Here is a 54,074-nt window from a genome sequence, read left to right as displayed (position 1 = left end):
CCCAGCGCATGTAGCGCTGGTCGACCGAGATCATGCGCGTCATCACCGGGTCGAACACCCAGTTGGAGCTGACCGATTCCCAGTTGCCGTCGAACGCGAGGCCGACCAGCTTGCCCTCGCCGTCGAGCACCGGCGAGCCGGAGTTGCCACCGGTGATGTCGAGGTTGGCGAGGAAGTTCACCGGCACGCTGCCCAGGCGCGCATCCTCCAGTCCGCCATGACGCTTGGCACTGATCGCATCGAGCAGGTTCTGCGGCGCATCGAACGGCTCCTCGCCGGTGGCCTTGGCCGCGACTTCCTCGAGCCGGGTGAACGGTGCCTGTTCCACGCCATCGAGCTTGGTATAGCCGGTGACCTGACCGAAGGTGATGCGCAGCGAGGAATTGGCATCCGGGTACACCGCCTCGCGACGCGAGGCGCGGTAATCCATCACCGCCTGCATGTAGGTCGGCTGCACCACCAGCAGCTCGCCGGAGCGGGCCTTGCCCTTCTCCTCCAGATCCAGCAGCACCGGCATCACCGCGCGCGCATAGACGATGGCCGGATCGTCGCTGGCTTCGAAAGCGGCGCGGTCGGCGTTGAACCACTTCATGCGCTCTTCGGCGCTCTTGAGTCCGCTCTTGCCGAGGCGATCGAGCGCGGCATCGACTGCGGCGGCATCGTTGCCGCCCAGCCATTCGTCGATCGCGGCCACGCGCTGTGCGGCCGGCAGCTTGAGATATTCCAGCAGCCAGTAGCGTTGCAGCTGGCGATCCATGCCCGGGTCGTAGCGGCGCTCCATCTGCCTGAGGCCGCCTTCGATGCCGGCGAGATCGCGCTGCTGGTAACCGCTGGGGCGCTCGGCGTCGGGTTTCTGCTTTTCCATCGCCAGCCGGTACAACTGCACCGCCACCCCGCCGAGCGCACCGCCGGACTGGCGCATCACCAGGTCACGCTCGCGCGTGGCACGCGACTCGGCATGCAGTTCTACCAGGCGCTGGTGTGCGGCCAGTGCCGGCGCGCCCTTGCGCCCGCGCTTGCGCAGCCAGGCCAGCACCGCGGCTTCCTCGTCCTGCTTGGTTTTGGCCGCATCGATGCGCTTGAAGCCCTCGAGCTGGCCGTCGTAGTTCTTCAGCACGTTCTCCCAGCCACGCATGGTGCTGGCGTACTTCACTTCGATCTCGGGGTTTTTCTTGCCTGCGGCATCGACCATCGCCACCAGATTCTTGTAGTGCGCGGAAATGGTCGGGTAGGCCCATTGCTCGGTGTTTTCGAACTCGTCGGCCAACGCATAGCGGCTGGTGCGGCCCGGATAACCGGCGACCATCACGAAATCGCCCACGCCCAGCGGCTTGTCGGCCATGCGCAGCCAGTGCCTGGGCTGGTACGGAACGTTGTCTTCGCTGTACGCGGCCGGCTTGCCGTCCTTGCCGACATAGGCGCGATAGAACGCGAAGTCACCGGTGTGGCGCGGCCACATCCAGTTGTCGATCTCGCCACCGTAGCTGCCGATCGAATTGGGCGGCGCGTAGGCCAGGCGCACGTCCTTGATCTCAAGGTTCTTGAACAGGCGGTAGGTGACGCCGCCGAAGAAGCTGTACAGCCGGCAGCGGTAACCGCCATCACCCTCGCACTGCGCGATCAGGCGCTTTTCAAGGTCTTCCACCGCGCGCGTGCGGTCGGCTGGCGTCTGCGCCGCGTTGATCGCCTGCCGGACCTGCGCGGTCACGTCGGTGATTTCATCAAGCACGAAAATGCGCGCATTGGGCCCGGCCGACAGCTCGTCAGCGGGCGTGGCGGCATTGAAGCCGAGCTGGATCAGGTTGCGCTCGGGCGTCGAGTTGAGCTGGATCGCGCCATACGCACAGTGATGGTTGGTGGCGACCAGACCCTGCGGCGAGACGAAGCTGGCGGTGCAGCCGCCCAGCGAAACCACCGCACCCAGCGGGTCGCCGGTCAGGTTGGCCAATTGCTTCGGATCGAGCTTGAGGCCGGCCTTCTTCAGGCGCGCGGAAATCTCCGGCAGCTGCTGCGGTACCCACATGCCTTCATCGGCGTGGGCGCGCGGCGTGGCAAGTCCGAGGGATGCCACGGCGATCGCCGCGGCCAGTGCTGTCATGCGCATGATGCGTTTCCTGATGGGATCATGCGCCGATTCTAGCCCCCGGCAGCGGCAGACGGCCGTGGCAGAGGTCATGCCCGGGCCGCCCGGGCGGCGACGTGCCTGATGGCACGCCGCGCCGCCCGCCGACGCGGCCCCGGCATCGCGCTCAGGAGCGCGGCAGGCCCATTTCCTGCAGCAGCCAATGCGCCGGATAGACCTTGTCCATCAGCCAGCGCATGTAGCGCGCGTCCACGTGCACCGCGCGCTTGTAGCGCGAATCGAACATCCAGCTGGCGCTGACCGATTCCCAGTTGCTGTCGAAGTTGATGCCGATCAGCCGGCCCTGCGCATCCAGCACCGGCGAGCCGGAATTGCCGCCGGTGGTGTCGAGGTTGGTCAGCAGGTTGACGGTCTGGGTCTTCAGCAGCGGATCGGCGGTATTGCCGAAGTCGCCGCGCGCGATGGCCTCGCGCAGGGCCTGCGGCGCGTTGAACGGATCGGTGCCGGTGTGTTTTTCGAGGATGCCCTGCACCGTGGTCAGCGGCACATATTCCACCGCATCGCGCGGATTGAGCGACTGCACCCGCCCGTAGCTCACACGCAGGGTGGAATTGGCATCCGGATACACCGCGCGTCCCTGGCTGTGGCGATAGCCGATCAGCGCGCGCATGTAAGCCGGGCGCAGGCGCAGCAGATCGCCTTCGCGCGCCTTGGCCTCGTCCTCCAGACGCAGGATCGCCGGCAGCAGCGTGCCCGCCGCGGCCAGCAGCGGATCGCGGCTGGCGGACAACGCAGCGGCATCGGCCTGCATCCAGCGCAGCCGCTCGGCCTCATCGCCCAGCCGGGTATCGGCGTACAAGGCATCCAGCCGGGCCTGCGCGGCCTTGGCATCGGCGCCGAACACCGCATCGACTTCGGCAATGCGCTGCGCCGACGGCAGTGCGTAATAACCCTTCAGCAGGTTCATCACGATGGCCTTTTCCACCGCCGCGTCGTAGCGGCGCTGGACCTGGCGCAGGCGGCCTTCGATCAGGGCCTCGTCGCGTTGCTGGTAGCCGCTCTGGCGCTCGGCGTCGGGCTTGCCGCGCTCCAGCGCGAGCCGCTGCAAGGTGACGGCCGAGTTCAACAGCTGGCTGCGCGCGATCACCATGTTGAGCAACTGGTCGCGCTCGCGCATGGCCGAGGCACCGGCCAGCACCGCCTGCAGCTGCTCGATGTCGGCGCGGGTCGCGTCCGCATCGGGCTGGCGTGCCAACCAGGCGAGCATCGCCGCCTCGTCCTCGCGGCGCACGCGCACCGCATCGCTGCGGCGCAGACCTTCCAGCTCGCCCTGCGCGCGCTTGAGCGTGTTCTTGAACGACTGCACCTGCGAGGCGTACTTCACCGCCGCCTCGCTGCCCTCCGGCGCGGCGCCGGCGATGTCCTCGAGCAGCCCCTCGAACAGCGCGATGCGCGAGGGCAGCTGCCATTCGATCTGGCTGGCGAACTCGGCGGCGCTGCGATGGCGAAAGGTGATGCCCGGATAGCCGGCCAGCATCGCGTAATCGCCGTCCTTCACTGCCGCGGTGCTGACCTGCAGGTGCGCCGGCGGCCGGTACGGCACGTTGCCCGGGCTGTAGGCGGCCGGGGTGCCGTCGGGCGCCACGTAGGCGCGCAGGAAGGTGAAATCGCCGCTGTGCCGCGGCCACATGAAGTTGTCGATCTCGTCGCCGTAATTGCCGATGTCGCGCGGCGGCGCATACACCAGACGGATGTCGCGCAGCTCCAGTTGCCGCACCAGGTAGAAATCGGTGCCGTAGTACATGTTGGCCACGCTGCAGCGATGACCGGCATCGGCCTCGCATTCGCGCACCGCGGCCTTGGAGGCGGCATCCACCGCATCGAAGTATTCGCGTCCCTGCTTGCCCGCGGCCGCGGCCAGGATGCGTTCGGTGATCGGCTCGAAGCCGGTGGTCACCAGCACGCGGAAGTCGGGGTTGGCAGGCAGCTCGGCGGCCATGTCCGACGCGACGAAACCTTCGCCGATCAGGTCGCGCTGCGGCGAGCTGTTGTACTGGATCACGCCGAAGGCGACATGGTGATTGGTCAGGATCAGGCCATTGGGCGAGACGAAGCTGCCGGTGGCGCCACCGGCCTTGACCACCGCCGCCAGCGGCGGTTTGGTGACATCGGCCATGCGCGCCGGATCACCCTTGAAGCCGGCGGCCTTCATCTGCTGCTGGATTTCCGGCAACTGCATCGGCAGCCACATGCCTTCGTCGGCGGCCACCGGCGTGGCCGTGCCCGCGGCCAGCGCCACGCCGCCCGCCAGGCCCAGGATCGTCTTGCGCATTGCGTGCTCCCTCTTGTCCGGCAAACCCCTATTAGAACCCGGAAGCGGCCCGCGGCCCAGTCGCCTGCGCACGGAACGGCCACATCGCGCGGGCTAAAATGGCCGCCCGCACGGCACGATGGACCGGACATGACGCAAATGATGAGGGCGCTGGTCAAGCGCGAAGCTGGCAAGGGCATCTGGATGGAACAGGTCCCGGTGCCCGTCCCCGGCCCCAACGAGGTGCTGATCAAGGTGGGCAAGACCGCGATCTGCGGCACCGACCTGCACATCTACCTGTGGGATGAATGGAGCCAGCGCACGATCAAGCCGGGGCTGGTGATCGGCCATGAATTCGTCGGCCGCATCGAAGCACTGGGGCCGGGCGTGTCCGGCTACCGCGTCGGCCAGCGCGTCAGCGCCGAGGGCCATATCGTCTGCGGGCATTGCCGCAACTGCCGCGCCGGCCGCCAGCACCTGTGCCCGAACACGGTCGGCATCGGCGTCAACCGCGACGGCGCCTTCGCCGAATACATCGTGATGCCGGCCAGCAATCTGTGGCCGATCCCCGATCAGGTGCCGGGCGAGCTGGCCGCATTCTTCGACCCCTACGGCAACGCCGCGCACTGCGCGCTGGAGTTCGACGTGGTCGGCGAGGACGTGCTGATCACCGGCGCCGGCCCGATCGGCGTGATCGCCGCCGGCATCTGCAAGCACATCGGCGCGCGCAACGTGGTGGTCACCGACGTCAACGACTACCGCCTCAAACTCGCCGCCGACATGGGCGCGACGCGCGTGGTCAACGTCACCAACACTTCGCTCAAGGCGGTGATGCAGGACCTGCACATGGAAGGCTTCGATGTCGGCCTGGAAATGAGCGGCAACCCGCGCGCCTTCTCCGACATGCTCGAATGCATGTACCACGGCGGCAAGATCGCGATGCTCGGCATCATGCCCAACGGTGCCGGCATCGACTGGGACAAGGTGATCTTCAAGGGCCTCACCCTGCAGGGCATCTACGGCCGGCGCATGTACGAGACCTGGTACAAGATGACCCAGTTGCTGCTGTCGGGCTTCCCGCTTGGCAAGGTGCTGACCCACCAGTTGCCGATCGAGGAGTTCCAGCACGGATTTGATCTGATGCAATCGGGCAAGTCGGGCAAGGTGGTACTGTCCTGGCACTGATCAACTGAGGAACAAGTGAAGAGAAACGAGGAACGAGTCAACGCGCTCCCGGCCTTCACCAAATGCTCCCAGTGCCCTCCTTGATCTTGCTTCATACTCGTTTCTCTTTCCTCCTCACTCGTTCCTGGCCCTTATGTCCCTGACTTCCCGCTACCACCAGACGCTCGATGAAATCCGCGATGCCGGGTTGTTCAAGTCCGAGCGCATCATCACCAGCCCGCAAGCGGCGGAGATCCGGCTCGAGGACGGCCGCCGGGTACTCAACTTCTGCGCCAACAACTACCTCGGCCTGGCCGACCATCCCAAGCTGATCGAGGCGGCGCGCTGCGCGCTGGACACCCACGGTTTCGGCCTCGCCTCGGTGCGCTTCATCTGCGGCACGCAGGACTTGCACAAGGAGCTCGAAGCCACCATCGCCGAGTTCTTCGGCACCGAGGACACCATCCTCTACGCCGCCTGTTTCGATGCCAACGGCGGCCTGTTCGAGCCGCTGCTGGATGCCGAAGACGCGATCGTCTCGGACGCGCTCAACCACGCCTCGATCATCGATGGCGTGCGCCTGTGCAAGGCCAAGCGCTACCGCTACGCCAACTGCGACATGGCCGACCTGGAAAAGCAGCTCCAGCAGGCGCGCGCCGATGGTGCGCGCAGCATCATGATCACCACCGACGGCGTGTTTTCGATGGACGGCTTCATCGCGCCGCTGGACGAGATCACCGCGCTGGCGGAGAAATACCAAGCGATGGTGCATATCGATGAATGCCATGCCACCGGCTTCGTCGGCAAGACCGGCCGTGGCAGCGCCGAACTCAAGGGCGTGCTGGACAAGATCGACATCTTCACCGGCACCCTGGGCAAGGCCATGGGCGGCGCCATCGGTGGCTTCACCACCGGCAAGCGCGAGGTGATCGAGATGCTGCGCCAGCGCTCGCGGCCCTACCTGTTCTCCAATTCGCTGCCGCCGCACGTGGTCGCCGCCGGTACCCGTGCCTTCCAGATGCTGTCCGAAGCCGACGACCTGCGCCGGCAACTGGCCGAGAACACCGCCTACTTCCGTGAGCAGATGCAGGCGCGCGGCTTCGACCTCAAGCCGGGCGAGCACCCGATCGTGCCGGTGATGCTGTACGACGCACCGTTGGCGCAGCGCTTCGCCGAGCGCCTGCTGCAGGAAGGCATCTACGCGATCGGCTTCTTCTTCCCGGTGGTGCCCAAGGGCGAGGCGCGCATCCGCACCCAGATCAGCGCCGCGCATACCCGCCAGCAGCTGGATCGCGCGATCGACGCCTTCACCCGCATCGGCCGCGAACTGGGCGTGCTCAAGGACTGAAGCCGTCCCGAGCCGAGCCTCTGCGGCCACCGGCTCCGCTGCAAACGACAACGGCGCGCCCCGGGGCGCGCCGTTTCACTGTCCGGACACCGGAACGGGCCGGGATCAGGGCTCGTCGGGCTGTTGCTTCTCCGCCTCGCCTTCGGCCGGGGTTTCGGCCGGCGGCGTGGCGCCGGCATCGGCGGTCTGCACCGGCTTGCGCCCGGCGATGCGGATGCCGCGCGCCTGCATCCAGGCATCGAACTCGTCCGCGGTCATGCGCTTGCCACCCTGGGTCAGGCTGAAGCGCCAGGGCGTGTTGTCGTACTCGGTGCGCGGCTTGTAGGCGGCCGGGTCATTGGGGTCGACCGGGCTGGGTGCGGGGATCGCGCGTGCCACGCGGCAGGATTCGATCTGCATGCGCAACAGGACCGATTCGGCCGACACCGCTTGTTCGTAAGCGCGCGAGAGCACGCCGGTCGGCGAGCCCAGGTCGGACATCGGCGCCAGGAACTCGCTGGACAGCGGGCTGGTGGCGCCCGCGGGCAGCGGCATCACCTGCGGCACGTTGGCGCAATTGGGCGCGCCCAGCACGGGGGCGGCGGCGATGAGCAGCGGCAATGCAAGCAGCAGGCGTGGCAACATGGGAACTCCTGGAAACCGGCGCGAGCGCGGCAATGGAAAGGCGTTGCCAATGTAGGCGAAATCGTCGCGGGATGAAAGTCTTGCGCAAGGCTGTTCGCGCTGCATCTGAACTTTCCGCATCGCGGTGACGGTGCATCGGCGCCTCGGGCGAAACCCTGTTCGCAACACGCGGGCAAAAAGAAACCCGGCACGAGGCCGGGTTTCCCTTGTTGCGGAAGAGTGCCGTATTACTGGCTGTTGAGCTCGGTACGACGGTTCTCTTCGTTCTTGCACTCCGGCAGGGTCTGCGCGGTCGGCACCAGCGGACGGCTCTCACCGTAGCCAACCGGACCCACCAGACGACCGGCGTCGATGCCGTTGCTGGTCAGGTAGTTGTACACGGCGCGCGCACGACGCTCCGACAGGGCCTGGTTGTAAGCGTCGGCACCGCACAGGTCGGTGTGACCGGCGACTTCAACACGCATTTCCGGATAGCGCTTCAGGATCTCGATGGCCTGGTTCAGGGTTTCCATCGAGCCCGGCACCAGACCGGCGCTGCCGATCTGACCGTTCCAGTTGCGCTTCGGGAAGTCGAAGTCGAAGTTCACGCCTTCCAGGTTGATGGTCAGCGGGACCGGGCAGCCATCCGGACCGACGGCGGTGCCGGCCGGGGTGTTCGGGCAGCGGTCATCGCAATCGTTCACGCCGTCACCGTCGCTGTCCATGTCGGCACAGGTCTGGGTCGGGGCGGGCGCAGGGGCCACCGGGGCCACCGGCTCCGGGCCGAGGGCGATGGTCAGGCCGACCGAGGCCAGGTAATCGATGAACTGGCTCTGCTGCTTGTAGGCCGGAGCCTGGTCAAGCGGCATGCCGGACGGACCGGCCTGGACCTTGTCGAAGTCGACGCGGGCGCCGATTTCGGTACGCAGGTCGACGCGGCCGAAGTCGGCCTGCAGACCCACGCCAAGGTTGGCAGCGGCGTTGTTGTCGCGGTGCTGGGCCGGGTAGTTGCCATGGATGTCCGGCGCGCCGTTGAAGCCGACGAACTCTTCCTCATGGCGCTGCATGCCGACACCGAACTTCAGGTACGGCCACCACTTGCTGTCCGCATTGCGGAAGTGGTAACGCGCATCGACCGAGGCGCCGTACTGGCTCCACCACAGGTTCGGATTCGCTTCCTTGGCCGGGTTCTGGTAGTTCAGCTCCAGATCCACCGACCAGTTCGGGGTCCAGAACTTGCCGAAGCCGAGGGTGCCGAACACGGCATCATCGGTACCACGGTCCTTGTCCTGGAAGTTCACGCCGGTGGAGGCGGAAACGTACCAGCGATCATCGAACTCCTGGGCGACGGCGGAGTGCGCAACGCCCATACCGCACAACAGCGCGGCGCAGAGGAGTTTCTTCTTCATGTTGAGCTCCTTGGTCAAAACGATTTGACGGGTTGAGTGAAACGAAAAACGTGAAACATCAGTGCCGACGGCCCTGCGCAGCACCGCCACGCACGCAAGGCTACGGCGGCGAATGTGAAAGGCGTGTTAACAATAGCATAACAGTTCCCGATCAATGCCCCCTGTTCAGGCAACAGTCGGATTCAATTTCGGCGCGCTCGCCGTCGGTCTTGGCCGAGTCGGGGGGATCGAACACGCGCCATGCATTATATAGGTGCGATGCGTTGCAGCATATGCATGCGGTGAATCCCGTGCATCCGGCCGCCGCCGGATCCGCGGCCCCCGCCGGGCACCGGAAGTCCCGCCTGCCTGCACCACACTGCCGGAATGAGCGGCTTCGCCGCTGCATCACGCGCATCGCGCCATCTCAGCCCGCTGCCGAAGCCCAGCGGCTCCCGCTCGCGGCAAGCACAGAACGCGGCCGCGAATGTAAATCCCCATTCAGCCAGCATTCCGAATCGGCCTTCTAAGGTGCGCCCAATTTCGGCTGTCGCCCATTCAGATTCGGGCGACCTTGGCGGAATCCTCCGCCCGGGCTTTGCAGGTGCATCGGCGCCGCTGCCCTCCCTGACGCCATATCGCGGACGTACCCTCCTGTCCCCCCGGCCAACCCTGGCCCGTGTCCGCGAGCAACGAACACGGAGTACAACGATGAAACTGGCATGGCTTTTGTGGTTTGCCTCGATTCTTCCGCCCCAGGCCGGCGATTCCCTGTGCCTGTCGGCCACCCTGTACCTGGAAGCCCGCGACCAGCCGGCACTGGGCCAGAAGGCGGTCGCCGAAGTCGCGCTGCGGCGCGAGGACAGCGGCCTGTGGGGTGATTCGATGTGCCAGGTGGTGACCGCGCGCAAGCAGTTCGCGCCCACGCTGGTATCGCCGCAGACCCGGCTGAGCAATGTGGAAGCCTGGACCCGGGCGGTGAACATCGCCATCGAGGCCGAACAGAACTGGTCGCTGCCGGCCGGCCAGCGCCAGGAACTGGTGCCCGGCGCCAGCCATTTCATGGCGCATGCCATCGCCAAGCCGAACTGGCGCCATGCGCCGTCGGTCGCCACCATCGGCGACCACACCTTCCTCAAGGTGCAGCCCTTGCGCGCCCGCCGCGGCTGAGATCCCGGTCCCGGCGGCCCTCATCGGCCGTTCGCGCCGACTGGCGCATCATCGGGTTTTCCCCTGAGGAGAACCCGATGAAGCTCTACACCAAGCCCGGCGCCTGCTCGACCGCGGACCATATCGCCCTGCAATGGAGCGGTCTGCCGTTCGAGTTCGAGGTGATGGATGCGGCCGGCCTGAAATCCGACGAGTTCCGCGCTCTGAACCCGGCCGGCGCGGTGCCGGTGCTGGTCGATGGCGATTTCGTGCTGACCCAGAACGCGGCGATCATGGGCTATATCGCCGACAGCGCGCCGCAGGCAGGCCTGCTCGGTGATGGCAGCGTGCGGCAGCGCGCGGAGGCCGGACGTTGGCTGGCATTCTGCAATTCGGATCTGCACCCCTCCTATACGCCCCTGTTCTCGCCGGGTCTGTTCATGCGCGGTGCCGAGCACTACGACACGGTGAAGGAGCTCGCGCGCACGCGCGTGCGCAAACAGTACGAAACCGCGGATCGGCGCCTGGGCGAGACCGGTGACTGGCTGGCCGGCTTCCGCAGCGTGGCCGACCCCTACCTGTTCGTGACCCTGCTCTGGGCCGACAACACCGGTGTCGACCTGTCCGGATTGCAGCATCTGGCTGCGTTCCGCGAGCGCATGCGCGCCGATCCTGGCGTGCAAACGGCATTCAAGGCAGAGGGTTTGGCCTGAGCCGCAGTGCCTGAGCCAGACGCGGGGCCCAAGCCCCATGAGAAAACCCGCGCCGAAGCGCGGGTTTTTCGTTGCACCATGCAGACGCAGGCCGCTCAGCCCATGCAGTCGGCCGGCACCCGCACCTCGCCCTGCATCAGCACCCGCGCGCTGCGGCTCATCACCGCCTTGCGCACCATCCACGCGCCATCCACCTGCTCGGCCGCCGCGCCCACGCGCAACGTGCCGGAAGGATGGCCGAAGCGCACCGCTTCGCGCGCACCACCGCCGGCGGCGAGGTTGACCAGCGTGCCGGGTACCGCGGCGGCGGCGGCGATCGCCACCGAGGCGGTGCCCATCATCGCGTGGTGCAGCTTGCCCATCGACAGCGCACGCACGCGCAGGTCGATGTCCGCTGCCGCGATCGGCTTGCCACTGGAGGCGACGTAATCGGCCGGTGGCGCGACGAAGGCCACCTTGGGCGTGTGCTGGCGGGTGGCGGCTTCGCTGGCATCGGCGATCAGCCCCATGCGCAGCGCGCCGGCGGTGCGGATCGCCTCGAAGCGCGCCAGCGCCTCGGCATCGCCATTGATGTCGACCTGCAGCTCGCTGCCGGAACAGCCGATGTCGGCAGCGTTGATGAAGATGGTGGGGATGCCGGCGCTGATCATCGTCGCCTCAAGCGTGCCGATGCCCGGCACCTCCAGCGCATCGACCACGTTGCCGGTCGGGAACATGCTGCCGCCGGCCTCGCCCTCGTCGGACGGGTCGAGAAACTCCAGCACGATCTCGGCGGCGGGAAAGGCCACCCCGTCCAGCTCGAAATCACCCAGCTCCTGCACCTGGCCGCCGGCCACCGGCACATGCGCGATGATGGTCTTGCCGATGTTGGCCTGCCAGATGCGTACCGTGCACAGGCCATCCTGCGGCACCCGCGCCGGATCGATCAGCCCTTGGGCGATCGCGAACGGCCCCACCGCGCTGGACAGGTTGCCGCAGTTGCCCGACCAGTCGACGAAATCGCTGTCGATGCTGATCTGCCCGTACAGGTAGTCGACATCGTGATCCGGCCGCTCGGACTTCGAAATGATCACGCACTTGGACGTGCTCGAAGTCGCCCCGCCCATGCCGTCGATGTGCTGCCGGTACGGATCGGGCGAACCGATCACCCGCTGCAGCAGCGCATCCCGCGCCGGCCCCGGCACACGCGCGGCTTCGGGCAGGTCCTGCAGCCGGAAGAACACGCCCTTGGACGTGCCACCGCGCATGTAGGTGGCGGGGATGGACAGTTGCCGTGGCATGGCACGCTCCGTGTCGGTGTTCATGGCGTGACGCTCAGACCTCGCCCGCCAGAAAATCCTGCGCGAAGCGCTGCAGGACGCCGCCAGCTTCGTAGATGGCGACTTCTTCGTCGGAGTCGAGGCGGCAGGTGACCGGGACTTCGACGGTTTCGCCGTCCTTGCGGTGGATGACCAGGGTCAGGGTGGCGCCGGGGGTGCGTTCACCGACGACATCGAAGGTTTCGCTGCCGTCGATGCGCAGGGTCCTGCGGTCGGTGCCGGGCTGGAACTGCACCGGCAGCACGCCCATGCCGATCAGGTTGGTGCGGTGGATGCGCTCGAAGCCTTCGGCGACGATCGCTTCCACGCCGGCCAGGCGCACGCCCTTGGCCGCCCAGTCGCGGCTGGAGCCCTGGCCGTAGTCGGCGCCGGCGATGATGATCAGCGGCTGGCCGCGGTCCATGTAGGTTTCGATCGCTTCCCACATGCGCATGACCTTGCCGTCCGGCTCGACGCGGGCCAGCGAGCCCTGCTGCACTTCGCCATCGACCACCGCCATCTCGTTGATCAGCTTGGGGTTGGCGAAGGTGGCGCGCTGCGCGGTGAGGTGGTCGCCGCGATGGGTGGCGTAGGAATTGAAGTCTTCCTCGGGCAGGCCCATTTTCGCCAGGTACTCGCCGGCGGCGCTGGACGGCAGGATGGCGTTGGACGGCGAGAGGTGGTCGGTGGTGATGTTGTCGCCGAGCACCGCCAGCGGGCGCAGGCCGCGCAGGCTGCGTTCGCCGGCCAGCGCGCCTTCCCAGTACGGCGGGCGGCGGATGTAGGTCGATTGCGGGCGCCAGTCGTACAGCGGGCTGACCTGCTCGCCATGTTCGACCTGCAGCCTGAACATCGGCTCGTACACCTGGCGGAAGAACTCCGGCTTGACGCTGGCCTTGACCACCGCATCGATTTCCTCGTCGCTGGGCCAGATGTCCTTGAGCCGCACCTCGCGGCCTTCGGCATCGATCCCGAGCACGTCCTTTTCGATGTCGAAGCGGATGGTGCCGGCGATGGCATAGGCGATCACCAGCGGCGGCGAAGCCAGGAACGCCTGCTTGGCATAGGGATGGATGCGGCCATCGAAGTTGCGGTTGCCGGAAAGCACCGCCACCGAATACAGGTCGCGGTCGATGATTTCCTGCTGGATCGCCGGATCCAGCGCGCCGGACATGCCGTTGCAGGTGGTGCAGGCGAAGCCGACGATGCCAAAGCCCAGCTGCTCCAGCTCCGGCAGCAGTTCGGCATCGTCCAGGTACAGCTCGACCGCGCGCGAGCCCGGCGCCAGCGAGGTCTTGACCCAGGGCTTGCGGCTCAGGCCGCGGGCATTGGCATTGCGTGCCAGCAGGCCGGCGGCGATCACGTTGCGCGGGTTGGAGGTGTTGGTGCAGCTGGTGATGGCGGCGATGATCACCGCGCCATCGGGCAGCTTGCCGGCGGCTTCCTCGGCGCGGGCGGCATCCAGCCCGGCGCTGCTGGCGATGCCGCGCGAGGCCAGTTCGTCCACCGGCAGGCGCCGGTGCGGATTGGACGGGCCGGCCATGTTGCGGCCGACGCTGGACAGGTCGAAGCGCAGCACGCGCTCGTATTCGGCCTCGCGCATGGCATCGGCCCACAGCCCGGCGGCCTTGGCATAGGTTTCGACCAGTTGCACCTGGGCCTCGTCGCGGCCGGTCAGGCGCAGGTAGTCGAGGGTCTGCTGGTCGATGTAGAACAGCCCGGCGGTGGCGCCGTATTCCGGGGTCATGTTGGAGATGGTGGCGCGGTCGCCGATGGTCAGGTGCGCCGCGCCTTCGCCGAAGAACTCCAGGTAGGCACCGACCACGCGCTCGTTGCGCAGGAACTCGGTCAGCGCCAGCACGATGTCGGTGGCGGTGATGTTCGGCCCCGGCTTGCCGGTCAGCTCCACGCCGACGATGTCCGGCAGGCGCATCCACGAGGCGCGGCCGAGCATCACGTTCTCCGCTTCCAGCCCGCCCACGCCGATCGCGATCACGCCCAGCGCATCCACGTGCGGGGTGTGGCTGTCGGTGCCGACGCAGGTGTCGGGGAAGGCGACACCGTCATCCACGTACACCACCGGCGACATCTTCTCCAGATTGATCTGGTGCATGATCCCGTTGCCCGGCGGGATCACGTCGATGTTGCGGAAGGCCTTTTTGGTCCAGTCGATGAAATGGAAGCGGTCGGCATTGCGCCGGTCTTCGATCTCGCGGTTGCGCTCGAATGCGTCCGGCATGAAGCCGCCGCATTCCACCGCCAGCGAGTGATCAACGATCAGCTGCACCGGCACCACCGGGTTGACCTTGGCCGGGTCGCCACCGGCCTCGGCGATGGCATCGCGCAGGCCGGCCAGGTCCACCAGCGCGGTCTGGCCGAGGATGTCGTGGCAGACCACGCGCACCGGGAACCACGGAAAATCCAGATCGCGCCGGCGTTCGATCAGCTGGCCCAGGTAATCATCCAGCTGCGCCGGGTCGGCGCGTCGCACCAGGTTTTCGGCATGCACCTTGGCGGTGTACGGCAGGCGCGCCCAGGCGCCGGGCTTGATCGCATCGACCGCGGCAGCGGCGTCGTACCAGTCGAGCCGGGTGCCGGCCAGGGGTTTGCGGAATTGGCTGTTCATGCTTGGCTCTCCTGCAGTGGGCGACGGTGCGCTGCGATGGGGACGATGCGAAGGCGGCACGGCGCCGGGGCGATCACGGGCGTGCCCTGCCCTGCGCGCGCGCCCGCTTGCACGGGGCGGGCGCGGGCGTGCGTCAGCGCTGGTCGATATCGACGTAGTCGCGGTCGTCGGGACCGACGTAATTGGCGCTGGGGCGGATGATCTTGCCGTCCTCGCGCTGCTCGATGACGTGCGCGGCCCAGCCGGTGGTACGCGCGATCACGAACAGCGGCGTGAACATCGGCGTGGGCACACCCATCATGTGGTAGCTGGAGGCGCTGTACCAGTCCAGGTTGGGGAACATCTTCTTGGTGTCCATCATCAGGTTCTCGATGCGCTCGGACACGTCGAACAGGGTCTGGTTGCCGCCCTCGGCGCACAGCTTGCGCGAGAGTTCCTTGATGATCGGGTTGCGCGGATCGCCGATGGTGTACACCGGGTGGCCGAAGCCGATGATGATTTCCTTCTTCTCCATGCGCGCGCGGATGTCGGCCTCGGCCTCGTCGGCGCTGCCGTAGCGGCTGATGATGTCCATCGCCACTTCGTTGGCGCCGCCGTGCTTGGGCCCGCGCAGCGCGCCGATGGCGCCGGTGATGCACGAATGCATGTCGCTGCCGGTGCCGGCAATGACGCGTGCGGTGAAGGTGGAGGCGTTGAACTCGTGCTCGGCGTAGAGGATCAGCGACTTGTCCAGCGCCTCGACATGCAGCTCGCTGGCCGGCTCGCCGTGCAGCAGGTGCAGAAAATGGCCGGCGACGGTGTCGTCGTCGGTATCCACGTCGATGCGGCGGCCGTTGCGGGTGAAGTGCCACCAGTACAGCAGCATCGAGCCGAAGCTCGCCACCAGGCGGTCGGCGATGTCGCGCGCCTCGGCCGGCGGATGGCCTTCGCGCTCGGGCAGCACCGTGCCCAGTACCGAACAACCGGTGCGCATCACGTCCATCGGGTGCGCGTTGGCCGGGACCAGCTCCAGCGCATCGCTGACGATGGCCGGCAGCCCGCGCAGGCGCTTGAGCTTGGTGCGGTAGGCACGCAGCTGCGCGGCGGTCGGCAGGCTGCCGTGGATCAGCAAGTGCGCGACTTCCTCGAAGCTGGAACGGGTTGCCAGATCCTTGATGTCGTAGCCGCGGTAGTTGAGGTCATTGCCGCTGCGGCCGACCGTGCACAGCGCGGTATTGCCGGCGGCGGTGCCGGACAGGGCAACCGACTTCTTCGGCTTGGGCTTGGTGGTTTCGCTCATGGGGCTCTCCGGTTCAGTGCATGGGGTCGCCGCGGCGCATGGCTCACGGGTTGTCGGTTTCGGTGGTCTTGGCGAACAGCGCGTCCAGCTTGTCCTCGTAGGCGTGGTAGCCGAGGAAGTCGTACAGCTCGGCGCGGGTCTGCAGCTGGTCGATGGTGTTCTTCTGCGTGCCTTCGCGGCGCACGGTTTCGTAGAAGCCCAGGGCGGCCTTGTTCATCGCGCGGTAGGCGCCGCAGCAGTACAGGGCGATGTCGACGCCGGCATCGCGCAGCTCGTCGGTGGTGAAGAACGGGGTGGAGCCGAACTCGGTCAGGTTGGCGAGGATCGGCACCTTCACCGCGGCCTTGAATTTGCGGTAGTCGTCCAGCGTTTTCATCGCCTCGGGGAAGATCATGTCGGCGCCGGCCTCGACATAGGCCACGGCGCGCTCGATCGCGCTGTCGATGCCTTCGGCCGCGGCCGCGTCGGTGCGCGCCATGATCACGAAGTCCGCATCGCTGCGGGCATCGACCGCGGCCTTGACCCGGTCCACCATCTCCGCCTTGGACACCACTTCCTTGCCCGGACGGTGGCCGCAGCGCTTCTGCCCGACCTGGTCCTCCATGTGCACCGCGGCCACGCCAATGCGCTCGAAGCTGCGAATGGTGCGGGCGATGTTGAACGCGCCGCCCCAGCCGGTATCGATGTCGACCAGCAACGGCATGCCGGTGGCATCGACGATGCGACGGGCGTCGGTCAGCACGTCCTCCATGGTGGAGATGCCAAGGTCGGGCATGCCCAGCGAATTGGCCGCAACGCCGCCGCCGGACAGGTACAGCGCACGGTAGCCGACGCGTTTGGCCATCAACCCGGCGTAGGCGGTGATCGCGCCCATCACCTGCAGCGGGGATTCTTCGGCCAGGGCGGCACGGAAGCGTGCGCCGGCGGATGCGGGAAGGCTCATGCGAACTCCTGCGGGAAAACCACCATTTTAGGTGATGCCGGAAATGCCGGCGGTGCACCGGGTATGCGCCCGCTGCATGCGCGACCCGAACCACCCGATGCAACGGGCGGGCGCAGGCCGATGCTGGCGTGCTGCACGCATGTTCAGCCGGCTTTCGTGACCTCGGCGGCAGCCAGTACCCGACGCACCTCGTCCAGCGCACCGGGATCGTCCAGCGTGGACAGATCGCCCGGATCGCGGTGTTCGGCCAGTGCCTGCAGCGAGCGCCGCAGCAGCTTGCCGGAGCGGGTCTTGGGCAGCGCATTGACCACGTGCACCTGCGCGGGCCTGGCCACCGCGCCGAGCTGATCGGCCACGCGCTGCTGCATCTGCGCGGCCATGCGCGCGGCCTCGGCCGGATCCACCGCCTGCTTGAGGGTGGCGAACACGATCGGCAACTGGCCCTTCAGCTCGTCGTGCACGCCGACCACCGCGGCCTCGGCCACCGCCGGATGGCTGGATACCGATTCCTCGATCTCGCGCGTGCCCAGGCGATGCCCGGCGACATTGATCACGTCGTCGGTGCGGCCAAGGATGAAGGTATAGCCGTCCTCGTCGCGGATCGCCCAGTCCAGCGAGGAATACAGCAGCTCGTTGAAATGGCTGAAATAGCCGGCGCGGAAGCGGGCGTCGTTGCGCCAGATGGTGCTCATGCAGCCCGGCGGCAGCGGCGGCTGGATCACCAGCACGCCCTTCTGCCCGGCGGCGGCGTCCTCGCCGCTGGCCTCGTCGATCACCCGCAGCCGGTAGCCCGGCGCCGGCAGTCCCGGTGAGCCGAACTTGACCGGCTTCAGCTCCAGTCCCGGCATCAGGCACAGCACCGGCCAGCCGGTTTCGGTCTGCCAGTAATTGTCGATCACCGGCTTGCCCAGCGCCTTGTGGATCCAGTCCGCGGTCGGCTCGTCCAGCGGCTCGCCGGCAAGGAACAGCCATTGCAGCTTCGACAGGTCGTACTTGTGCAGCCATTCCGGATCCTGCTTCTTCAGCACCCGGATCGCGGTCGGCGAGGAGAACATCGTGCGCACGCCGTACTGCTCGCACAGCCGCCACCAGATGCCGGCATCCGGCGAAGTCGGCAGGCCTTCGTAGAGAATGCTGGTGGCGCCGGCGATCAGCGGGCCGTAGACATTGTAGGAATGGCCGACCGCCCAGCCCACGTCCGAGGTCGAGAACATGACCTGGCCGGGGCGCACGTCATAGATCGCCCACATCGACATCGCCATCGCCACCGCATAGCCGCCGACATCGCGCTGCACGCCCTTGGGCTTGCCGGTGGTGCCGCTGGTGTACAGCAGGTAGCTGGGCTCGTTGGATTCCAGCCATTCGACCTCGACTTCGGCATCGGCAAACTGCTCGCGCAGCGGCGCGTAATCCAGGTCGCGGCCTTCGACGCGGCTGCGATCCGGGTCCAGCCCGCGATCGACCACCAGCACATGCGCCGGCGGATGCGCGGATTCGGCCAGCGCCGCATCCACCAGCGGCTTGTACGGAATCACCTTGCCGCCGCGCATGCCGGCATCGGCGCAGATCAGCAGCTTGGGCTCGGCATCGTCGATGCGCATGGCGAGGTTGTGCGAGGCGAAGCCACCGAACACCACCGAGTGGATCGCGCCGATGCGCGCGCAGGCGAGCATGGCGAACACCGCCTCGGCCATGTTCGGCATGTAGATCACCACGCGGTCGCCACGCCCCACGCCCAGCGACTTCAAGACCGCGGCGAAGGTGTTGACCTCGCGATGCAGCTCGCGATAGCTGATCTCGCGTACCAGGTTGGTTTCGGTGGATACCGCCACCAGTGCCAGCTGCTCGCCGCGCTCGGCCAGGTGGCGGTCGACCGCGTTGTAGCAGAGGTTGGTCTGGCCACCGACGAACCATTTGCGGAACGGCGGGTTGGAATCGTCGAGAATCTGCCGCGGCGGCACGTGCCAGTGGATCGCTTCGGCCTGTTCGGCCCAGAAGCCTTCCGGGTCGTCGATCGAACGCTGGTAGAACTCCTGATACGAAGACATGGCGACACCGCTTGGCTGGGCAATGATCCGAGCCTAGGCCGAGGCGGCCGGCGGTTCACTTGGACATTGGTCGAACACGGCCCGCCCCACGACGGCTGAATGCGCGGCGCGCGCGGATCAGAACGGCGCCGGCGAGGAAAACGTCATGCGCTCGCCACTGGCCGGATGCACGAACGCCAGCGTGCTCGCATGCAGGCACACCCGCTGCGCCGGAGCCGCACCGTAGAAGACATCGCCGACGATGGCATGACCGATGCTGGCCAGATGCACGCGCAGCTGATGGCTGCGCCCGGTCACCGGCTGCAGCGCCAGCCGGCTGCGTCCGCACCGCGCATCGCGTGCCAGCACCCGCCAGCGGGTCAGCGCCGGCTTGCCGTGCTCGACATCCACCTTCTGCCGTGGCCGGTTCGGCCAGTCGCAGATCAGCGGCAGGTCGATCCCGCCGCCATCATCCACCGGCAGCCCTTCGACCAACGCCTCGTAGCCCTTGTCCACTTCGCGCCGTTCGAACTGCATCGAAAGCGCCCGTTGCATCGCCGCGCCGCGGGCAAACAGCATCAGCCCGCTGGTGACCTGGTCGAGCCGGTGCACGGTCAGCGCATCCGGCCACTGCCGTTGCAGGCGCGAGATCACGCAATCCCGGTTCTGCGGCAGTCTGCCCGGCACCGACAGCAAGCCGGCCGGCTTGTCGATGACCAGCAGCTGCGCATCGACGTGATGGAGCGCCAGCCCGGCGAATGAGGCGTCCGCCGGGCAGATGCCGCTCGCTTCGACCTGCGGGAAGCGCTTTTCCATGCACGAGGCTCCAGCCTGGAGGGCGCTCTATGATGCCTCGACACCCCTGTCGGATCGCCCCGGAGAGATCAGCGACGATGAACCGCCCTGCCCTTGCCACGCTGCTGCTCGCCGCCAGCCTCATGCTCGGCGTCGGCTGCGCCAGCCACCCCCCGCGCACGGGCGCGGACGCGAAGCCCACCACTGCACTGCCACCGCCGCCGGCATGGCTGGCCGAACTCGAGCATGACTACCCGAGCCGGCTGCGTGTCGCGGGGATCGAATCGCGTCGCTTCGCGCCGGAAGCGTGGTGGGACATCGTGACACCGCTGCTGACGGCCGAACGCGGCTTCCAGGTGGCCGAAGCCGGCCGCAGCGCCGAGGGCCGCATGCTGCGCCATGTGCGCTGGGGCGAAGGTGCGACGCCGATCCTGCTGTGGTCGCAGATGCATGGGGACGAAAGCACCGCGACGATGGCGCTGGCCGACCTGTTCCGCTTCCTCGGCGAGCAGCCCGACCATCCGCTGGTGCAGCGGCTGCGCACCCGCACCACCTTGCACCTGCTGCCACTGATGAATCCTGATGGCGCGCTGCGCTTCCAGCGTCGCAATGCGCAGGGCGTGGACATCAATCGCGATGCACGTGCGCTGGCCAGCCCGGAGGCGCAGGCACTCAAGCGCCTGTACGACAAGGTCGGTCCGGCGTTCAGTTTCAATCTGCACGACCAGCAAGCCGGTTACCGTGCCGGCGATTCCGCGCGCGGCACCGCGATTGCCCTGCTCGCACCGCCGCCGGATGGTTCCGGCGAGATCGGGCCCTTGCGGCGACGGGCGATCGAAGTCGCGGTGGCGATCCGCGCCGCGCTGGAGCCGGCGCTGGCCGGCCATCTCGCGCGCTGGGACGAGACTTTCAACCCGCGTGCGTTCGGCGATCTCAGCGCGCAATGGGGCAGCAGCACGATCCTGATCGAAGCCGGTGCCATCGAAGGCGATGTGCAGAAACAGACGCTGCGCCGGCACTATTTCCTTGCCCTGGTGGCGGCGCTGGACAGCATCGCCACGGGCACTCATGCCGGGCTTGATCCGGGCCACTACTTCGACTTGCCGGAGAACGGCAAGGTATGGCCGGATCTCATCATCCGCGGCGGCACCCTCATTGCGCAGGGCACCGCGCCACTGCGCGCCGACGTGCTGATCGACTTCAAGGACGCACTGACGGAAACGGGAGGCACGATCAAGGACGTCGGCGACCTGACCGAAGTGCGCGCACGGCGGGAAATCGACGCCCGCGGCCTGTTCCTGCGGCCGATCGCCTGCCCACCTGATGGCCCTGCGCAGGTGACATCGCGAGCGCTGCTGCCGGCGGCGCCGGCCTGCCTGAGCTTGAGTCGCGATGCCGAAGGCCGCGACGTGGTGTGGACCTTGCTGCGTGACGTCGACCCGCGGCAACCCGCACCGTCGCGCTGAGCGCAAACGAAACGGGGAAGCCGAAGCTTCCCCGTTATCGCCTTGATGCCAAAGCGAAATCGCGTTCCCGACCAGCCCCGGATCTCTGACGTTCCGGACCGGACGACGCGCTGGCAAGGCGTGGCGGCGTGAGCGGGCGCGAAGTGGACATCGGTCCATGAGCGTTCGCGAACGCCGCCGCAACGCAGCCAGAGCGAATCCACGACCTCTGACGTTCTGGACGAAGCCTTGGCAAGGAGCGGCATGGAGGGCAAAGCGCAGTGGACTGAAGTCCATGAGCATTTGCACGCCGTGCCGGCGACACCACCAAGGCACTGCCAGCCCCTGACGTTCCGGGCGACGCGCTGGCAAGGCGTGGTGGCGTGAGCGGGCGCGAAGTGGACACCGGTCCATGAGCGTTCGCGAACGCCGCCGCAATGCCGTCCCGTCCGCACGAATCTCGCGAGTTCTGACGTTCTGGACGAAGCCTTGGCAAGGAGCGGCATGGCGGGCAAAGCGCAGTGGACTGACGTCCATGAGCATTTGCACGCCGTGCCGGCGACACCGCCAAGGCGAGTTCCAGGACGTCAGAGGAGGTGGGCGACGCCGGCGCGCTCCTCTTCGAGTTCAGCGAGCGTCTTGTCCATCGCCGCGCGGCTGAACTCATCCACCGGCAGGTCCTTGACCACGCTGTATTCGCCATTGGCGGTGGTCACCGGCACGCCGTAGATGATGCCTTCGGGGATGCCGTAGCTGCCGTCGCTGGGCACGCCCATGGTGACCCATTCGCCGTCGCTGCCCAGCGCCCAGTCGCGCATGTGGTCGATCGCGGCATTGGCCGCGGAGGCCGCCGAGGACAGGCCGCGCGCCTCGATGATGGCGGCGCCGCGCTTGCCCACGGTGGGGATGAAGTCGTTGGCATTCCAGTCGGCGTCGTTGATGCGGTCCTTCAGCGAGGCACCGTCCACTTCGGCGAAGCGGTAGTCCGGGTACATGGTCGGGCTGTGGTTGCCCCATACCACCAGCTTTTTGATGTCGGCGACCGGCACGCCGGCCTTGGTGGCGAGCTGGCTCAGCGCGCGGTTGTGGTCCAGGCGCAGCATCGCGGTGAAGTTCTTCGCCGGCAGGTCCGGAGCCGACTTCATCGCGATGTAGGCATTGGTATTGGCCGGGTTGCCGACCACCAGCACCTTGACGTCGCGGCTGGCGACCTTGTTCAGCGCCTTGCCCTGCACGGTGAAGATCTCGGCGTTCTTCAGCAGCAGGTCCTTGCGCTCCATGCCCGGGCCGCGCGGCATCGCACCGACCAGCAAGGCGTAATCGGCATCCTTGAACGCGACTTCCGGATCATCGGTGCCGACCATGCCGGCGAGCAGCGGGAAGGCGCAGTCCTCCAGCTCCATCATCACGCCCTTGAGCGCGGCCTGGGCCTTGTCCAGCGGCAGTTCCAGCATCTGCAGGATCACCGGCTGGTCCTTGCCCAGCATTTCGCCGGAGGCGATGCGGAACAGCAGGGCGTAACCGATCTGGCCGGCGGCGCCGGTGACTGCAACTCGGACGGGGGCTTTCATGGGGATGCTCCTGTGGGGTCGGAAATGCGGGCGCTCAGTACACGCTGTAGCCAAGCGCGGATAGGTGCTGTTGCAGGCGCGCGGTATCGTAGCCACGCACCACGTTCTGGCCGATCACGGTCACCGGCACGCCGTGCGCACCGACCGCCGACATCGCTTTCTCGCCATCGAAGGTATCGATGTCGATGCGGGTGTAGTTGACGCCGGCACGGTCGAACTCGGCCTGCTGACGCCGGCAATACGGGCACCAGTCGGCGGCCAGCAGGACGATGCCGTCCTCGCCGGTGAGCAGGCGCGGATCACCCGCCTCGAGCCTGGTGCCACCGCCGAACCACCAGCCGCCGATGGCCAGTGCCAGCATGCCCAGCAGCAGCAGGCCGATGCGCATCGCTTACGCCAGTTCGCTGAAGAACTCGCGGAAGCGCTCCAGGCCCGGCGCCAGCTGCGGCGTGGGACAGGTGTAGCTGATGCGCAGCGCGCGCGGCTCGCCGAAGGCCGAACCGGGCACGCAGGCCACGCCCTTGGCTTCCAGCAGCGCGTTGCACAGCTCGACGTCGTTGCCGATCACCCGCCCATTGTGCGACTTGCCGTAATAGGCACTGACATCCGGAAACACGTAGAACGCGCCCTGCGGCCGGGGGCAGGCAACGCCCGGGATCGACTCCATCACCGCCATCACCTGGTCGCGCTTGGCTGCGAACTCGCGGCACTTTTCCTCGGGCACGTCCTGCGGGCCGGACAACGCGGCGACGGCCGCGGCGGCGACGATTTCCGGGACGTTGGTGATGTGGTTGGAGTTCATCGTGGTGACCGCATTGGCGACCACTTCGGGGCCGGCCATGAAGCCGACGCGCCAGCCGGGCATGCCGTAGGTCTTGGACAGCGAATCGACGAAGATCACCCGGTCACGCAGCTCCGGACGCGCATGCACGAAGTTGTGATAACCCACGTCATCGAACACCATGCGGTTGTAGATGTCATCGGTGATGATCCAGGTGTCCGGATGGCGCGCGATGACCTCGGCCAGCGCGCTGATCTCGTCCTTGCCATAGACCATGCCGGTCGGATTGGACGGATTGTTGAACAGGAACACGCGCGGCTTCTTCGCCAGCGCCGCATCCAGTTGTCCGGGCGTCAGCTTGTAATCCTGCTCCGGCGGGCACGGCAGCAGCTCGATCTTCGCGTTGACGATCTCGGCGATGTCGAGGTAGCTGGTCCAGTACGGCGTGGCGAAGGCGATCGTGTCACCCTCGTCGAGCAGGGCTTCGGCCAGGTTGTAGAGGATGTGCTTGGCACCGATGCCGGTGGCGCAGTTGGCGCGGGTGTAGCCCTCCAGGCCGAGCTTGCCGATATGGCCGAGGAAGGCATCGAGCAGTGTGTCCGCACCCCGGTTGCTGCCGTACTGGCCGCTGTCCTTCGCGACCGCTTCACGCGCGGCGTCGTAGACGTGAGGCCCGGGCAGGAAGTTCGGCACGCCGATCGAAAAACTGATGATGTCGCGACCTTCGGCCTTGAGTTGGCGGGCCTTTTCCGCGACCTGCATGATCGCGCTGGGCTTGGCGCGGGACATGCGCCGGGAGAGCTGTGGCATGGGGATGGATCTCCGAATTCACCAACCGGAACGGGGCGGAAAAGACGTCCCGGGGAGTGCGAAATGTTAACACAGGGCTGCTGCCGAACCGCTCGCAAAGGCCTGCTCAAAACGGCCTTCGCGCTGTTGTTGGTGGTCGTGCTCAGTGCCTGCACCTCGACCCAGGTGCGTACCGCGCGCAGCGATGCCGGCACGCCGCTGCGGCTGTCCGGGAGCGTGGTGATGATCAGCCCCGACATCGAGCTGTACGAAGTCGGTGCCGGCGGGACCCAGGAACCGCGCCGTGCCTGGAGCGAAGAGGCGCGCCGGCTGTATCCGCAGGCTGCACGCACCCTGCTCGAGCGCCAGGGCGTGCAGCTGCGCGAAGACTTCATGATTCCTGCGGATGCGGGACCGGAATCGCGCCTGCGCCAGCTGGAGCTGCTGAACCAGGCGGTGTCCAGCAGCATCGTGCGCTACAGCGGTCGCGGCAGTGCGCTGCGCAACAAGCATGGCCGTTTCGAATGGAGCCTCGGTCCCGGCGTGGCCGACCTGCGCGCAGCCACCGGCGCCGACTACGCACTGTTCACCTACATGCGCGACAGCTATACCAGCAGCGGCCGCGCTGCGATGCGCTTCATCGGCTTCCTGCTGCTGGGTGGCGACATCGGCGGCGGCATGCAGGTCGGGCTGGCCTCGCTGGTGGACCTGCGCACCGGCCAGGTGGTCTGGCACAACCTGCTGGTGGACCAAACCGGCGACTTGCGCACCATGGCCGGTGCCGAGGAAACCGCCGGCGACCTGCTCAAGGGCTTCCCGCGATGAGGCGCTGGCACGCGCTGCTCGTCGCGCTTATGGCACTGGGCCTCCTCGCCGGTTGTGCCTCGACCGCGCCGCTGCGCGAGAACGCGCCCGGCAGCCGCCCGCAGGCCGGCAGCGACGAGGACGAGCTGTGGTATGCGATGGAGCGCGCCGAGCGGGAGCTGCAACGCTCGCCGCTGCTGGTGCGCGATCCGGCACTCAATGCCTATGTGCGCGAAGTCGCCTGCCGCGCCGCCGCCGCGCATTGCCGCGACCTGCGCGTGTACATCATGGACGTGCCGGAGTTCAATGCCAGCATGGCGCCGAACGGGGTGATGCTGGTCTGGACCGGTGCATTGCTGCGCATGCGCAATGAAGCCGAATTGGCATTCGTCCTTGGCCATGAGGCCGGGCACTTCACCGCACAGCACTCGATCCGCCAGTGGCGCCGGATCAAGGACACCAGCGCCCTGATCAATGCATTCCAGGTGCTCGCCTTCGCCGGAGGCGCGCCCAACGTCGCCATGCTCGGCGGCCTCGCCGGCTACGCCACCATCTTCAAGTTCAGCCGCGACATGGAACGCGAAGCCGACCGCCTCGGCGTCGAAGCCCTGCTGCGTGAAAACTACGACCCGCAGGCCGGCGCCGAGTTGTGGGCGCGCATGCTGGCCGAGGAGCGCGCGCGCCCGTACCAGAAGCGCATGGGCCTGTTCTCCACCCATCCGCCCTCCGCCGAACGCCTGGAGGACATCCGCGAAGTGGCGCTGGCCGCGCCCGCATCCACGCGCGAACGCGGTGGAGAGCGTTACCGCAAGGCGACGCGGCCGTTCCTGCAGCGCTGGCTGGCTGCGGATCTTGCGCAGCGCCGCTATGCCAGCTCGCTGTTGCTGGTCGAGGGCCTGCTGCAGGATGCGCCCGCCACCGAGCGTGGCCTGCTGACCTTCCAGCTCGGCGAAATCCACCGTCGCCGCGCTGGCGCCGGTGACCGCGAACGTGCCGCCGCGCTGTATGCCGAAGCGGTCACGTTCGACCCGGCGCCGGCCGCGGCCTGGCGCGAGCATGGCTACGCCCTGCAGGCCGGCGGCCAGCACGACGCCGCGCGCATGGCACTGCGGCGTTACCTGCAACAGGCCCCCGATGCCAGCGACCGCGCCGTGGTCGAACGCGCACTGGAAAAGCTCGGAGCACCCCGATGAAGCTTCGTCCCCGCCCCCGCCGCCGTCCCGCGCCTCGCCTGCATCAACTGCTCGGTGTCGTGCTCATGACCCTGCTGCTGGCCGCCTGCGGCGGTGCCGCGCTGGTCAAACCCGGCGCGAACAGTGCCGGCAGCCGGCTGCAGATCGACAGCGGCATGGAGTGGACCCGGATCCATGCCGGCCGCCACCAGATCTGGACCATGGACGGGGAGCTGCTCAATCGCCTGTACCTGATCCCGGCGGTGCGGCCCGGGGAGTTCATCTTCCTCGGCCAGCGGCAGAGCTCGCGCCGCCCCGATGGCGCCTATTTCCACCCGGGTGCACGCGCCGACGAGATCCGCGACCTGGTGGTCGACGGCTTGGCCGCCGCCGGTGCGGTCGGCATCCGCAGCGAAAACCTGCGGCCGGTGAACTTCGGCAAGCACGAAGGCGTGCGCTTCGAATTGCACCTGTCCAACCAGGACGGCCTGCGCTATCGCGCCATGGTCGCGGCCTTCGAGCACGACCAGCGCCTCGCGCTGGCCCTGTTCCTCGCTCCGGCGGAGTATTACTACCCGCGCGACGAGGCCAAGGTCGATCGCATGCTCGACAGCCTGCGCTGGAAGTGAAGCTGCCTCAGCCGCTCAGCAGCCAGGTCAGCGCCACCCACGGCACCAGGCCGAACAGCAGGATGCCGACCTTGTACGCCGCCATCGCGCCGTAGTGCAGCGCGTCGAACGTGTGCCGATCCAGGGCGAACCAGCGCCCATGCAGGCGCTGCAGCCCGTCACGGGCAAACACGATCACCCCGAACCACAGCAGCAACACCATGTAATTGAGCAGCACGCAGATGCCGAGCAGATCGCGCAGCATCTGCAGATCGATCACGCTCATGTTCTCCCTCCCGGGCGCGGCGGGCGGTGCCGCCCGACGCAGCATAACCCGGCACAAACGCGACGGGCGGTGCCCAAGCACCGCCCGCCGGGATCCTGCCGTGTGCAGTGGCTCAGGCCGAGAGCAGCTTGTTCCACTCCGCAACGCGGTCGGCACGCGCGGCCAATGCAGCGTCGGCATCACCCTCGATGCGGATCGAGTTGATCGCATCGCCCTGCTTGACCGCATCCACCACTTCCAGCCCCTCGAGCACCTTGCCGAACACGGTGTGCTTGCCGTCGAGCCAGTCGGTCTTGATGTGGGTGATGAAGAACTGGCTGCCGTTGGTGTTCGGGCCGGCATTGGCCATCGAGATCACGCCGCGTTCGTGGGCGACGCCGTTGTCGGTTTCGTCCTCGAAGCGGTAGCCGGGACCGCCGGTGCCGCGCCCCTGCGGGCAGCCGCCCTGGATCATGAAGTTGTCGATGACGCGATGGAAGTTGAGTCCGTCGTAGAAGCCACGCTTGGCCAGGTTGACGAAGTTGGCGACGGTCAGCGGCGCCTTGTCGGCAAACAATTCGAGCTTGATCGGGCCGCGCGAGGTGTCGATGGTGGCGGTGACGGGCATGTGCAGTTCTCCGTGGTGTTGACCCGGCCTATCTGGGGGCGTCGATGCCGCTTCGCAAGAGCGCGTGGCACGGGCGGGCGGCGCGTATAATCAACGGCATCCCATCCTCAGTCGATGGCTGCCCGACGACGGCGGCCCGTTCCCATGTCCATCAAAAACCTGCGCAACATCGCCATCGTCGCCCACGTCGACCACGGCAAGACCACCCTCGTCGACCAGCTGCTGAAGAAATCCGACACCTTCGACGAGCGCACCGTGCTGGCCGAGCGGGTGATGGATTCGGGCGACATCGAAAAAGAACGCGGCATCACCATCCTCGCCAAGAACACCGCGATCAAGTGGAAGTCGCCGGAAGGCGAGGAATACCGCATCAACATCGTCGATACCCCGGGCCACGCCGACTTCGGCGGCGAGGTCGAGCGGGTGCTGTCGATGGTCGATTCGGTGCTGGTGCTGGTCGATGCCATGGACGGGCCGATGCCGCAGACCCGCTTCGTGACGCAGAAGGCCTTCGACATGGGCTTCAAACCGATCGTGGTGATCAACAAGGTGGATCGCCCGGGCGCGCGCCCGGCTTGGGTGCTGGATCAGACCTTCGACCTGTTCGACCGGCTCGGTGCCAGCGACGAACAGCTCGACTTCCCGGTGATCTACGCCTCCGGCCTGAACGGCTATGCCGGCCTCGACGAGTCGGTGCGCTCCGGCGACATGACCGCGCTGTACCAGGCCATCATCCGCCACGTGCCACCGCCGCCGGTCAGCGAGGATGGCCCGTTCCAGATGCGCGTCTCCAGCCTCGACTACAACAACTACGTCGGCGTGATCGGCGTCGGTCGCATCCAGCGCGGCCGCCTGCGCGCCAACATGCCGGTCAGCGTGGTCGGCACCGATGGCAAGGTCCGCAACGGCAAGGTGCTGCAGGTGCTCGGCTTCATGGGGCTGGATCGCATCGAGGTGGACCAGGCCCAGGCCGGCGACATCGTGGCCTTTTCCGGCATCGATGGCCTCGGCATTTCCGAAACCCTGTGCGATCCGTCGGCGGTGGAAGCGTTGCCGGTGCTGTCGGTGGACGAGCCGACCATCTCGATGACCTTCCAGGTCAACGATTCGCCGTTTGCCGGGCACAAGGACCGCTCCGGCGGCAAGTTCCTGACCAGCCGCCAGCTGCGCGATCGGCTGATCCGCGAAACCGCGCACAACGTCGCGCTGCGGGTGGAAGACACCAATGACGCCGACAAGTTCAAGGTCAGCGGGCGTGGCGAACTGCACCTGTCGATCCTGATCGAAACCATGCGCCGTGAAGGCTACGAGCTGGCGGTGTCGCGCCCGGAAGTGATCGTGCGCGAGATCGACGGCGTGATGCAGGAGCCCTACGAGCAGCTGGTGGTGGATCTGGACGAGGAGTACCAGGGCAGCGTGATGTCGCGCCTGGGCGAACGCAAGGCGCTGCTGCAGAGCATGGAACCGGATGGCAAGGGCCGGGTGCGCATGGAGTTCATCATCCCCGCGCGCGGGCTGATCGGCTTCCAGACCGAGTTCAAGACCCTGACCTCGGGCAGCGGCCTGCTGTTCCACGTGTTCGACCATTACGGTCCGCGCGCCGATGCCGACATCGGCCAGCGCCAGAACGGGGTGCTGATCTCCAACGACACCGGCACCTCCACCGCCTATGCGCAGATGGCGATGCAGGAGCGCGGGCGGCTGTTCGTCTCGCCGCAGGAGGAAATCTACGAGGGCCAGATCGTCGGCATCCATGCCAAGGACAACGACCTCACGGTCAATGCCCTGCGCGCCAAGCAACTGACCAACTTCCGCGCCTCCGGCAAGGATGATGCGCTGGCGCTGACCCCGCCGATCCGCTTCTCGCTGGAGCAGGCACTGGAGTTCATCGACGACGACGAACTGGTCGAAGTCACCCCGCGCGCAATCCGCCTGCGCAAGAAACTGCGCACCGAGGTCGATCGCAAGCGCGCCAGCCGCGCCGCCTGACGCACGGGCGGCTGCATCAGGATGCCGCGATGATGGCGCGCCCGGACGAGTCGAGTGACGCAGCAGCCGCTCCGGGCCTCGCCAGCCTGCGCGCGGTGGCCATGCTGGAAGCCGCCAAGGGCGTGCTTGCCCTGCTGCTCGCCGGCGCCCTGCGCTGGCTGGGCCCGGATGCGTTCCGCTCGGCGCTGCAATCCGTCACCGAACTGCTGCACCTGCAGCCGCACCACGGCAGCAGCGCGTGGCTGGTGAAGGCGATCGATGCCGGGACCTTGAACCTGGTCGCCGCGCTGGTGGTGCTGTACGGGCTGTTGCGTCTGATCGAAGCCGCCGGCCTGTGGCGTGCCCGTGCCTGGGCCTCGTGGCTGGGCGCCGTCGGCGCCGCGGTCTACGTGCCGTTCGAGGTGGTCGCGCTGCTGCGGCATCCGCACTGGCTCACGCTGGCGATCCTGCTGGTCAACCTGCTGGTGGTCTGGGTGCTGGCGCGCGATCTGTATCGCCGCCGCTGAGCACGGCAACCCGCACACTCGCGGGTGCACGCCAGGGCGCGGGATGCGGCAAGCCCGCGCGGGCCATGTGCAGGCTCAGAGCGTGGCCAGGCCCTGCTGGTATTTGCGTCCGATCAGCATCGCGGTTTCCAGTGCCTGCTCGTAATTGAGCCGCGGATCCACGGTCGAGTGATAGGCGCGTGCGAGGTCGCCATCGGTCAACTCACGCGCACCACCGGTGCACTCGGTCACGTCTTCGCCGGTCAGCTCCAGGTGGATGCCGCCCAGACGCGTGCCGGCCGCGGCATGCAGTTCGAACGCCTGCTCGATCTCGCTGCGGATCTTGTCGAAACGCCGCGTCTTGTAGCCGTTGCTGCTGGTCTCGGTGTTGCCATGCATCGGATCGCACACCCACAGCACGCGCGCGCCCTCGCGGCGCACCGCTTCGAGCAGTGGCGGCAGCTTTTCGGCGATGTCCCGTGCGCCCATGCGGTGGATCAGGCTCAGCCGACCCGGCTCGTTGCCCGGGTTCAGCACTTCGATCAGTCGGCGCAGGTGGTCGACGCTCATCCCCGGCCCGACCTTGACCGCGATCGGATTGCGGATGCCGCGGAAGTACTCGACATGGGCGCCATCGAGGTCGGCGGTGCGCATGCCGATCCACGGGTAGTGCGTGCCCAGGTTGAACCAGCCCCACTGGTGCGGCACCTGCCGCGTCAATGCCTGCTCGTAGGGCAGCAGCAAGGCCTCGTGCGAGGCGAAGAAGTCGACCCGGTCGAGGTTGTGCGGTGGTTCACCGGAAAGCGTTTCCATGAAGCGCAGGGCATCGCTGACGCCATCGACGATGCGGCGGTATTCATCAGCCAGCGGCGAGTGGGTGACCCAGGACAGGTCCCAGTTCTGCGGGTAATGCAGGTCGGCAAAGCCGCCATCGATCAACGCGCGCACGAAGTTCAGGGTCAATGCCGAGCGCGAATGCGCGGTGATCATGCGCTCGGGGTCCGGGCGCCGGGATTCGGCATCGAACGCCGGCGCATTGACGATGTCGCCGCGGTAGCTGGGCAGCTCGATGCCATCGCGCACCTCGGTCGGCGCCGAGCGCGGCTTGGCGTACTGGCCGGCGAAGCGGCCCACGCGCAACACCGGGATGCGCAGCTCGTGCACCAGCACCAGGCTCATCTGCAGCAGCACCTTGAGCCGGTTGCTGAGGATGCTCGGGCGGCAGTAGGCGAAGTTTTCGCAACAATCGCCCCCCTGCAGCAGGAAGCGGCGTCCTTCCTGGGCTTCGGCCAACTGCTCGCGCAGGGTGAGGATTTCCCAGGAAGTGACCAGCGGCGGCAGCGCATGCAGCTCCTCCAGCACGCGCTTGAGCGCCAGCTCGTCCGCGTACTCGGGCTGCTGCGCGGCCGGCAGGCGACGCCAGGATTCAGGCGTCCAGTCCTTGGCCAATTGCACGGCGTGTGGTTTGCTCATGTCGTTCTCCCGGTGCCACGCACCGCCATCAATGCCCAGGCCCCCAGCAGCAGGTACCAGATCAGCGTCCAACCCGGCATGCTCAGGCCAAGGAAGCTCCAGTCGATGTTGCTGCAGTCGCCGCTGCCGGTCAGCACCTTGGCCACTGCCCCGGACCAGCCTCGGGTCTGCACCATGAAGTCCAGTCCGGCGCCGCAGGCCGCCATTTCCGGCGGATTGAGCTGCACCCACAGGTGGCGCCCGGCGACCACCGCGCCGGCCAGCGCCGCCAGCATCGCCAGTGCCGCATAGGCGCCGCGTCCACGGCGCGATGCCGGTGCATGCAGGCCGCCGAGCAGGAACACGATGCCCAGAGCAGCGAAGGCCAAGCGCTGCAGGATGCAGAACGGGCACGGCAGCAGGCGCTCGACGAACTGCACGTACAGCGCATAGGCCAACAGAGCCGCACAAGCGAGGAACCCGGCCAGGAAGCGGGTGCGGAAGGACCAGTGCAGCGGGTTCATCGAAGCCATCGGCGTGTCATTCAATCTTGCATTGCAACATAACAGATCGAATGCCCGCTGCACACTGGATGCAAACACGACCTGCACAAACGACGAACCCCGGCGAGCCGGGGTTCATGGTCAAGCGGGAAGGTGCGCGGCACGATCACTCCGCGGCGGGCGCACCCGGGCGATCCACCAGCTCGACGTAGGCCATCGGCGCATTGTCGCCGGCGCGGAAGCCGCACTTCAGGATACGCAGGTAGCCACCGGGACGGCTGGCGTAACGCGGGCCGAGCACGGTGAACAGGGTGCCGACCGCTTCCTTGTCGCGCAGGCGCGCAAAAGCGAGGCGACGGTTGGCGACCGAGTCGGTCTTGCCCAGGGTGATCAGCGGCTCGGCGACGCGGCGCAGCTCCTTGGCCTTGGGCAGGGTGGTCTTGATCAGCTCGTGCTTGATCAACGAGGCGGCCATGTTCTTGAACATGGCTTCGCGGTGGGCGCTGGTGCGGCTGAACTTGCGGCCGGCGTTCTTGTGGCGCATGGCGGAATTTCCTTGTGAAGATTGAAACCGTGGACGTCGTTGTCGCCATCCTGGCGCTGGAACATGGACTGCGGATGGTCCTGCGGCCCGCTTCCCTGAGCCGCGCGGCGCGGACCTGCTGGCCCGTCGCCGATGTTGCTGCAGTGGCGACCCTGGTCGCTCCTGCAGCGGTGCCAGTCGGCGTCATGCCGATTGGCGGGTTCGGTTGCTGCCATCCGTGGCGCGACTGCGTGGGCTTCGGAACGCCCGGCCCGACCATCCATGGCCAGGCGTTCGCTGGCCTGCGAGCCAGTGGCTCGCAAGCAGATCAGCTCACCCAAGCATGCCGTGCTGGGCGACGCCGGCCGGCGGCCAGTTCTCCAGCTTCATGCCCAGCGACAGGCCGTGCTGGGCCAGCACTTCCTTGATCTCGGTGAGCGACTTCTTGCCGAGGTTCGGCGTCTTCAGCAGCTCGACCTCGGTCTTCTGGATCAGATCGCCGATGTAGTAGATGCTTTCGGCCTTGAGGCAGTTGGCCGAACGCACGGTCAGCTCCAGCTCGTCGATCGGACGCAGCAGCGTCGGATCCACGCCGGCGACCTGCGGCTTGGCTGCGCCGCGCTCGCGCTGGGTGAAGTCACCGAACACCGAAAGCTGATCGGTGAGGATGTCGGCAGCGGTACGCACCGCTTCCTCGGCGTCGATCGCGCCGTTGGTTTCGATGTCCAGCACCAGCTTGTCGAGGTCGGTGCGCTGCTCCACGCGCGCGGCTTCGACCGCGTAGGCAACCCGGCGCACCGGGCTGAAGCTGGCATCGAGCATCAGACGGCCGATGGTGCGGGTTTCCTCGTCCGGGTGGCGACGCGCGGAAGCCGGCTGGTAGCCGAAGCCGCGCTCGATCTTGAGCTGCATGTCGATCGCCGCGTCCTTGGTCAGGTGGCAGATCACGTGCTCGGGATTGAGGATCTCGACATTGTGGTCGACCTTGATGTCGCCAGCGGTGACCACGCCCGGACCCTGCTTGGACAGGGACAGGGTGGCGCTGTCGCCACTGGCCATGCGGATGGCGACATCCTTGAGGTTGAGCAGGACTTCCAGCACGTCTTCCTGCAGGCCTTCGATGGTGCTGTATTCGTGCAGCACGCCGTCGATCGAGACTTCGGTGATGGCGAAGCCGGGGATCGAGGAAAGCAGCACGCGACGCAGCGCATTGCCGAGGGTGTGGCCGTAGCCGCGCTCCAGCGGCTCGATCACGACCTTGGCGCGGGTGGCAGTGATCTGCTCGATCTGCGGACCGCGCGGACGCAGCACTTGGGTGGCGGTAGCCGTCATGTAGGGCATCTCCTGCGGCTTCCCGGCGGGCGGAAAGCCGTGATGGGGGGATTACTTCGAGTACAGCTCGACGATCAGCGCTTCGTTGATGTCGGCCGGCAGGTCGGCACGGTCCGGCACGGCCTTGAACACGCCGGCGAACTTGCCTGCATCAACCTCCACCCACGAGGGCGAAAGACTCATCTGCTGGGCCACGGTGAGCGCTTCCTGCACGCGCAGCTGCTTCTGCGCCTTCTCCGACAGGGTGATCGCGTCGCCGGCCTTGACCGCATAGGACGGCAGGTTCACCGGCTTGCCGTTGACCAGCACGCCGCGATGCGACACCAGCTGGCGGGCCGAGGCGCGGGTGACCGCGAAGCCCATGCGATAGACCACGTTGTCCAGGCGCGTTTCCAGCAGCTGCAACAGGTTTTCACCAGTGTTGCCCTTCTGGTTGGTGGCCTTCTTGTAGTAGTTGCGGAACTGCCGCTCGAGCAGGCCGTACATGCGCTTGACCTTCTGCTTCTCGCGCAGCTGGGTAGCGTAGTCGGACAGCCGGCCGCGACGCGCAGTGGGCCCGTGCTGGCCAGGCTTCTGCTCCAGCTTGCACTTGGAATCCAGTGCGCGCGCGGGCGACTTCAGTGACAGGTCGGCGCCTTCGCGGCGCGCGAGCTTGCAGGTGGGACCGATATAGCGTGCCATGTCTGTCGATCTCCCTTTAGACGCGACGCTTCTTCGGCGGACGGCACCCGTTGTGCGGGATCGGCGTCACGTCGATGATGTTGAGGATCTTGTAGCCGACGTTGTTCAGCGAACGCACGGCCGATTCACGACCCGGACCCGGGCCCTTGATGCGCACTTCCAGCGACTTCACGCCGTAGTCCAGCGCAGCCTTGCCGGCCCGCTCCGCCGCGACCTGCGCCGCGAACGGGGTGGACTTGCGCGAACCGCGGAAACCCGAACCACCGGACGTGGCCCAGGACAGCGCATTGCCCTGGCGGTCGGTGATGGTGATGATGGTGTTGTTGAAGGAAGCGTGCACGTGCGCGATGCCGTCGGTGACGACGCGCTTGGTCTTCTTCCTGGTCTTGGCGGTGGGCTTGGCCATTTCTGTTCCTTACTTCCTGATCGCCTTGCGCGGGCCCTTGCGGGTGCGGGCATTGGTCTTGGTGCGCTGGCCGCGCAGCGGCAGGCCACGACGGTGGCGCAGGCCGCGATAGCTGCCCAGGTCCATCAGGCGCTTGATCGCCATGCCGATCTCGCGGCGCAGGTCGCCCTCGACCACGTACTTGCCGACTTCGGCGCGCAGGCGCTCGACTTCCGGCTCCGACAGGTCGCGGATACGGGTGGTGGACGCCACGCCGGCGGCCTCGCAGACCTGGCGGGAACGGGTACGGCCGATGCCGTAGATGCTTTGCAGCCCCACCCAGACGTGTTTCTGGGCAGGCAGGTTGACACCTGCAATACGCGCCATGAGGCGATCTCCAAACGGTTGATTGGCCAAAAAATGACTCTGCTTGGCCGGGGAAACTGACAATTGTAGCAACAATCCCGGGTTCAGGGAAGCCGGTGGCCATGAGGCCTCCGACCGGCATGGGGAGTGTGCCCATGCTCCGGCGAACGGATCCGTGGCCAGCCACCGGGTTGCCCCGATGCGGCGCGCGTTACTCCGACGCGCGCATTCCGCGGATCCACCCGGGCGCGGGATGCCGCCCGGGTCGCCCATCTGGCCGCCGCGGGGAAGCGACGGCGCCAATGGCGTGCCGGAGCGGGTGCCCCGGCGCTGGTGACGGCGGATCGCTCCGCCGCCGGTGCCGGGCAAGCCCGGCGCGGGTCGGGCCCACGGCCCTGCCCCGCTTCGCCCCGACCCGTGCACACCAGCGCACGGGCCGCGGCAGGATGAAGGTCAGCGTGCGCCGCGTCCCTTCAGGTTGGCCTTCTTCAGCAGGCTCTCGTACTGGTGGCTCATCAGGTGCGCCTGCAACTGGGCGATGAAGTCCATCACCACCACCACCACGATCAGCAGCGAAGTGCCGCCGAAGTAGAACTGGGTGGACAGCTCGGTGCGCATCAGTTCCGGCAGCAGACAGACGATCACCAGGTAGGTGGCGCCGGCCAGGGTCAGCCGGGTCAGCACGCCGTCGATGTACTCGGCGGTCGCGCGGCCCGGACGGATGCCCGGAATCAACGCACCGGACTTCTTCAGGTTGTCCGCGGTTTCCTGCGAGTTGAACACCAGCGCGGTGTAGAAGAACGCGAAACCGGCGATCAGCGACGCCAGCAGGATCAGGTACAGCGGCTGGCCCGGGGACAGCGCCGCGGCCACGCGTTGCATCCAGTGCGTGGTGGTCGAGCCACTGTTGCCGAACCACTGCGCGGCGGTGGCCGGGAACATGATGATCGAGGAGGCGAAGATCGGCGGGATCACGCCCGACATGTTCAGCTTCAGCGGCAGGAACGAGGTCTGGTTCGAGTACGAGCCACGACCGCCCTGGCGCCGCGCATAGTTCACCGTGATCCGGCGCTGGCCACGCTCGACGAACACCACGAACCAGGTGAAACCGAACACCAGCGCCGCCACCATCAGGCCCTGGATCGCGGTCATGTCGCCATTGCGAAGCTGTTCGACGGTCTGCACCACCGCGCTCGGCAGCCCGGCGACGATGCCGGCGAAGATGATCAGCGACACGCCGTTGCCGATGCCGCGCTCGGTGATCTGCTCACCCAGCCACATCAGGAACATGGTGCCGGCGGTCAGCGCCACCACCGCGGTGAACACGAAGGTGAAGCCGGCATTGGTCACCACCGGGATGCCGTTCGGGTCGGTCTGCCCCTGCAGTGCGGTGGCGATGCCGATCGCCTGGAAGATCGCCAGCGGCACCGCGCCATAGCGCGACCACTGGGTGATCTTGCGGCGCCCGGACTCACCCTCGCGCTGGATCGCCTTGAGCGTGGGGAAGATCTGCACGCACAGCTGCATGATGATCGATGCCGAGATGTACGGCATCACGTTCAGCGCGAACAGGGACAGGCGCTCCAGCGCGCCACCCGAGAACATGTTGAGCATGTTCACGATGCCCTGCTGCTGCGACATGAACGCGGTCATCGCCTGCGGGTTCACCCCGGGCACCGGGATGTGGCAGCCGATGCGATAGACGATCAGTGCACCGATGACGAACAGCAGGCGCTGGCGAAGTTCGGTGAACTTGCCAGCCCCCAGCATGCCGCCGAGCGCATTGCCGCTGCGCGACATCCGCGATTACTCCTGCACCTGGCCGCCAGCGGCCTCGATCGCCGCCTTGGCGCCGGCAGTGGCGAACACGCCCTTGAGCACGAACTTCTTGCCCACTTCGCCCTTCTTCACGATCTTCGCCTTCTTCGCCGTGGACGGCACCAGGCGCGCGGCACGCAGCGCGGCGAAATCGATCTCGCCCGCTTCCAGCTTGTCGAGCTGGTACAGCATCACTTCGGCGGTGTCCTTGGCGATGCGCGAGCGGAAGCCGATCTTCGGCAGGCGCATGTACATCGGCATCTGGCCACCTTCGAAGCCGGGCTTGATCTTGCCCTTGCCCGAACGCGCGTAGCTGCCCTTGTGGCCGCGGCCGGCGGTCTTGCCCAGGCCCGAACCGATGCCGCGGCCGACCCGGGTGCGCTCCTTGCGGGCGCCGTCGGCGGGCTTCAACGTATTGAGTTTCATCTGATTACTCCTCGACCTGCACCAGGTAGTGGACCTTGTTGATCAGGCCACGCACCTGCGGGCTGTCCTTCAATTCGCGCACGTCGCCCAGCTTGCCCAAGCCCAGTGCACGCACCGAGAGGCGGTGCTTGGCCTGCGAACCGGCCAGGCCCTTGACCAGCCGCACCTTGATCGTGCCGTCCTGCTTCTTACTGGACATGGAGGATCTCCTCGACCTGCTTGCCACGCTTGGCGGCGATGTTGGCGGGGGAATGCATCGAGGTCAGGCCCTTGAGCGTGGCCCGGACCAGGTTGATCGGGTTGCGCGAGCCGACCGCCTTGGCCAGCACGTCGCGCACGCCGACCGCTTCGAGCACGGCGCGCATCGCGCCGCCGGCGATCACGCCGGTACCCTCGGAGGCGGGCTGCATGAACACCTTGGCCGCGCCATGGTTGGCCTTGACCTGGTGCCACAGCGTGCCGTTGTTGAGGTCGACGTTCTTCATGCCCTTGCGCGCGGCTTCCATCGACTTCTGGATCGCCAGTGGCACTTCGCGTGCCTTGCCGTAACCGAAGCCGACGCGCCCGGCGCCATCGCCGACCACGGTCAGCGCGGTGAAGGTGAACTGGCGGCCACCCTTGACCGTCTTGCTGACGCGGTTGACCGCGATCAGCTTCTCGATCATGCCGTCATCGATTTCCTCGCGATCACGGCTGCGGTCGCGGCCGCGCCCTTGACGTTCTTCTGCCATTTCGATTCTCTGCTATGTACGGATGTGCTTGCGGCATCGCCGCTTATGATTGTGGGGTGTTGCGGGTGTTCCGCCACGACCGCAACCGGCCGGGACGTCCGATGCAATCCGCATCGGCGGAACGGGCGCCGGGGCGCCCGCGGTCAGAACTGCAGACCGGCCTCGCGCGCAGCGTCGGCCAGCGCCTTGATGCGACCGTGGTAGCGGTAGCCGGAGCGGTCGAACGCGACCGACTCGACACCGGCGGCACGGGCGCGCTCGGCGATGATGCGGCCGACCTTGCTCGCCGCTTCGATGTTCTTGCGGCCCGACAGGCCTTCGCGCACGTCGGCCTGGGTGGTCGAGGCCGCCGCCAGGACCTTGGAGCCGTCGGCGGAAAACAGCTGCGCGTACAGGTGCTGGCCGGTGCGCAGCACCGACAGGCGCGGCACGCCGAGCTTGCGGATGTGTGCGCGGGTGCTCTTGGCACGACGCAGACGGGCGGATTTCTTGTCCATGTTCGATGTCTCCGGAAGCTGAAAGCGAACGGTGCGGGAGCCGCCCTTACGCCTTCTTGGCTTCCTTGCGGATGATGGTTTCGTCGGAATACTTCACGCCCTTGCCCTTGTACGGCTCAGGCGGACGGAAGGCGCGGATCTTGGCCGCGACCTGACCGACCTGCTGCTTGTCGGCACCGGCGACGACGACCTCGGTCTGGGTCGGGGTGCTGATGGTGATGCCTTCGGGCGCCACGAACACCACCGGATGCGAAAAGCCCAGCGACAGGTTCAGATCCTTGCCCTGCATGGCGGCACGGTAGCCCACGCCGACCAGCTCGAGCTTGCGCTCGAAGCCTTCGGACACGCCGTGCACCATGTTGGCCAGGATCGAACGCAGGGTGCCGGTGATGGCCATGTGCTCGGGGCTGGTCGGCGCCAGTTGCAGCTCGCTGCCTTCCTGCTTCAGTTCCACGCCCTCGGGCATGGCCACCGACAGCTGGCCCTTGCCGCCCTTGACGCTGACCTGGCCGTTGTCGTGCTTGATTTCCACGCCCTTGGGCAGGGCGATCGGCTTCTTGGCGATACGGGACATGTTGCTCTCCTCTTAGGCCACGAAGCACAGGACCTCGCCGCCGACGCCTTCGCTGCGCGCCTTCGAGTCGGTCATGATGCCCTTGGAGGTGGAAACGATGGCAATGCCGAGGCCACCAAGCACGCGCGGCAGGTCGTTCTTGCCGCGGTACTGGCGCAGGCCCGAGCGCGACACGCGCTGCAGGGTCTCGATCACCGGCTTGCCCTGGAAATACTTCAGTTCGATCTCGAGCTCGGCCTTGCCGCCGCCCAGCTCGTTGACGCGATGGCCGAGGGTGTAGCCTTCGTCCTTGAGGACGTCGGCGATGGCCAGCTTGATCTTGGAAGACGGCATCTTCACCGTCGGCTTGCCGACCGCGGCCGCATTCTTGATGCGGACCAGCATGTCGGCGATGGGATCAGTCATGCTCATGTGGATTGCCTTGAGTTAGCACCGATATCCGCTTTCGCGAAAATCCTGCGATGGTGGAACCGGCCGCACGGGGCGGCCGGGGTCATGCGGGGAGCCGCATATTGTGGCCCGGAACGTGCCGGGCCGCAAGCGGGCTTACCAGGAGGCCTTGCGCAGGCCCGGCACGTCGCCACGCATGGTGGCTTCGCGCAGCTTGTTGCGGCCAAGACCGAACTTGCTGTAGACGCCCTTCGGACGACCGGTCAGCGCGCAGCGGCTGGTCTGGCGGCTCGGCGAGGAGTCGCGCGGCAGCTTCTGCAGCTTGGTCGACGCTTCCATCTTCTCTTCGTAGGTCGCGTCCTGGCTCTTGAGGATCTTCTTCAGCGCTTCACGCTTCTCGCCATGCTGCCTGGCAAGCTTGGCGCGCTTGAGATCCCGGTTGATCATGCTGGTTTTGGCCATTGTCTTTCTCGATCAGCGGAACGGGAAGCGGAACGCTTCAAGCAGCGCCTTGGCTTCCTCGTTGGTGTTGGCGGACGTGGTGATGGAGATATCCATGCCGCGGACCGCATCGACGGCGTCGAAGTCGATCTCCGGGAAGATGATCTGTTCCTTCACGCCCATGTTGAAGTTGCCGCGACCGTCGAACGAACGCGCCGAAACGCCACGGAAGTCGCGCACGCGCGGCAGCGAGACGTTGATCAGGCGATCAAGGAACTCGTACATGCGCTCGCGGCGCAGGGTCACCTTGCAGCCGATCGGCCAGCCGTCGCGGATCTTGAACGAAGCCACCGAAACGCGCGACTTGGTGACCACCGGCTTCTGACCGGCGATCTTGGCCATGTCGGCCATCGCGTTTTCCAGCACCTTCTTGTTGGTGGCCGCTTCACCCACGCCCATGTTGAGCGTGATCTTGGTGATCTTCGGCACCTGCATCGGATTGGTGTAGCCGAAACGCTTCATCAGCGCGGGGGCCACCTCTTCCTTGTAGATTTTTTCCAGTCGCGTGGTCATTGCATGCTTCCTCAGGCGTCAACCGCCTCGTCGCTGGAGCGGAATACGCGGATCTTGCGTCCATCCTCCAGCACCTTGGTCTTGATGCGCTCGCCCTTGCCGCTGGCCGGGTTGTAGTGCATCACGTTGGAAATGTGGATCGACGCCTCGCGCTCCACGATGCCGCCGGGCTGGCCGGCCTGCGGGTTGGGCTTGGTGTGGCGCTTGACCATGTTGACGTTCGACACGTACACGCGCTCGCCATCGACGCGGATCACGTCGCCGCGCTTGCCCTTGTCCTTGCCGGTGATGACGACGACCTGGTCGCCCTTCTTGATGCGATTCATCGTTGTCTACCTCACAGCACTTCGGGCGCGAGCGAAATGATCTTCATGAACTTTTCGGAGCGCAGCTCGCGCGTCACCGGCCCGAAGATGCGGGTGCCGATGGGTTCATGCTTGGCGTTGAGCAGCACGGCGGCATTGCCGTCGAAGCGGATCAGCGAACCGTCGGCGCGGCGCACGCCCTTGCGGGTACGCACCACCACCGCGTTGTACACCTCGCCCTTCTTTACCTTGCCACGCGGAATGGCTTCCTTCACCGACACCTTGATGATGTCGCCGATGCCGGCATAACGGCGCTTGGAACCGCCAAGCACCTTGATGCACATGACTTCCTTGGCACCGGAGTTGTCGGCAACGCCGAGGTGGCTCTGCATCTGGATCATGGTCTGGCCTCCTCTTATTCCGCGGCGTGGGCGAGAACTTCGACCACCCGCCAGTTCTTGGTCTTGGACATCGGCGCGCATTCGGCGATGCGCACGAAATCGCCTTCCTTGCAGGCGTTTTCGGCATCGTGGGCGTGCAGCTTGGTCGAGCGGCGGATGTACTTGCCGTACAGCGCATGCTTGACCTGACGCTCCACCAGCACCGTCACCGTCTTGTCCATCTTGTTGCTGACCACGCGGCCTTCGACCGTGTGCTGCTTTTTATCCGTGTTGTTCATGGTCATCACCTGGTTCACTGCGCGGCGCCGCCGAGCAGCATCTTGACGCGCGCGATCTCGCGCCGCACGCGGCGCACGTCATGGGTCTTCGCCAGCTGGCCGGTGGCCTTCTGCATGCGCAGGGAGAACTGCTCCTTGTGCAGCTCCTGCAGATGGGCCTTGAGGTCGGCCGGCGACTTCTTGCGGAGTTCGTTGAGTTCCATCAGCGCACCGTGCGGGTCACGAATTGGGTGGTCACCGAAAGCTTGGCCGCGGCCAGGCGGAACGCTTCGCGTGCCGTGGCCTCGTCGACGCCTTCGATCTCGTAGATCATGCGACCGGGCTGGATCTGGGCGACCCAGTACTCCACGTTGCCCTTGCCCGAGCCCATGCGGACCTCGATCGGCTTCTGCGTGATCGGCTTGTCGGGGAACACGCGGATCCACATCTTGCCGCCACGGCGCACGTAACGGCTGACGGCACGACGCGCCGCCTCGATCTGGCGCGCGGTCAGGCGGCCGGTCTGCGTGGCCCGCAGGCCGTATTCGCCGAACGACACCTGGTTGGCGTTCCACGACAGGCCTTCATTGCGGCCCTTGTGCTGCTTGCGGTACTTGGTACGTTTGGGTTGCAACATGATCAGCCCCTCGCTTCACGCTCGCCGCGCGGCTGGCGCGGGCCGCGGGCCGGGCGCTCGCTGCGCTCGCCGCGGGGTTCTTCCTTCTCCTGGCCCACCTGGGAGAAATCGAAGATTTCGCCCTTGTAGATCCAGACCTTGATGCCGATGATGCCGTAGGTGGTTTCCGCCTCGGCAAAGCCGTAGTCGATGTCCGCGCGCAGGGTATGCAGCGGCACGCGGCCTTCGCGGTACCACTCCGAGCGGGCGATTTCGGCGCCGTTGAGGCGGCCGGCAACGTTGACGCGGATGCCCAGCGCGCCCAGGCGCATGGCATTGCCCACCGCGCGCCTCATCGCACGCCGGAACATGATGCGGCGCTCGAGCTGCTGCGCGATCGATTCGGCGACCAGCTGCGCGTCCAGCTCGGGCTTGCGCACTTCGGCGACGTTGATGTGCGCGGGCACGCCCATCATCTCGGACACGTCCTTGCGCAGCTTCTCGATGTCCTCGCCACGCTTGCCGATCACCACGCCCGGACGGGCGGTGTGGATGGTGACGCGGGCGGACTTGGCCGGACGCTCGATGGTGATGCGGCTGATGCCGGCCGAGGCCAGGCGCTTGCGCAGCATCTCGCGGACCTTCAGGTCACCGGCGAGGAAATCGGCGTATTCCTTCTTGTCGGCGTACCACTTGCTGTTCCAGTCCTTGGAAATGCCCAGGCGGATGCCGATCGGATTGACTTTGTTACCCATGATTACTTGCTCTCGCCGACGACGATGGTGATGTGGCTGGTGCGCTTGAGGATGCGCGTACCGCGCCCCTTGGCACGCGCCCTGAAGCGCTTCAGGGTCGGACCTTCGTCGACCATGATGGTCTTGACCTTGAGCTCATCGGCATCGGCGCCGACGTTGTTTTCGGCATTCGATACCGCCGACCACAACAGCTTGTGGATCATGTGCGCGGCCTTCTTGTCGCTGAACTTCAGCAGGTCCAGCGCACGGGCGGCCGGCAGGCCACGCACCTGGTCGGCGACCAGGCGTGCCTTCTGCGGAGAGATGCGCGCGGTGCGCAGGATGGCTTTGGCTTCCATGATCGTCTCCTTACCTCGACTTCTTGTCGCCGCCGTGGCCCTTGAAGGTCCGCGTCAGGGCGAATTCGCCGAGCTTGTGGCCGACCATGTTCTCGTTGACGAGAACCGGGACGTGGTTGCGGCCGTTGTGCACGGCGATGGTGAACCCGACCATTTCCGGCAGGATCATCGAGCGACGCGACCAGGTCTTGATCGGCTTCTTGGTGTTGTTGCCCGCGGCCTCCACCTTGCTCAGGAGGTGGTGGTCGACGAACGGGCCCTTCTTCAGTGAACGTGCCATGTCCGATTAACCCCTGCGATCGCGCACGATGAACTGATCGGTGCGCTTGTTGTGACGGGTCTTGTAACCCTTGGTCGGCACACCCCACGGGGTGACCGGATGCGGGTTGCCCTGCCCGGCCTTGGCCTCGCCGCCGCCGTGCGGGTGATCCACCGGGTTCATGGCGACGCCGCGAACCGCCGGGCGGATGCCGCGCCAGCGCTTGGCGCCGGCCTTGCCCAGCTTCTGCAGGCCGTGCTCGACGTTGCCGACTTCACCGATGGTGGCGCGGCACTCGGCGGGCACCTTGCGCATTTCGCCCGAACGCAGGCGTAGCGTGGCATAGCCTTGGTCGCGTGCGACCAGCTGCACGCCGGCGCCGGCGGCGCGGGCCAGCTGGGCACCCTTGCCCGGCTTCATCTCCACGCAGTGGATGGTGGTGCCGATCGGGATGTTGCGCAGCGGCAGGGTGTTGCCGGCGCGGATCGGCGCGGTTTCGCCCGCCATCACCTGGTCGCCGGCCTTCAGGCCCTTGGGCGCGATGATGTAGCGACGCTCGCCATCCACGTACAGCAGCAGCGCGATGTGCGCGGTGCGGTTGGGATCGTATTCGATGCGCTCGACCTTGGCCGGAATGGTTTCCTTGTCGCGCTTGAAATCGATGATGCGGTAGTGCTGCTTGTGACCACCGCCGATGTGGCGCGTGGTGGTGCGACCGTGGTGGTTGCGGCCACCGGTCTTGCTCTTCTTCTCAAGCAGCGGCGCATGCGGCGCGCCCTTGTGCAGGTCGGGCGTGACCACGCGGACCGCGTTGCGGCGGCCGGCGGAGGTCGGTTTGAAAGTCATCAAGGACATCGTGTGCTCCTCAGGCCTGGGCCGTCACGTCGATGGTCTGGCCTTCGGCCAGCTTCACGTAGGCCTTGCGCCAGTCGCCACGGCGACCCATGCGCGAACGGAAGGCCTTGTTCTTGCCCTTCACGTTGACCACGTTCACCGACTCGACCTTGACCTCGAAGATCTGCTCGATGGCAGCCTTGACGTCGGCCTTGCTGGCGGTGGTGGCCACTTCGAAGACGTACTGGTTGGAAACTTCCTGCAGGCGCGCGGTCTTTTCCGACACGCGCGGCGCACGAATCACTTCATAAATGTTGAGGCTCATGCCAGCCACTCCTCGATCTTCTTCAGTGCGTCGGTGGTGACGATCACCGAATCGGCGGCAACCAGCGACACCGGGTCCAGACCCTGCACGTCACGCACCTCCACGTACGGCAGGTTGCGAGCGGCCAGGTACAGCGACTCGCTGGCGTCCTCGACCACCAGCAGCGGACGACGCCCGGCCTCGAGGCCGTTGAGCTTGTCCACCAGCAGGCGGGTCTTGGGCGAATCCACGTCCAGCGCATCCACCACGCTCAGGCGCTCCTGGCGGTTGAGCTCGGACAGGATCGAAGCCATCGCCGCGCGGTACATCTTGCGGTTGACCTTCTGCGCGAAGCTGCGCGGCTTGGCCGCGAAGGTCACGCCACCACCGACGAAGATCGGTGCGGTCAGTGCGCCATGACGGGCGCCACCGCCCTTCTGCCGCTTGGACTTCTTGGTGGTGCCGGCGACTTCGGAACGGGTCTTCTGCGCGCTGGTGCCGGCACGGCCGGCGTTGCGGTAGGCGACCACCACCTGGTGCACCAGGTCCTCGGAAAATTCACGGCCGAACACGGCTTCGGAAACCGAAACCTTGTTGCCGCTGCCCTTGACGGTCAGTTCCATGTTCATGCTCCCTTGCTGGCCGGACGCACGATCACGTCGCCGCCCGGCGCACCCGGCACCGCGCCGCGCACGGCGATCAGGCCGCGCTCGGCATCAACCTTGACCACCTGCAGGTTCTGCGTGGTCTGCTGCACCGCGCCCATGTGACCGGCCATCTTCTTGCCCGGGAACACGCGGCCCGGCGACTGACGCTGGCCCAGCGAGCCCGGCGCACGGTGCGACAGCGAGTTGCCGTGGGTGGCGTCGCCCATGGCGAAGTTCCAGCGCTTGACCGTGCCCTGGAAGCCCTTGCCCTTGGTCACGCCCTGCACGTCGACCATCTGGCCTTCGCTGAAGATGTCGGCCTTGATCTCGCCGCCCACTTCGAACTCGGCCAGCTTGTCGTCGGCGACGCGGAACTCCCACAGGCCGCGACCGGCCTCGACCTTGGCCTTGGCATAGTGCCCGGCACCGGTCTTGTTGATCAGCGCGGCGCGCTTGACGCCCGCGGTCACCTGCACGGCGCTGTAGCCGTCGTTGTCCACGGTCTTGATCTGGGTGATGCGGTTGGGCGTGGCCTCGATCAGGGTCACCGGAATGGACTTGCCATCCTCGGTGAACACCCGGCTCATGCCGGCCTTGCGGCCCACCAGGCCCAATTGATGAATTTTCGTCGACATGATGGTTTCCTCAGGTCAACTTGATCTGGACGTCGACACCCGCGGCCAGTTCGAGCTTCATCAGCGCGTCCACGGTCTTGTCGTTGGGATCGACGATGTCGAGCACGCGCTTGTGCGTGCGGGTCTCGTACTGGTCGCGCGCGTCCTTGTCGACGTGCGGCGAGGTCAGCACGGTGTAGCGTTCGGTCTTGGTCGGCAGCGGGATCGGGCCACGCACTTGCGCGCCGGTCCGCTTGGCCGTCTCGACGATCTCGCTGGCCGAACGGTCGATCAGGCGATGATCGAAAGCCTTCAGCCGAATCCGGATCTTCTGGTCCGCCATGACGGAGATTCCTCAAATGGATCGAAAGAGCGACAGGCTGGCCGGCTGGGTGCGGCAAGCCCCGTGGAGCGACGTTCCCGTGCCGGGGCGCGGACCGTTTCGCGAAAGTGCAAATCCCTGAAACAACGAGGCGGCCCGGTTGCCCGGCCCGCCCAGACAGAAAACAAACGCGCATGCACCGGCGAACGCCGGATGCCACGCGACCTGTCCTTGTCTGGCGAACACGAGGTGCGTCCTGCCCCTCATTTCGCTGGCTGCGGAACGCGCGCAGGGCGCGCTTCCGTCAAGTAGTCGCACATTATGACCGGGAACATTCCCGATTGCAAGCCCCGGGATTTCACGCCCGCATGCCGCTCAGGGCAGGCGGTAATCCAGCGGCGGCGTGTCGCCCTCGATCAATGACCGATAACGGAAGCCGGCGCCGCGCCGGCGTTCGAATTCGGCGCGCGCCTGCGCCAGCAGATCCGGCGAGGTGAACAGCTCGACGCCGATCAGCGCCAGCGCCTTGGCCGCGACCGCGGCGCCCTTTTCACCGATCGCGTGGCCGGATGCGGCGACTGCCTGCCAGCTGTGCGCCGCGGTGCCCGGCACCCAGGTCGCGGTGGACAGGCCGACCGTCGGCACCACCCAACTGACGTCGCCGACGTCGGTCGAGGCGCCGCCCAGCAGGCTGTCCTCGTACTCGGCGATGGTGGCGGCCACGGACAACGCCGGCGGCGCCTGGAACGTGGCCTGCATGCGGCGGGCGAACTCGAGGTCGTCGGCATCATAGTCGACGCCGCCGACGCGGCGCAGCGCGGCATCCGCCACACGCCCCAGCACGTCATTGGGCAGCAGGTCGTAAACCCCGCCGATCTGGCGGAACTCGACCGTGGTGCCCGTGCCCTGCGCGGCGCCCTCGGCCGCGGCATGCAGGCGCTGCATCACCTCCAGCACCACGCGGTGGTCGGGGTGGCGCACGTAGTAATGCACTTCCGCGCGCGCTGGCACCACGTTCGGCGTGCCGCCGCCGTCATTGATGGTGTAGTGGATGCGTGTTTGCGGCGGCACGTGCTCGCGCATCAGGTTGGCCATGAAGTTCAGCGCCTCGCCCCCGTCCAGCGCCGAGCGTCCGCGCTCGGGCGCGATCGAGGCATGCGAGGCAACACCACTGAAACGGAAGCGGCCATTGATGTTGGCCAGGCTGCTGCCCTGCACCGCCGAGTTGCGGCTGTCCGGGTGCCAATGCAGCACCGCATCGACATCATCGAACAGGCCGGCCTTGACCATGAACACCTTGCCCGAGCCACCCTCCTCCGCCGGCGTGCCATACACCCGCACCTGACCGGCGACGCCCGAAGTCCGCAGCCAGTCATGCAAGGCGATCGCCGCCGCCACGCTGGCGGCACCGAACAGGTTGTGCCCGCAGGCATGGCCGGCCGCGCCTTCGGCCAGCGGTTGCGGTAGCGGGCTTGCCGCCTGCGCCATGCCGGGCAGCGCGTCCATCTCCGCCAGCAGCGCGATCACCGGCCCATCGGCGACCTCGCCCGCGCGCGCCACGAAGGCGGTGGGCATGCCGGCGACACCGGCTTCCACCTCGAATCCGGCCGCGCGCAACTCCTGCTGCAGCAGACCGCTGGCATGGGTTTCCAGATAGCCCAGTTCCGGCCGCTGCCAGATGCTGCGCGAGACTTCGCCCATGCGCGCGGCATACGCGTCCACGCGGGCCATCACCTGCTCGCCGCCATCGGCCGCGTGCGACGGCATGGCGCAAACGGCCAGCAGCAGGGCGAGGCCCGCCTGCCGCCATCGCCGCGGCATCGGCGGATCAATCCGCACGTGCATGACCGACCTCGAACAGACTGTTGAACAGCAGCTTGAAGCTGGCGTGGGTCTGGCTGCGGAAGGTGATGTCGGTACCGAAGATGGTCAGGCGCCCCTGGCCGACATCGGCCTGCGCAGCCAGCACGCCTCCCTGCAGCCGCTCCTGGCCGATGGCCCAGCCGCTGCGCAGCGGCTCGGGCGTGTCGAAGCGCAGGATCGGGCGCCACGGGCTGCCCGCCGGCACATCGAACACCGGAACGCTGTCCCAGCGGCCATCGGAGAAATACACGTCCAGCCGCGTCGGCAAACCCCAGGTCACGGGCTGCCGCTTGTCCACCGCCACTTCGAGCACGCTGCCCGGAATGTAGTACTCGCGTGGATTCAATGCGCGCATGCCACCCTGCGCGTCGCGCGTGCGCAGGTGGCTCAGCAACGGAGCACCGACGTCCAGCGCAAGCCCGGCCGAGGAACCGGTGGCGATGACATGACCGCCCTCCTGCATGAAACGCAACAGCGCGGCGCGCGCGGCTTCGTCCTCGAGATCGCCCAGCATCGCGTGGTACTGCGCGGGGATGCGTGCGCGATCGGGCTGCGGCATGCGCCGGCCCGCCTTGCCCTCGACCGCCAGCGCCTCGGGCAGCGACAAGGCACCACTGGGCAGGATCAGCACATCGAAGCGCTGTCCCAGGTCCTGCTCGCGGATCGCGGCCGGATACACCACTTCGTAGTCGAAGCCGAAATCCTCCAGCACCAGCCGGGTCCAGCCGGACACCATCGAGCCACCATAGCGGTCCCACAGCGCGATGCGCGGCGCACGCAGCGCGATGCCGGCGCGTGGCACGGCACTGGCTGCACTCGGCTGCACTCCGCTGCCCTGCAACGCCTGCGCCAGCGCCCCACCGGCATCGGCCGGCACGTGGAAGGCACCGTCGTCTTCGGCCACGCGTTGCACCGCGACGCCGGCCTTGAGCAGGCGATTGGCCACGGCGTAGCTGTCATTGACCCGTGCATCCAGCCTCCAGCCGTGGCGCGAGGCCGGCACCTTGCCGGGTGCCGCGGCCAGCGGCGGATCCAGCGGCAGCGGATCGAAGGGCCCGTCGAAGGCCTCCAGCACGCGGTCGAACTGCACGCCCATCAGGAAGGCGAGCGTCCAGCCGGCCGAATCGTAGGGTGCGATCGGCGGGCCGCCTTCGTACTGCACATCGTGCGGATGATCCTGCGGCTCGAACATGTCGAGCAGATGCGGACGGAAGGCCTGGTCCGAGCGCAGCACCAGCGAACCCGCCGGATAGCGCTTGCCGGCGACACTGAAAGCCTCACGCGCGCGGTGCACTTCGATCCCGGCCGATTGCAGTGCCGCCACGAATTTCCGCGCGGTGGCGAAATCCGCTTGGTCGGCAGGCAGGATGTAGCCGCGCGGGTCACGTCGCGCCGGCGCATGGAGGGCCTGCTGCAGCCGCGCCTCGTCGATCGCCTGGCTGCCATCGTCGCCGGGAGCGGCGGTGCGCGCGCTGGCCACCGCCGCCTCGAGCGCGCTCGGGCTCGGCGTCCAGTAATCACGTTGGCCACGCTCGATCGAATTGCGGCCCATGCGGTGGATGTTCCACAGCAGTTGTTCGCGATGCCGCGAGGCATGATCGAGCACCGCCCAGTTGGCGCTCAGGCTGTAATCGATGGATTGGCGGAAATGCCAGGTCTGCGCCGGTACCGGGGCCGGCAGGTTGCTGTCCGGCAACTGCCGCGACGGCAGGAACGGCATCGGCATCGGCGTCGGATTGCCGGTGATCTCGGTGAGGATGCCGAGCATGTTGTGGAAATAGGGCGTGGTGCGCAGCCCGCCGTTCCACCAGGTGGAATACACGCTGCCGCGCTTGGATACCGCGCCGGGCTTGCCCTCGCCGAGGTAACGCAGGTTCATCGCCGCACCCAGCGCCTCCAGGCCGACCGGGATCATCGCGTCGATGCGGTAATTGAACGGATCGCGATAGGGCGGCAGCACGATCACCGTGCCGCGCGGCGAGGACTGGTGGTGGTTGTAGACGATCTGCGGGTACCACTGCTGGTACATCACGCGGTTCATGTTGCGCGTTTCCTGCAGCGCCGCCATGTAGAAGTCGCGATTGTTGTCGTGCCCGGCGTATTTCTGATACATCCGCGGCGGCGTGTCGAGCACCCGCTTGGCGGGCTCCGGCTCGCGCATGTACCAGTCGGCATACAGCTCGTGCCCGTCCGGGTTGGCGTGCACCAGCAGCACAATGACGTCATCGAGGATGCGCCGGGTTTCCTCGTCCTCGCGCGAGGCCAGTTGCCATGCGGTTTCGATCAGCTGGTGCGCACCGACGGTTTCGTTGGAGTGCAGGCCACCGTCGATCCACACCACCGCCTTGCCCTCGGCCGCCAGGCGCCGTGCACTCGCGGCATCTTCGCGCCCACGTGCCAGGCGCGCGGAAATGTCGCGGTAGTGCTCCAGCCGTGCGAGATTCTTTGGCGAGGAAACTACCAGCATCGGCTGCATGCGGCCTTCGGACGTCGGCCCGATGTCGACCAGTTGCACGCGCGGCGATGCCTTGGCCAGGCGGCGGAAATACGCTTCGGTGCGGCTGTAGTTCGCCAACTGGTAGTCATCGCCGATGACGAAGCCGAAATGTTCGCGCGGCGATGGAGGCGCCGACCACGCAATCGACGGAAGCAGCAGAGCCACAAGGAACAACCCCATGCTCGATTTCCACACTCGCCTCATGCCGATTTCCTGTGCTGACGGTTGCCTCACCGGGATGACGACTTCAGCGATAGAAGCGCACGTTGTCAATCTCGTACCACAGTGTGTCGCCCGCCTCGCTGCGGCCGGTGAGCACGAGCTCGCTGATCGCCTCTCCATTCCAGGCTTGCGCATCGGCCAGTGCGCGGCCGCGCCAATCGGAGGCCTGCAACTGCGCGAAGGGCACCCGCAGCCTGCGCCATTGCGCATCGGCTGGTGTCAGTTGTGCACTCCAGTTGCGGCGCTCGACTCCGCGCAGCTGCAGCGCCACCGCACGCGCATTGCCGCGCAGTTCGAACTCGATCCCGCGGTACGCGGACACGTCCAGCGGCAGTACCGAACCACGGCCGAGCGGCAACACCACGCTGGCATGCGGGGATTCACGCGCCGACAGCGCGGCCGTCATCAGCAAGGCATGGCCACCGCCCTCGCGCGGCACGCGCTGCATGATCTGCCAGCTGCGCTCGTTGCCGGCATCCGCTTCGCTGGTTCGCAACGTATCCAGGCGCGTGCGCTCGCCCTCGAAATCATCCACCCAGGCAGTCGCGGGCTGCGGCTTCGGCCATGCCTCGGGATTGGGAACACTTGCCGCGTTGGCGGGCAGCGGTGGGCGAGCGGTGAACACCGCGCGACCGGCGAGAAAGACCTGATCCACCTTGCGCATGTCGGCGACATCGCGCCAGGGCGCGCCATCGACCAGCACCAGGTCGGCGCGCTTGCCGACCTCGATCGAGCCGGTCTGCGCGCCCAGGCCGAGACTGGTGGCCGTTTCGCGCGTGGCGGCGCGCAGCGCCGCCGGCGCCGACAGCCCGCCCCGGACCATCAACTCCAGCTCGTGCTGGCTGGAACGGCCATGCGGAGTGCCCGGCATGCCGGCGTCGGTGCCCAGCACCACGCGCACGCCACCGGCATGCAGGCGGCCCAGGTTGTCCAGCGCCCGGGCGAAGTTGCGCTCGCGCGAGCGCTGCACCGGGTCGTCTTCGCTCGGCACTCGCTGACCCTCGCCAACCCGGATCGGCTCGTACACCGACAGGGTGGGTGCGTAGGCCGTGCCATGCTCGCGCATCAGCGCGATCAGTTCCTCGTCCACCGTGGCATCCAGCACGCTGTGCGCGATCACGTCGACCCCGGCACGCGCCGCCTGCTTGGCCCTGGCCACCGTCACCGTATGCGTCAGCACCTTCAGCCCATGCGCATGCGCCTCGTCGACCACGGCCTTCAGCGTGGCCTCGTCCATGCTGGTGTTGTCCGGGGCGCGTCCGTAGCGCCAGCCATCGGTGAACACCTTGATCACGTCCGGCCCGTACGGCAGCAGGCCGCGCACTGCGCGCTGCCCCGCCTCCGGTGAATTGACCCAGCGCGTGGTCGCCTGATCGGCCCAGTCCGCGCCATGCCCCAGCGGCGTGCTGATGCGGGCGGCGAACAGCACGCGTGGCGCCACCAAGCGCGACAGCCATTCGCGTCGCGGCTGCCAGGCTTCCGGTGCCTGATGGAAGTCGCTCAGCAGGGTCACACCCGCGGCAAGGTAGGCATTGGCCACGCTCGCCGAGGAGGATGGCTGCATCGCCGGTGTCCAGTGCGTATGCACATCGATCAGCCCCGGAAGCAGCGCGCGCCCGGCCGCCTCCACCACCTGCGCCGATTCGGCCGAGCCGGCAAGATCGGGGCCGATCGCCGCGATCTTGCCATCGCGCACCAGCACGTCGCCGCGCTGCGGCTCATCGCCGGTGCTGGTGAAGATCATCGCATCGCGGATCAGCAGCCCCGGCGCCGGGGTGTCCGGCTGGAGCGCTGCCGGCACATCGGCAGGCAGCGCCAGCAGCAATGCGAACAGGCAGGCCAGACCGGTAGCGGCCCATCGACGAGACAGAGCAGGTGTTTTCATCGGGCGGACTCAGAACTCCTTGCTGATGTTGAGGTACCAGTAACGCGGCGTGGCGGAGTACAGGGTATTCATGTAACCGCGCCCATCCGAGCTGATCGGCGGCCGATAGTTGTTGACATTATTGATGCCGGCTTGAATGACAAATCGGACCATGGACCCGCATCCTGCATGCGATAGTGCACGAACGCATTCCAGAATGTACTCGAGCCAGGCTGCCAGTAGTGGCCATCCTCGTACTGCAGACTGGTGTCTTAGATGCCGTTGGCAATCGCGCCAGCACCGAATAGGTTTCCTGCACCACGTCGTCAAGCTCCATGCCGGCGGGAAGGCGTCGTGCCAGCCAGGCACGCAGGGCGGGTTCGTGCGGCAGGATGTGCTCGGCGATCCAGCGCGCGCGGGCATTCAAGGCCACACACTCCTGCGCTTGGCCGCAGTGCGATCCGATGCCGGCCTGTGCAAGACGCCCCTCATGCCGCGGAAATCTCCCCTCATCAATGCCGTCAATGTGACGGCCCTACCCTACTTGATGCACGGGGTGCGGAATTCCTCCATTCCCGGCACGCGTGCAAAGGAAAGGGCGGCCGAAGCCGCCCTTGTCCCGTGCACTGCCGGCGGCCTCGGGCCGCGGGAGATCACTTTTCGATCTTCGCCACCACGCCGGCGCCGACCGTGCGGCCACCTTCGCGGATCGCGAAGCGCAGGCCTTCGTCCATCGCCACCGGGTTGATCAGCGACACCTTCATCTTCACGTTGTCGCCCGGCATCACCATCTCCACACCCTCCGGCAGCTCCACCGAACCGGTGATGTCCGTGGTGCGGAAGTAGAACTGCGGACGGTAACCCTTGAAGAACGGCGTGTGACGGCCGCCCTCGTCCTTCGACAGCACGTACACCTCGGCCTCGAAGTCCGTGTGCGGGGTGATGCTGCCCGGCTTGGCCAGCACCTGGCCGCGCTCCACTTCGTCACGCTTGGTGCCGCGCAGCAAGAGGCCGGCGTTG

The 54,074-nt window shown here is 67.0% G+C and carries 59 protein-coding genes (1 of these 59 running past the window's edge); 10 read left to right on the top strand and 49 right to left on the bottom strand.

Annotated elements, in window-relative coordinates; translation table 11 throughout:
• Together ACW11F_RS00295 and ACW11F_RS00290 are read right to left on the bottom strand one after the other, a co-directional pair.
• Nucleotides 1–2,104 carry the 5' portion of a S46 family peptidase gene (locus ACW11F_RS00295; protein ID WP_456994747.1) on the bottom strand. The gene continues 65 nt to the left of window position 1, outside the view, so 2,104 of the gene's 2,169 nt are visible here — the first part of the coding sequence; it begins with the start codon at nt 2,102–2,104; its stop codon lies beyond the left edge, outside the window.
• Nucleotides 2,105–2,249: 145 nt separating this feature from the next.
• Nucleotides 2,250–4,415, bottom strand: coding sequence for a S46 family peptidase (locus tag ACW11F_RS00290; RefSeq protein WP_456994745.1), 2,166 nt, complete (start codon nt 4,413–4,415; stop codon nt 2,250–2,252).
• Between the two features lie 129 nt (nt 4,416–4,544).
• On the opposite strand from ACW11F_RS00290, the gene tdh reads away from it, so the two are divergent.
• Together tdh and kbl are read left to right on the top strand one after the other, a co-directional pair.
• Nucleotides 4,545–5,579 carry an L-threonine 3-dehydrogenase gene (gene tdh, locus ACW11F_RS00285; RefSeq protein ID WP_456994743.1) on the top strand — a complete coding sequence of 345 codons (1,035 nt, stop codon included), beginning with the start codon at nt 4,545–4,547 and terminating at the stop codon, nt 5,577–5,579.
• A gap of 133 nt (nt 5,580–5,712) precedes the next feature.
• On the top strand, nt 5,713–6,906 hold the full coding sequence (kbl, locus tag ACW11F_RS00280) for a glycine C-acetyltransferase (RefSeq protein WP_456994741.1): 1,194 nt from the start codon (nt 5,713–5,715) through the stop codon (nt 6,904–6,906).
• Nucleotides 6,907–7,011: 105 nt separating this feature from the next.
• On the opposite strand, the gene ACW11F_RS00275 is transcribed toward kbl, so the two are convergent.
• Nucleotides 7,012–7,530: a hypothetical protein gene (locus ACW11F_RS00275; RefSeq protein ID WP_456994739.1), complete on the bottom strand. Its 519-nt coding sequence runs from the start codon at nt 7,528–7,530 to the stop codon at nt 7,012–7,014.
• 227 nt (nt 7,531–7,757) lie between these two features.
• Complete coding sequence (locus tag ACW11F_RS00270; protein ID WP_456994737.1) at nt 7,758–8,918, bottom strand: OmpA family protein; 1,161 nt, start codon at nt 8,916–8,918, stop codon at nt 7,758–7,760.
• 690 nt (nt 8,919–9,608) lie between these two features.
• Between ACW11F_RS00270 and ACW11F_RS00265 the strand changes: the two genes are divergently transcribed.
• Both ACW11F_RS00265 and ACW11F_RS00260 read left to right on the top strand, forming a co-directional pair.
• Nucleotides 9,609–10,067 carry a cell wall hydrolase gene (locus ACW11F_RS00265; protein ID WP_456994735.1) on the top strand — a complete coding sequence of 153 codons (459 nt, stop codon included), beginning with the start codon at nt 9,609–9,611 and terminating at the stop codon, nt 10,065–10,067.
• A 77-nt stretch (nt 10,068–10,144) separates the two neighbouring features.
• The gene (locus ACW11F_RS00260; protein WP_456994733.1) at nt 10,145–10,759 is read left to right on the top strand and encodes a glutathione S-transferase N-terminal domain-containing protein; all 615 of its coding nucleotides are present in this window, start codon (nt 10,145–10,147) and stop codon (nt 10,757–10,759) included.
• 95 nt (nt 10,760–10,854) lie between these two features.
• Here ACW11F_RS00260 and prpF read toward each other — a convergent pair whose 3' ends face one another.
• From prpF to ACW11F_RS00230, 6 genes are all read right to left on the bottom strand, one after another.
• Nucleotides 10,855–12,063: a 2-methylaconitate cis-trans isomerase PrpF gene (gene prpF / locus ACW11F_RS00255; protein WP_456994731.1), complete on the bottom strand. Its 1,209-nt coding sequence runs from the start codon at nt 12,061–12,063 to the stop codon at nt 10,855–10,857.
• Nucleotides 12,064–12,073: 10 nt separating this feature from the next.
• Nucleotides 12,074–14,683 (bottom strand): Fe/S-dependent 2-methylisocitrate dehydratase AcnD, encoded by a 2,610-nt coding sequence (gene acnD, locus ACW11F_RS00250; RefSeq protein WP_456994729.1) that lies wholly within the window; start codon nt 14,681–14,683, stop codon nt 12,074–12,076.
• A 133-nt stretch (nt 14,684–14,816) separates the two neighbouring features.
• Entirely contained in the window at nt 14,817–15,962 is a 1,146-nt protein-coding gene (gene prpC / locus ACW11F_RS00245) for a bifunctional 2-methylcitrate synthase/citrate synthase (protein ID WP_456994727.1), read from the bottom strand.
• 43 nt (nt 15,963–16,005) lie between these two features.
• Nucleotides 16,006–16,905, bottom strand: a complete 900-nt coding sequence (gene prpB, locus ACW11F_RS00240) for a methylisocitrate lyase (RefSeq protein WP_456994725.1) — start codon at nt 16,903–16,905, stop codon at nt 16,006–16,008.
• A gap of 143 nt (nt 16,906–17,048) precedes the next feature.
• Nucleotides 17,049–18,953, bottom strand: a complete 1,905-nt coding sequence (gene prpE / locus ACW11F_RS00235; RefSeq protein WP_456994723.1) for a propionate--CoA ligase — start codon at nt 18,951–18,953, stop codon at nt 17,049–17,051.
• 117 nt (nt 18,954–19,070) lie between these two features.
• Entirely contained in the window at nt 19,071–19,748 is a 678-nt protein-coding gene (locus ACW11F_RS00230) for an RluA family pseudouridine synthase (RefSeq protein WP_456994721.1), read from the bottom strand.
• Nucleotides 19,749–19,825: 77 nt separating this feature from the next.
• Between ACW11F_RS00230 and ACW11F_RS00225 the strand changes: the two genes are divergently transcribed.
• Nucleotides 19,826–21,193, top strand: a complete 1,368-nt coding sequence (locus ACW11F_RS00225; protein WP_456994719.1) for a M14 family zinc carboxypeptidase — start codon at nt 19,826–19,828, stop codon at nt 21,191–21,193.
• Between the two features lie 566 nt (nt 21,194–21,759).
• On the opposite strand, the gene ACW11F_RS00220 is transcribed toward ACW11F_RS00225, so the two are convergent.
• Genes ACW11F_RS00220 through ACW11F_RS00210 form a run of 3 tightly spaced genes read right to left on the bottom strand, consistent with a single transcriptional unit; the run spans nt 21,760 to nt 24,313 of the window.
• Nucleotides 21,760–22,743, bottom strand: a complete 984-nt coding sequence (locus ACW11F_RS00220; RefSeq protein WP_456994717.1) for a malate dehydrogenase — start codon at nt 22,741–22,743, stop codon at nt 21,760–21,762.
• A 34-nt stretch (nt 22,744–22,777) separates the two neighbouring features.
• Nucleotides 22,778–23,131 carry a glutaredoxin family protein gene (locus ACW11F_RS00215; RefSeq protein ID WP_456994715.1) on the bottom strand — a complete coding sequence of 118 codons (354 nt, stop codon included), beginning with the start codon at nt 23,129–23,131 and terminating at the stop codon, nt 22,778–22,780.
• Between the two features lie 3 nt (nt 23,132–23,134).
• Nucleotides 23,135–24,313 carry a pyridoxal phosphate-dependent aminotransferase gene (locus ACW11F_RS00210; protein ID WP_456994713.1) on the bottom strand — a complete coding sequence of 393 codons (1,179 nt, stop codon included), beginning with the start codon at nt 24,311–24,313 and terminating at the stop codon, nt 23,135–23,137.
• 147 nt (nt 24,314–24,460) lie between these two features.
• Here ACW11F_RS00210 and ACW11F_RS00205 point away from each other — a divergent pair, with 147 nt between their 5' ends.
• Genes ACW11F_RS00205 through ACW11F_RS00195 form a run of 3 tightly spaced genes read left to right on the top strand, consistent with a single transcriptional unit; the run spans nt 24,461 to nt 26,918 of the window.
• Nucleotides 24,461–25,138: a hypothetical protein gene (locus tag ACW11F_RS00205; RefSeq protein WP_456994711.1), complete on the top strand. Its 678-nt coding sequence runs from the start codon at nt 24,461–24,463 to the stop codon at nt 25,136–25,138.
• Nucleotides 25,135–26,310, top strand: a complete 1,176-nt coding sequence (locus ACW11F_RS00200) for a M48 family metalloprotease (RefSeq protein WP_456994709.1) — start codon at nt 25,135–25,137, stop codon at nt 26,308–26,310. The genes ACW11F_RS00205 and ACW11F_RS00200 overlap by 4 nt, the downstream gene beginning before the upstream one ends.
• Complete coding sequence (locus tag ACW11F_RS00195) at nt 26,307–26,918, top strand: hypothetical protein (protein WP_456994707.1); 612 nt, start codon at nt 26,307–26,309, stop codon at nt 26,916–26,918. The genes ACW11F_RS00200 and ACW11F_RS00195 overlap by 4 nt, the downstream gene beginning before the upstream one ends.
• A gap of 7 nt (nt 26,919–26,925) precedes the next feature.
• Here the strand turns inward: ACW11F_RS00195 and ACW11F_RS00190 are convergent, their stop codons facing one another.
• Both ACW11F_RS00190 and ACW11F_RS00185 read right to left on the bottom strand, forming a co-directional pair.
• Nucleotides 26,926–27,183 carry a DUF6868 family protein gene (locus tag ACW11F_RS00190; RefSeq protein WP_456994705.1) on the bottom strand — a complete coding sequence of 86 codons (258 nt, stop codon included), beginning with the start codon at nt 27,181–27,183 and terminating at the stop codon, nt 26,926–26,928.
• Nucleotides 27,184–27,295: 112 nt separating this feature from the next.
• Nucleotides 27,296–27,790 (bottom strand): peptidylprolyl isomerase, encoded by a 495-nt coding sequence (locus tag ACW11F_RS00185; protein WP_456994703.1) that lies wholly within the window; start codon nt 27,788–27,790, stop codon nt 27,296–27,298.
• A 144-nt stretch (nt 27,791–27,934) separates the two neighbouring features.
• Between ACW11F_RS00185 and typA the strand changes: the two genes are divergently transcribed.
• On the top strand, nt 27,935–29,779 hold the full coding sequence (gene typA / locus ACW11F_RS00180; protein ID WP_456994701.1) for a translational GTPase TypA: 1,845 nt from the start codon (nt 27,935–27,937) through the stop codon (nt 29,777–29,779).
• A 29-nt stretch (nt 29,780–29,808) separates the two neighbouring features.
• Nucleotides 29,809–30,285, top strand: coding sequence for a DUF2127 domain-containing protein (locus ACW11F_RS00175; RefSeq protein ID WP_456994699.1), 477 nt, complete (start codon nt 29,809–29,811; stop codon nt 30,283–30,285).
• Between the two features lie 75 nt (nt 30,286–30,360).
• On the opposite strand, the gene ACW11F_RS00170 is transcribed toward ACW11F_RS00175, so the two are convergent.
• From ACW11F_RS00170 to ACW11F_RS00005, 34 genes are all read right to left on the bottom strand, one after another.
• Nucleotides 30,361–31,737, bottom strand: a complete 1,377-nt coding sequence (locus ACW11F_RS00170) for a class II 3-deoxy-7-phosphoheptulonate synthase (protein WP_456994697.1) — start codon at nt 31,735–31,737, stop codon at nt 30,361–30,363.
• Nucleotides 31,734–32,240 carry a disulfide bond formation protein B gene (locus ACW11F_RS00165; protein WP_456995843.1) on the bottom strand — a complete coding sequence of 169 codons (507 nt, stop codon included), beginning with the start codon at nt 32,238–32,240 and terminating at the stop codon, nt 31,734–31,736. The genes ACW11F_RS00170 and ACW11F_RS00165 overlap by 4 nt, the downstream gene beginning before the upstream one ends.
• A 145-nt stretch (nt 32,241–32,385) precedes the next feature.
• A complete protein-coding gene (rplQ, locus tag ACW11F_RS00160; protein ID WP_456994695.1) occupies nt 32,386–32,763 on the bottom strand; it encodes a 50S ribosomal protein L17 in 378 nt (125 codons plus the stop codon).
• Nucleotides 32,764–33,075: 312 nt separating this feature from the next.
• Nucleotides 33,076–34,074: a DNA-directed RNA polymerase subunit alpha gene (locus ACW11F_RS00155; protein ID WP_456994693.1), complete on the bottom strand. Its 999-nt coding sequence runs from the start codon at nt 34,072–34,074 to the stop codon at nt 33,076–33,078.
• Between the two features lie 51 nt (nt 34,075–34,125).
• Nucleotides 34,126–34,755 (bottom strand): 30S ribosomal protein S4, encoded by a 630-nt coding sequence (gene rpsD, locus ACW11F_RS00150; RefSeq protein ID WP_456994691.1) that lies wholly within the window; start codon nt 34,753–34,755, stop codon nt 34,126–34,128.
• Between the two features lie 16 nt (nt 34,756–34,771).
• On the bottom strand, nt 34,772–35,161 hold the full coding sequence (gene rpsK / locus ACW11F_RS00145; protein ID WP_456994689.1) for a 30S ribosomal protein S11: 390 nt from the start codon (nt 35,159–35,161) through the stop codon (nt 34,772–34,774).
• A 9-nt stretch (nt 35,162–35,170) separates the two neighbouring features.
• Nucleotides 35,171–35,527, bottom strand: coding sequence for a 30S ribosomal protein S13 (rpsM, locus tag ACW11F_RS00140; protein ID WP_456994687.1), 357 nt, complete (start codon nt 35,525–35,527; stop codon nt 35,171–35,173).
• Between the two features lie 432 nt (nt 35,528–35,959).
• Entirely contained in the window at nt 35,960–37,306 is a 1,347-nt protein-coding gene (gene secY, locus ACW11F_RS00135; RefSeq protein ID WP_456994685.1) for a preprotein translocase subunit SecY, read from the bottom strand.
• 6 nt (nt 37,307–37,312) lie between these two features.
• Nucleotides 37,313–37,750 carry a 50S ribosomal protein L15 gene (gene rplO, locus ACW11F_RS00130; RefSeq protein WP_456994683.1) on the bottom strand — a complete coding sequence of 146 codons (438 nt, stop codon included), beginning with the start codon at nt 37,748–37,750 and terminating at the stop codon, nt 37,313–37,315.
• A 4-nt stretch (nt 37,751–37,754) separates the two neighbouring features.
• On the bottom strand, nt 37,755–37,949 hold the full coding sequence (rpmD, locus tag ACW11F_RS00125; RefSeq protein WP_456994681.1) for a 50S ribosomal protein L30: 195 nt from the start codon (nt 37,947–37,949) through the stop codon (nt 37,755–37,757).
• On the bottom strand, nt 37,939–38,481 hold the full coding sequence (rpsE, locus tag ACW11F_RS00120; protein ID WP_456994679.1) for a 30S ribosomal protein S5: 543 nt from the start codon (nt 38,479–38,481) through the stop codon (nt 37,939–37,941). The genes rpmD and rpsE overlap by 11 nt, the downstream gene beginning before the upstream one ends.
• A gap of 143 nt (nt 38,482–38,624) precedes the next feature.
• Nucleotides 38,625–38,978: a 50S ribosomal protein L18 gene (gene rplR / locus ACW11F_RS00115; RefSeq protein ID WP_456994677.1), complete on the bottom strand. Its 354-nt coding sequence runs from the start codon at nt 38,976–38,978 to the stop codon at nt 38,625–38,627.
• A gap of 46 nt (nt 38,979–39,024) precedes the next feature.
• Complete coding sequence (rplF, locus tag ACW11F_RS00110; protein ID WP_456994675.1) at nt 39,025–39,552, bottom strand: 50S ribosomal protein L6; 528 nt, start codon at nt 39,550–39,552, stop codon at nt 39,025–39,027.
• A gap of 12 nt (nt 39,553–39,564) precedes the next feature.
• Nucleotides 39,565–39,963: a 30S ribosomal protein S8 gene (rpsH, locus tag ACW11F_RS00105; RefSeq protein WP_456994673.1), complete on the bottom strand. Its 399-nt coding sequence runs from the start codon at nt 39,961–39,963 to the stop codon at nt 39,565–39,567.
• A gap of 135 nt (nt 39,964–40,098) precedes the next feature.
• Nucleotides 40,099–40,404 (bottom strand): 30S ribosomal protein S14, encoded by a 306-nt coding sequence (gene rpsN, locus ACW11F_RS00100; RefSeq protein ID WP_456994671.1) that lies wholly within the window; start codon nt 40,402–40,404, stop codon nt 40,099–40,101.
• Between the two features lie 12 nt (nt 40,405–40,416).
• A complete protein-coding gene (gene rplE / locus ACW11F_RS00095; RefSeq protein ID WP_456994669.1) occupies nt 40,417–40,956 on the bottom strand; it encodes a 50S ribosomal protein L5 in 540 nt (179 codons plus the stop codon).
• 11 nt (nt 40,957–40,967) lie between these two features.
• Nucleotides 40,968–41,282, bottom strand: a complete 315-nt coding sequence (rplX, locus tag ACW11F_RS00090) for a 50S ribosomal protein L24 (RefSeq protein WP_456994667.1) — start codon at nt 41,280–41,282, stop codon at nt 40,968–40,970.
• Between the two features lie 11 nt (nt 41,283–41,293).
• Nucleotides 41,294–41,662 carry a 50S ribosomal protein L14 gene (gene rplN / locus ACW11F_RS00085; protein WP_456994665.1) on the bottom strand — a complete coding sequence of 123 codons (369 nt, stop codon included), beginning with the start codon at nt 41,660–41,662 and terminating at the stop codon, nt 41,294–41,296.
• Between the two features lie 14 nt (nt 41,663–41,676).
• Entirely contained in the window at nt 41,677–41,940 is a 264-nt protein-coding gene (gene rpsQ / locus ACW11F_RS00080; RefSeq protein WP_456994663.1) for a 30S ribosomal protein S17, read from the bottom strand.
• Between the two features lie 14 nt (nt 41,941–41,954).
• Nucleotides 41,955–42,143, bottom strand: coding sequence for a 50S ribosomal protein L29 (rpmC, locus tag ACW11F_RS00075; protein ID WP_456994661.1), 189 nt, complete (start codon nt 42,141–42,143; stop codon nt 41,955–41,957).
• Nucleotides 42,143–42,556, bottom strand: a complete 414-nt coding sequence (rplP, locus tag ACW11F_RS00070; RefSeq protein WP_456994659.1) for a 50S ribosomal protein L16 — start codon at nt 42,554–42,556, stop codon at nt 42,143–42,145. The genes rpmC and rplP overlap by 1 nt, the downstream gene beginning before the upstream one ends.
• A 2-nt stretch (nt 42,557–42,558) precedes the next feature.
• Nucleotides 42,559–43,290 (bottom strand): 30S ribosomal protein S3, encoded by a 732-nt coding sequence (rpsC, locus tag ACW11F_RS00065; protein ID WP_456994657.1) that lies wholly within the window; start codon nt 43,288–43,290, stop codon nt 42,559–42,561.
• Nucleotides 43,291–43,292: 2 nt separating this feature from the next.
• Entirely contained in the window at nt 43,293–43,628 is a 336-nt protein-coding gene (rplV, locus tag ACW11F_RS00060) for a 50S ribosomal protein L22 (RefSeq protein WP_456994655.1), read from the bottom strand.
• 10 nt (nt 43,629–43,638) lie between these two features.
• Nucleotides 43,639–43,908 (bottom strand): 30S ribosomal protein S19, encoded by a 270-nt coding sequence (gene rpsS, locus ACW11F_RS00055; protein WP_456994653.1) that lies wholly within the window; start codon nt 43,906–43,908, stop codon nt 43,639–43,641.
• Nucleotides 43,909–43,914: 6 nt separating this feature from the next.
• Nucleotides 43,915–44,742, bottom strand: coding sequence for a 50S ribosomal protein L2 (rplB, locus tag ACW11F_RS00050; protein WP_456994651.1), 828 nt, complete (start codon nt 44,740–44,742; stop codon nt 43,915–43,917).
• Between the two features lie 10 nt (nt 44,743–44,752).
• Nucleotides 44,753–45,046 (bottom strand): 50S ribosomal protein L23, encoded by a 294-nt coding sequence (gene rplW / locus ACW11F_RS00045; RefSeq protein ID WP_456994649.1) that lies wholly within the window; start codon nt 45,044–45,046, stop codon nt 44,753–44,755.
• Complete coding sequence (gene rplD, locus ACW11F_RS00040; protein WP_456994647.1) at nt 45,043–45,648, bottom strand: 50S ribosomal protein L4; 606 nt, start codon at nt 45,646–45,648, stop codon at nt 45,043–45,045. The genes rplW and rplD overlap by 4 nt, the downstream gene beginning before the upstream one ends.
• 2 nt (nt 45,649–45,650) lie before the next feature.
• Nucleotides 45,651–46,307: a 50S ribosomal protein L3 gene (rplC, locus tag ACW11F_RS00035; protein WP_456994645.1), complete on the bottom strand. Its 657-nt coding sequence runs from the start codon at nt 46,305–46,307 to the stop codon at nt 45,651–45,653.
• A gap of 10 nt (nt 46,308–46,317) precedes the next feature.
• The gene (gene rpsJ / locus ACW11F_RS00030; protein ID WP_076586709.1) at nt 46,318–46,629 is read right to left on the bottom strand and encodes a 30S ribosomal protein S10; all 312 of its coding nucleotides are present in this window, start codon (nt 46,627–46,629) and stop codon (nt 46,318–46,320) included.
• A gap of 354 nt (nt 46,630–46,983) precedes the next feature.
• Complete coding sequence (locus ACW11F_RS00025; RefSeq protein WP_456994643.1) at nt 46,984–48,375, bottom strand: amidohydrolase; 1,392 nt, start codon at nt 48,373–48,375, stop codon at nt 46,984–46,986.
• Between the two features lie 61 nt (nt 48,376–48,436).
• Complete coding sequence (locus ACW11F_RS00020; RefSeq protein WP_456994641.1) at nt 48,437–51,148, bottom strand: M14 family zinc carboxypeptidase; 2,712 nt, start codon at nt 51,146–51,148, stop codon at nt 48,437–48,439.
• 67 nt (nt 51,149–51,215) lie between these two features.
• The gene (locus ACW11F_RS00015) at nt 51,216–53,075 is read right to left on the bottom strand and encodes a CIA30 family protein (RefSeq protein WP_456994639.1); all 1,860 of its coding nucleotides are present in this window, start codon (nt 53,073–53,075) and stop codon (nt 51,216–51,218) included.
• Nucleotides 53,076–53,084: 9 nt separating this feature from the next.
• Nucleotides 53,085–53,228, bottom strand: a complete 144-nt coding sequence (locus ACW11F_RS00010) for a hypothetical protein (protein ID WP_456994637.1) — start codon at nt 53,226–53,228, stop codon at nt 53,085–53,087.
• Between the two features lie 479 nt (nt 53,229–53,707).
• A partial coding sequence (locus ACW11F_RS00005) for an EF-Tu C-terminal domain-related protein (protein ID WP_456994635.1) occupies nt 53,708–54,074 on the bottom strand: 367 nt, incomplete at its 5' end.

It is taken from the genome of Luteimonas sp. e5 (assembly GCF_054031035.1).
This window is presented reverse-complemented; position numbering and strand designations above follow the sequence as displayed.

What these genes read in the sequence shown, in the direction of transcription:
- rpsD (WP_456994691.1), bottom strand. Translation starts at nt 34,755, where the DNA reads ATGGCACGCTATATCGGTCCCACCTGCAAGCTCGCGCGCCGCGAAGGC.
- ACW11F_RS00270 (WP_456994737.1), bottom strand. Translation starts at nt 8,918, where the DNA reads ATGAAGAAGAAACTCCTCTGCGCCGCGCTGTTGTGCGGTATGGGCGTT.
- ACW11F_RS00025 (WP_456994643.1), bottom strand. Translation starts at nt 48,375, where the DNA reads ATGCCGTCGCACGCGGCCGATGGCGGCGAGCAGGTGATGGCCCGCGTG.
- rpsS (WP_456994653.1), bottom strand. Translation starts at nt 43,908, where the DNA reads ATGGCACGTTCACTGAAGAAGGGCCCGTTCGTCGACCACCACCTCCTG.
- rpmC (WP_456994661.1), bottom strand. Translation starts at nt 42,143, where the DNA reads ATGGAACTCAACGAACTCCGCAAGAAGTCGCCGGCCGACCTCAAGGCC.
- ACW11F_RS00220 (WP_456994717.1), bottom strand. Translation starts at nt 22,743, where the DNA reads ATGAAAGCCCCCGTCCGAGTTGCAGTCACCGGCGCCGCCGGCCAGATC.
- rpsJ (WP_076586709.1), bottom strand. Translation starts at nt 46,629, where the DNA reads ATGGCGGACCAGAAGATCCGGATTCGGCTGAAGGCTTTCGATCATCGC.
- rplV (WP_456994655.1), bottom strand. Translation starts at nt 43,628, where the DNA reads ATGGAAGCCAAAGCCATCCTGCGCACCGCGCGCATCTCTCCGCAGAAG.
- rplW (WP_456994649.1), bottom strand. Translation starts at nt 45,046, where the DNA reads ATGAGCCTCAACATTTATGAAGTGATTCGTGCGCCGCGCGTGTCGGAA.
- rpsH (WP_456994673.1), bottom strand. Translation starts at nt 39,963, where the DNA reads ATGAGCATGACTGATCCCATCGCCGACATGCTGGTCCGCATCAAGAAT.
- rpsE (WP_456994679.1), bottom strand. Translation starts at nt 38,481, where the DNA reads ATGGCAGAAGAACGTCAAGGGCGCGGCCGCGACCGCAGCCGTGATCGC.
- acnD (WP_456994729.1), bottom strand. Translation starts at nt 14,683, where the DNA reads ATGAACAGCCAATTCCGCAAACCCCTGGCCGGCACCCGGCTCGACTGG.
- tdh (WP_456994743.1), top strand. Translation starts at nt 4,545, where the DNA reads ATGACGCAAATGATGAGGGCGCTGGTCAAGCGCGAAGCTGGCAAGGGC.
- ACW11F_RS00215 (WP_456994715.1), bottom strand. Translation starts at nt 23,131, where the DNA reads ATGCGCATCGGCCTGCTGCTGCTGGGCATGCTGGCACTGGCCATCGGC.
- ACW11F_RS00185 (WP_456994703.1), bottom strand. Translation starts at nt 27,790, where the DNA reads ATGCCCGTCACCGCCACCATCGACACCTCGCGCGGCCCGATCAAGCTC.
- rplQ (WP_456994695.1), bottom strand. Translation starts at nt 32,763, where the DNA reads ATGCGCCACAAGAACGCCGGCCGCAAGTTCAGCCGCACCAGCGCCCAC.
- secY (WP_456994685.1), bottom strand. Translation starts at nt 37,306, where the DNA reads ATGTCGCGCAGCGGCAATGCGCTCGGCGGCATGCTGGGGGCTGGCAAG.
- rpsN (WP_456994671.1), bottom strand. Translation starts at nt 40,404, where the DNA reads ATGGCCAAAACCAGCATGATCAACCGGGATCTCAAGCGCGCCAAGCTT.
- ACW11F_RS00170 (WP_456994697.1), bottom strand. Translation starts at nt 31,737, where the DNA reads ATGAGCAAACCACACGCCGTGCAATTGGCCAAGGACTGGACGCCTGAA.
- rplP (WP_456994659.1), bottom strand. Translation starts at nt 42,556, where the DNA reads ATGTTGCAACCCAAACGTACCAAGTACCGCAAGCAGCACAAGGGCCGC.
- ACW11F_RS00020 (WP_456994641.1), bottom strand. Translation starts at nt 51,148, where the DNA reads ATGGGGTTGTTCCTTGTGGCTCTGCTGCTTCCGTCGATTGCGTGGTCG.
- rplC (WP_456994645.1), bottom strand. Translation starts at nt 46,307, where the DNA reads ATGTCGACGAAAATTCATCAATTGGGCCTGGTGGGCCGCAAGGCCGGC.
- rpsK (WP_456994689.1), bottom strand. Translation starts at nt 35,161, where the DNA reads ATGGCCAAGCCCACCGCCAAGACCAGGAAGAAGACCAAGCGCGTCGTC.
- prpE (WP_456994723.1), bottom strand. Translation starts at nt 18,953, where the DNA reads ATGTCTTCGTATCAGGAGTTCTACCAGCGTTCGATCGACGACCCGGAA.
- ACW11F_RS00165 (WP_456995843.1), bottom strand. Translation starts at nt 32,240, where the DNA reads ATGAACCCGCTGCACTGGTCCTTCCGCACCCGCTTCCTGGCCGGGTTC.
- typA (WP_456994701.1), top strand. Translation starts at nt 27,935, where the DNA reads ATGTCCATCAAAAACCTGCGCAACATCGCCATCGTCGCCCACGTCGAC.
- rplN (WP_456994665.1), bottom strand. Translation starts at nt 41,662, where the DNA reads ATGATCCAGATGCAGAGCCACCTCGGCGTTGCCGACAACTCCGGTGCC.
- ACW11F_RS00010 (WP_456994637.1), bottom strand. Translation starts at nt 53,228, where the DNA reads ATGGTCCGATTTGTCATTCAAGCCGGCATCAATAATGTCAACAACTAT.
- rpsC (WP_456994657.1), bottom strand. Translation starts at nt 43,290, where the DNA reads ATGGGTAACAAAGTCAATCCGATCGGCATCCGCCTGGGCATTTCCAAG.
- rplX (WP_456994667.1), bottom strand. Translation starts at nt 41,282, where the DNA reads ATGAATCGCATCAAGAAGGGCGACCAGGTCGTCGTCATCACCGGCAAG.
- rpsM (WP_456994687.1), bottom strand. Translation starts at nt 35,527, where the DNA reads ATGGCGCGTATTGCAGGTGTCAACCTGCCTGCCCAGAAACACGTCTGG.
- ACW11F_RS00225 (WP_456994719.1), top strand. Translation starts at nt 19,826, where the DNA reads ATGAACCGCCCTGCCCTTGCCACGCTGCTGCTCGCCGCCAGCCTCATG.
- ACW11F_RS00155 (WP_456994693.1), bottom strand. Translation starts at nt 34,074, where the DNA reads ATGACGGCTACCGCCACCCAAGTGCTGCGTCCGCGCGGTCCGCAGATC.
- ACW11F_RS00190 (WP_456994705.1), bottom strand. Translation starts at nt 27,183, where the DNA reads ATGAGCGTGATCGATCTGCAGATGCTGCGCGATCTGCTCGGCATCTGC.
- prpF (WP_456994731.1), bottom strand. Translation starts at nt 12,063, where the DNA reads ATGAACACCGACACGGAGCGTGCCATGCCACGGCAACTGTCCATCCCC.
- rpsQ (WP_456994663.1), bottom strand. Translation starts at nt 41,940, where the DNA reads ATGAACAACACGGATAAAAAGCAGCACACGGTCGAAGGCCGCGTGGTC.
- rplR (WP_456994677.1), bottom strand. Translation starts at nt 38,978, where the DNA reads ATGGACAAGAAATCCGCCCGTCTGCGTCGTGCCAAGAGCACCCGCGCA.
- ACW11F_RS00275 (WP_456994739.1), bottom strand. Translation starts at nt 7,530, where the DNA reads ATGTTGCCACGCCTGCTGCTTGCATTGCCGCTGCTCATCGCCGCCGCC.
- rplF (WP_456994675.1), bottom strand. Translation starts at nt 39,552, where the DNA reads ATGTCCCGTATCGCCAAGAAGCCGATCGCCCTGCCCAAGGGCGTGGAA.
- ACW11F_RS00260 (WP_456994733.1), top strand. Translation starts at nt 10,145, where the DNA reads ATGAAGCTCTACACCAAGCCCGGCGCCTGCTCGACCGCGGACCATATC.
- ACW11F_RS00200 (WP_456994709.1), top strand. Translation starts at nt 25,135, where the DNA reads ATGAGGCGCTGGCACGCGCTGCTCGTCGCGCTTATGGCACTGGGCCTC.
- rplO (WP_456994683.1), bottom strand. Translation starts at nt 37,750, where the DNA reads ATGAAACTCAATACGTTGAAGCCCGCCGACGGCGCCCGCAAGGAGCGC.
- ACW11F_RS00230 (WP_456994721.1), bottom strand. Translation starts at nt 19,748, where the DNA reads ATGGAAAAGCGCTTCCCGCAGGTCGAAGCGAGCGGCATCTGCCCGGCG.
- rplD (WP_456994647.1), bottom strand. Translation starts at nt 45,648, where the DNA reads ATGGAACTGACCGTCAAGGGCAGCGGCAACAAGGTTTCGGTTTCCGAA.
- ACW11F_RS00265 (WP_456994735.1), top strand. Translation starts at nt 9,609, where the DNA reads ATGAAACTGGCATGGCTTTTGTGGTTTGCCTCGATTCTTCCGCCCCAG.
- rplB (WP_456994651.1), bottom strand. Translation starts at nt 44,742, where the DNA reads ATGTCCTTGATGACTTTCAAACCGACCTCCGCCGGCCGCCGCAACGCG.
- ACW11F_RS00175 (WP_456994699.1), top strand. Translation starts at nt 29,809, where the DNA reads ATGATGGCGCGCCCGGACGAGTCGAGTGACGCAGCAGCCGCTCCGGGC.
- ACW11F_RS00290 (WP_456994745.1), bottom strand. Translation starts at nt 4,415, where the DNA reads ATGCGCAAGACGATCCTGGGCCTGGCGGGCGGCGTGGCGCTGGCCGCG.
- ACW11F_RS00015 (WP_456994639.1), bottom strand. Translation starts at nt 53,075, where the DNA reads ATGAAAACACCTGCTCTGTCTCGTCGATGGGCCGCTACCGGTCTGGCC.
- ACW11F_RS00195 (WP_456994707.1), top strand. Translation starts at nt 26,307, where the DNA reads ATGAAGCTTCGTCCCCGCCCCCGCCGCCGTCCCGCGCCTCGCCTGCAT.
- prpC (WP_456994727.1), bottom strand. Translation starts at nt 15,962, where the DNA reads ATGAGCGAAACCACCAAGCCCAAGCCGAAGAAGTCGGTTGCCCTGTCC.
- rplE (WP_456994669.1), bottom strand. Translation starts at nt 40,956, where the DNA reads ATGACCACGCGACTGGAAAAAATCTACAAGGAAGAGGTGGCCCCCGCG.
- prpB (WP_456994725.1), bottom strand. Translation starts at nt 16,905, where the DNA reads ATGAGCCTTCCCGCATCCGCCGGCGCACGCTTCCGTGCCGCCCTGGCC.
- rpmD (WP_456994681.1), bottom strand. Translation starts at nt 37,949, where the DNA reads ATGTCCAGTAAGAAGCAGGACGGCACGATCAAGGTGCGGCTGGTCAAG.
- ACW11F_RS00210 (WP_456994713.1), bottom strand. Translation starts at nt 24,313, where the DNA reads ATGTCCCGCGCCAAGCCCAGCGCGATCATGCAGGTCGCGGAAAAGGCC.
- kbl (WP_456994741.1), top strand. Translation starts at nt 5,713, where the DNA reads ATGTCCCTGACTTCCCGCTACCACCAGACGCTCGATGAAATCCGCGAT.